The organism is Luteibacter sp. (assembly GCF_036500425.1).
Lineage (GTDB): Bacteria > Pseudomonadota > Gammaproteobacteria > Xanthomonadales > Rhodanobacteraceae > Luteibacter.
In genome coordinates this window covers 57672-115342 of the sequence record NZ_DASYCB010000074.1, presented here as the reverse complement: position 1 = coordinate 115342, position 57671 = coordinate 57672, and the positions used below count along the sequence as shown (strand labels likewise).

The 57671-nt window shown below is 63.8% G+C and carries 46 protein-coding genes, 1 other RNA gene and 1 riboswitch (2 of these 48 cut by a window edge); of the genes, 19 read left to right on the top strand and 28 right to left on the bottom strand.

Annotation, left to right across the window (positions count from 1 at the left end):
* The 5 genes in view from VGN46_RS18220 to VGN46_RS18200 are tightly spaced (at most 51 nt apart) and all read left to right on the top strand, a layout consistent with a single transcriptional unit that may run on beyond the window.
* A protein-coding gene (locus tag VGN46_RS18220; protein ID WP_331645836.1) for a sigma-54 dependent transcriptional regulator crosses the window boundary here: on the top strand, positions 1 to 1322 show its 3' portion. It extends 13 nt beyond the left edge of the window; the window shows 1322 of its 1335 coding nt (coding positions 14-1335); the start codon falls outside the window, past its left edge; the stop codon is at positions 1320 to 1322.
* 13 nt (positions 1323 to 1335) lie between these two features.
* Complete coding sequence (locus VGN46_RS18215; protein WP_331645834.1) at positions 1336 to 2727, top strand: sensor histidine kinase; 1392 nt, start codon at positions 1336 to 1338, stop codon at positions 2725 to 2727.
* A 51-nt stretch (positions 2728 to 2778) separates the two neighbouring features.
* Positions 2779 to 3750: an SPFH domain-containing protein gene (locus tag VGN46_RS18210; RefSeq protein WP_331645832.1), complete on the top strand. Its 972-nt coding sequence runs from the start codon at positions 2779 to 2781 to the stop codon at positions 3748 to 3750.
* 21 nt (positions 3751 to 3771) lie between these two features.
* On the top strand, positions 3772 to 4209 hold the full coding sequence (locus tag VGN46_RS18205; protein ID WP_331645829.1) for an NfeD family protein: 438 nt from the start codon (positions 3772 to 3774) through the stop codon (positions 4207 to 4209).
* A complete protein-coding gene (locus VGN46_RS18200) occupies positions 4199 to 5485 on the top strand; it encodes a threonine/serine ThrE exporter family protein (protein WP_331645827.1) in 1287 nt (428 codons plus the stop codon). Before VGN46_RS18205 ends, VGN46_RS18200 begins: the two co-directional genes overlap by 11 nt.
* 127 nt (positions 5486 to 5612) lie before the next feature.
* Here the strand turns inward: VGN46_RS18200 and VGN46_RS18195 are convergent, their stop codons facing one another.
* The 7 genes from VGN46_RS18195 to VGN46_RS18165 form a co-directional block, all read right to left on the bottom strand.
* Positions 5613 to 5936, bottom strand: coding sequence for an H-NS histone family protein (locus tag VGN46_RS18195; RefSeq protein WP_331645825.1), 324 nt, complete (start codon positions 5934 to 5936; stop codon positions 5613 to 5615).
* Between the two features lie 1011 nt (positions 5937 to 6947).
* On the bottom strand, positions 6948 to 8741 hold the full coding sequence (locus VGN46_RS18190; RefSeq protein WP_331645823.1) for a GGDEF domain-containing protein: 1794 nt from the start codon (positions 8739 to 8741) through the stop codon (positions 6948 to 6950).
* Between the two features lie 5 nt (positions 8742 to 8746).
* Complete coding sequence (locus tag VGN46_RS18185) at positions 8747 to 9058, bottom strand: hypothetical protein (RefSeq protein WP_331645821.1); 312 nt, start codon at positions 9056 to 9058, stop codon at positions 8747 to 8749.
* 162 nt (positions 9059 to 9220) lie between these two features.
* Positions 9221 to 9712, bottom strand: coding sequence for an Ohr family peroxiredoxin (locus tag VGN46_RS18180; protein ID WP_331645819.1), 492 nt, complete (start codon positions 9710 to 9712; stop codon positions 9221 to 9223).
* A gap of 16 nt (positions 9713 to 9728) precedes the next feature.
* Positions 9729 to 10493: an SDR family oxidoreductase gene (locus tag VGN46_RS18175; protein WP_331645817.1), complete on the bottom strand. Its 765-nt coding sequence runs from the start codon at positions 10491 to 10493 to the stop codon at positions 9729 to 9731.
* A gap of 76 nt (positions 10494 to 10569) precedes the next feature.
* Positions 10570 to 11577 (bottom strand): LysR family transcriptional regulator, encoded by a 1008-nt coding sequence (locus VGN46_RS18170; protein WP_331645815.1) that lies wholly within the window; start codon positions 11575 to 11577, stop codon positions 10570 to 10572.
* On the bottom strand, positions 11574 to 11843 hold the full coding sequence (locus tag VGN46_RS18165) for a sigma factor-like helix-turn-helix DNA-binding protein (protein WP_331645813.1): 270 nt from the start codon (positions 11841 to 11843) through the stop codon (positions 11574 to 11576). Before VGN46_RS18165 ends, VGN46_RS18170 begins: the two co-directional genes overlap by 4 nt.
* A 167-nt stretch (positions 11844 to 12010) precedes the next feature.
* Here VGN46_RS18165 and VGN46_RS18160 point away from each other — a divergent pair, with 167 nt between their 5' ends.
* The 3 genes from VGN46_RS18160 (at position 12011) to VGN46_RS18150 (ending at position 14062) form a co-directional block, all read left to right on the top strand.
* Positions 12011 to 12490, top strand: coding sequence for a carboxymuconolactone decarboxylase family protein (locus tag VGN46_RS18160; protein ID WP_331645811.1), 480 nt, complete (start codon positions 12011 to 12013; stop codon positions 12488 to 12490).
* 25 nt (positions 12491 to 12515) lie between these two features.
* Positions 12516 to 12947, top strand: coding sequence for a cupin domain-containing protein (locus VGN46_RS18155; protein WP_331645809.1), 432 nt, complete (start codon positions 12516 to 12518; stop codon positions 12945 to 12947).
* Positions 12948 to 13168: 221 nt separating this feature from the next.
* The gene (locus VGN46_RS18150; protein ID WP_331645807.1) at positions 13169 to 14062 is read left to right on the top strand and encodes an RNA polymerase sigma-70 factor; all 894 of its coding nucleotides are present in this window, start codon (positions 13169 to 13171) and stop codon (positions 14060 to 14062) included.
* 93 nt (positions 14063 to 14155) lie between these two features.
* Here the strand turns inward: VGN46_RS18150 and greA are convergent, their stop codons facing one another.
* Genes greA through carA form a run of 3 tightly spaced genes read right to left on the bottom strand, consistent with a single transcriptional unit; the run spans position 14156 to position 19056 of the window.
* Positions 14156 to 14638 carry a transcription elongation factor GreA gene (greA, locus tag VGN46_RS18145; protein WP_331645806.1) on the bottom strand — a complete coding sequence of 161 codons (483 nt, stop codon included), beginning with the start codon at positions 14636 to 14638 and terminating at the stop codon, positions 14156 to 14158.
* Positions 14635 to 17862: a carbamoyl-phosphate synthase large subunit gene (gene carB / locus VGN46_RS18140; protein ID WP_331645804.1), complete on the bottom strand. Its 3228-nt coding sequence runs from the start codon at positions 17860 to 17862 to the stop codon at positions 14635 to 14637. Before carB ends, greA begins: the two co-directional genes overlap by 4 nt.
* A gap of 54 nt (positions 17863 to 17916) precedes the next feature.
* A complete protein-coding gene (carA, locus tag VGN46_RS18135; protein ID WP_331645802.1) occupies positions 17917 to 19056 on the bottom strand; it encodes a glutamine-hydrolyzing carbamoyl-phosphate synthase small subunit in 1140 nt (379 codons plus the stop codon).
* A gap of 211 nt (positions 19057 to 19267) precedes the next feature.
* Here carA and VGN46_RS18130 point away from each other — a divergent pair, with 211 nt between their 5' ends.
* Positions 19268 to 19960, top strand: a complete 693-nt coding sequence (locus tag VGN46_RS18130) for a 2OG-Fe(II) oxygenase (protein ID WP_331645800.1) — start codon at positions 19268 to 19270, stop codon at positions 19958 to 19960.
* A gap of 90 nt (positions 19961 to 20050) precedes the next feature.
* On the opposite strand, the gene VGN46_RS18125 is transcribed toward VGN46_RS18130, so the two are convergent.
* The 6 genes from VGN46_RS18125 to hrcA all read right to left on the bottom strand — a co-directional run bounded on the left by VGN46_RS18125 (position 20051) and on the right by hrcA (position 27264).
* Positions 20051 to 21061, bottom strand: a complete 1011-nt coding sequence (locus VGN46_RS18125) for a sodium:calcium antiporter (RefSeq protein ID WP_331645798.1) — start codon at positions 21059 to 21061, stop codon at positions 20051 to 20053.
* A 28-nt stretch (positions 21062 to 21089) separates the two neighbouring features.
* A riboswitch (yybP-ykoY riboswitch) is annotated at positions 21090 to 21282 on the bottom strand.
* A gap of 120 nt (positions 21283 to 21402) precedes the next feature.
* Positions 21403 to 22197, bottom strand: coding sequence for a 4-hydroxy-tetrahydrodipicolinate reductase (gene dapB, locus VGN46_RS18120; protein ID WP_331645796.1), 795 nt, complete (start codon positions 22195 to 22197; stop codon positions 21403 to 21405).
* Between the two features lie 115 nt (positions 22198 to 22312).
* Positions 22313 to 23443: a molecular chaperone DnaJ gene (gene dnaJ / locus VGN46_RS18115; RefSeq protein WP_331645794.1), complete on the bottom strand. Its 1131-nt coding sequence runs from the start codon at positions 23441 to 23443 to the stop codon at positions 22313 to 22315.
* 129 nt (positions 23444 to 23572) lie between these two features.
* Positions 23573 to 25498, bottom strand: a complete 1926-nt coding sequence (dnaK, locus tag VGN46_RS18110; RefSeq protein ID WP_331645792.1) for a molecular chaperone DnaK — start codon at positions 25496 to 25498, stop codon at positions 23573 to 23575.
* A gap of 91 nt (positions 25499 to 25589) precedes the next feature.
* Positions 25590 to 26123, bottom strand: coding sequence for a nucleotide exchange factor GrpE (gene grpE / locus VGN46_RS18105; RefSeq protein ID WP_331645790.1), 534 nt, complete (start codon positions 26121 to 26123; stop codon positions 25590 to 25592).
* 82 nt (positions 26124 to 26205) lie between these two features.
* Positions 26206 to 27264: a heat-inducible transcriptional repressor HrcA gene (gene hrcA / locus VGN46_RS18100; protein ID WP_331645860.1), complete on the bottom strand. Its 1059-nt coding sequence runs from the start codon at positions 27262 to 27264 to the stop codon at positions 26206 to 26208.
* Between the two features lie 131 nt (positions 27265 to 27395).
* Between hrcA and recN the strand changes: the two genes are divergently transcribed.
* Positions 27396 to 29066 (top strand): DNA repair protein RecN, encoded by a 1671-nt coding sequence (recN, locus tag VGN46_RS18095; protein ID WP_331645858.1) that lies wholly within the window; start codon positions 27396 to 27398, stop codon positions 29064 to 29066.
* Between the two features lie 85 nt (positions 29067 to 29151).
* Here recN and VGN46_RS18090 read toward each other — a convergent pair whose 3' ends face one another.
* Complete coding sequence (locus tag VGN46_RS18090) at positions 29152 to 29781, bottom strand: response regulator transcription factor (protein WP_139983375.1); 630 nt, start codon at positions 29779 to 29781, stop codon at positions 29152 to 29154.
* A gap of 89 nt (positions 29782 to 29870) precedes the next feature.
* Here VGN46_RS18090 and VGN46_RS20385 point away from each other — a divergent pair, with 89 nt between their 5' ends.
* The gene (locus tag VGN46_RS20385) at positions 29871 to 31490 is read left to right on the top strand and encodes an MASE1 domain-containing sensor histidine kinase (RefSeq protein ID WP_414675270.1); all 1620 of its coding nucleotides are present in this window, start codon (positions 29871 to 29873) and stop codon (positions 31488 to 31490) included.
* Between the two features lie 362 nt (positions 31491 to 31852).
* Here VGN46_RS20385 and fur read toward each other — a convergent pair whose 3' ends face one another.
* Positions 31853 to 32269 carry a ferric iron uptake transcriptional regulator gene (gene fur / locus VGN46_RS18075; RefSeq protein WP_045829542.1) on the bottom strand — a complete coding sequence of 139 codons (417 nt, stop codon included), beginning with the start codon at positions 32267 to 32269 and terminating at the stop codon, positions 31853 to 31855.
* 75 nt (positions 32270 to 32344) lie between these two features.
* Between fur and VGN46_RS18070 the strand changes: the two genes are divergently transcribed.
* Positions 32345 to 32815 carry an outer membrane protein assembly factor BamE gene (locus tag VGN46_RS18070; protein ID WP_331645785.1) on the top strand — a complete coding sequence of 157 codons (471 nt, stop codon included), beginning with the start codon at positions 32345 to 32347 and terminating at the stop codon, positions 32813 to 32815.
* Positions 32816 to 32882: 67 nt separating this feature from the next.
* On the opposite strand, the gene VGN46_RS18065 is transcribed toward VGN46_RS18070, so the two are convergent.
* Together VGN46_RS18065 and VGN46_RS18060 are read right to left on the bottom strand one after the other, a co-directional pair.
* Positions 32883 to 33155 carry an RnfH family protein gene (locus VGN46_RS18065; RefSeq protein WP_331645783.1) on the bottom strand — a complete coding sequence of 91 codons (273 nt, stop codon included), beginning with the start codon at positions 33153 to 33155 and terminating at the stop codon, positions 32883 to 32885.
* On the bottom strand, positions 33148 to 33576 hold the full coding sequence (locus VGN46_RS18060; protein ID WP_331645781.1) for a type II toxin-antitoxin system RatA family toxin: 429 nt from the start codon (positions 33574 to 33576) through the stop codon (positions 33148 to 33150). The genes VGN46_RS18065 and VGN46_RS18060 overlap by 8 nt, the downstream gene beginning before the upstream one ends.
* Before the next feature lie 80 nt (positions 33577 to 33656).
* Between VGN46_RS18060 and smpB the strand changes: the two genes are divergently transcribed.
* From smpB to VGN46_RS18035, 5 genes are all read left to right on the top strand, one after another.
* Positions 33657 to 34157: an SsrA-binding protein SmpB gene (smpB, locus tag VGN46_RS18055; RefSeq protein ID WP_331645779.1), complete on the top strand. Its 501-nt coding sequence runs from the start codon at positions 33657 to 33659 to the stop codon at positions 34155 to 34157.
* 161 nt (positions 34158 to 34318) lie between these two features.
* Positions 34319 to 34713, top strand: a transfer-messenger RNA (tmRNA) gene (gene ssrA / locus VGN46_RS18050).
* Between the two features lie 226 nt (positions 34714 to 34939).
* Positions 34940 to 35164 (top strand): hypothetical protein, encoded by a 225-nt coding sequence (locus VGN46_RS18045; RefSeq protein WP_331645777.1) that lies wholly within the window; start codon positions 34940 to 34942, stop codon positions 35162 to 35164.
* 62 nt (positions 35165 to 35226) lie between these two features.
* Positions 35227 to 35595 (top strand): hypothetical protein, encoded by a 369-nt coding sequence (locus tag VGN46_RS18040; RefSeq protein ID WP_331645775.1) that lies wholly within the window; start codon positions 35227 to 35229, stop codon positions 35593 to 35595.
* A gap of 240 nt (positions 35596 to 35835) precedes the next feature.
* Positions 35836 to 36399, top strand: a complete 564-nt coding sequence (locus VGN46_RS18035; protein WP_331645773.1) for a hypothetical protein — start codon at positions 35836 to 35838, stop codon at positions 36397 to 36399.
* 66 nt (positions 36400 to 36465) lie between these two features.
* Here VGN46_RS18035 and VGN46_RS18030 read toward each other — a convergent pair whose 3' ends face one another.
* Together VGN46_RS18030 and VGN46_RS18025 are read right to left on the bottom strand one after the other, a co-directional pair.
* Positions 36466 to 37668 carry a glycoside hydrolase family 27 protein gene (locus VGN46_RS18030; RefSeq protein ID WP_331645771.1) on the bottom strand — a complete coding sequence of 401 codons (1203 nt, stop codon included), beginning with the start codon at positions 37666 to 37668 and terminating at the stop codon, positions 36466 to 36468.
* A gap of 38 nt (positions 37669 to 37706) precedes the next feature.
* Positions 37707 to 40604 carry a TonB-dependent receptor gene (locus VGN46_RS18025; RefSeq protein ID WP_331645769.1) on the bottom strand — a complete coding sequence of 966 codons (2898 nt, stop codon included), beginning with the start codon at positions 40602 to 40604 and terminating at the stop codon, positions 37707 to 37709.
* Between the two features lie 283 nt (positions 40605 to 40887).
* Between VGN46_RS18025 and VGN46_RS18020 the strand changes: the two genes are divergently transcribed.
* The gene (locus VGN46_RS18020) at positions 40888 to 43308 is read left to right on the top strand and encodes a glycosyl hydrolase family 95 catalytic domain-containing protein (protein ID WP_333783814.1); all 2421 of its coding nucleotides are present in this window, start codon (positions 40888 to 40890) and stop codon (positions 43306 to 43308) included.
* 55 nt (positions 43309 to 43363) lie between these two features.
* On the opposite strand, the gene VGN46_RS18015 is transcribed toward VGN46_RS18020, so the two are convergent.
* Positions 43364 to 44947 carry an asparagine synthase-related protein gene (locus VGN46_RS18015; RefSeq protein WP_331645767.1) on the bottom strand — a complete coding sequence of 528 codons (1584 nt, stop codon included), beginning with the start codon at positions 44945 to 44947 and terminating at the stop codon, positions 43364 to 43366.
* A 78-nt stretch (positions 44948 to 45025) separates the two neighbouring features.
* Entirely contained in the window at positions 45026 to 45190 is a 165-nt protein-coding gene (locus VGN46_RS18010) for a hypothetical protein (RefSeq protein ID WP_331645764.1), read from the bottom strand.
* 178 nt (positions 45191 to 45368) lie between these two features.
* On the opposite strand from VGN46_RS18010, the gene kdsA reads away from it, so the two are divergent.
* Complete coding sequence (gene kdsA / locus VGN46_RS18005) at positions 45369 to 46214, top strand: 3-deoxy-8-phosphooctulonate synthase (protein WP_331645762.1); 846 nt, start codon at positions 45369 to 45371, stop codon at positions 46212 to 46214.
* A gap of 76 nt (positions 46215 to 46290) precedes the next feature.
* Here kdsA and VGN46_RS18000 read toward each other — a convergent pair whose 3' ends face one another.
* The 4 genes from VGN46_RS18000 to VGN46_RS17985 all read right to left on the bottom strand — a co-directional run.
* Entirely contained in the window at positions 46291 to 46623 is a 333-nt protein-coding gene (locus VGN46_RS18000) for a hypothetical protein (protein WP_331645761.1), read from the bottom strand.
* Positions 46624 to 46757: 134 nt separating this feature from the next.
* The gene (locus VGN46_RS17995) at positions 46758 to 48149 is read right to left on the bottom strand and encodes an MATE family efflux transporter (protein ID WP_331645759.1); all 1392 of its coding nucleotides are present in this window, start codon (positions 48147 to 48149) and stop codon (positions 46758 to 46760) included.
* Complete coding sequence (locus VGN46_RS17990; protein WP_331645757.1) at positions 48146 to 49600, bottom strand: cytochrome P450; 1455 nt, start codon at positions 49598 to 49600, stop codon at positions 48146 to 48148. Before VGN46_RS17990 ends, VGN46_RS17995 begins: the two co-directional genes overlap by 4 nt.
* Positions 49601 to 49614: 14 nt before the next feature.
* Positions 49615 to 57671, bottom strand: the 3' portion of a protein-coding gene (locus VGN46_RS17985; protein ID WP_331645755.1) for an amino acid adenylation domain-containing protein. It continues 26404 nt past the right edge of the window; the window shows 8057 of its 34461 coding nt (coding positions 26405-34461); its start codon lies beyond the right edge, outside the window — the gene reads right to left on this strand; it ends in the stop codon at positions 49615 to 49617.

Sequence of the window (57671 nt, the reverse complement as noted above, 5' to 3'; positions counted from 1 at the left end):
TGATCATTGACGACAACCCCGCCGTGGGCGAGGCGCTTTCGCTCGCGCTCAGCCTGCGTGATATCCGGCCGCTCGTCGCGCTGACACCCGAAGAGGGCCTCGCCACGTTGGCCCGGGAACGCGTCGACGTCGTGATCCAGGACATGAACTTCACCGCCGATACGACCTCCGGGGAGGAGGGCGCGACGCTGTTCAAGGCGATCCGCGGGCGACATACCGATCTCCCGGTCATCCTGCTCACCGCGTGGACTCACCTCGAGGCGGCCGTGGAGCTGGTGAAAGCCGGTGCGGCCGACTATCTCGCCAAGCCCTGGGACGACGTCAAGCTGCTCGCCACGGTAGAAAACCTGCTCGAGCTTTCGGAAACCACGCGCGAGGTCACGCGTGCACGTAACGAGCGGCGCCGCCGCCGCGAGACACTCGAGAGCAAATACGACCTCGACGGCCTGGTCTTTGCCTCCGAAGCCATGAGCCGCACGGTGGAGCTGGCCTGCCAGGTAGCGCGCTCCGACGTGCCGGTGCTCATCACCGGTCCCAATGGCGCCGGTAAGGAGCGCATCGCGGCGATCGTCCATGCGAATTCCCCGGTGCGCCGTGGCCCGTTCGTGGCGGTGAATTGCGGCGCGCTACCGGGCGAGCTCATCGAGGCGGAGCTGTTCGGCGCGGATGCGGGGGCATACACCGGTGCCAACAAGGCGCGTGAAGGCCGTTTCGAGCTTGCCGATGGCGGTACCCTGTTCCTCGACGAGATCGGCAACCTGCCGCTGCCCGGCCAGATGAAGCTGCTTCGCGTGCTGGAAACCGGCCAGTTCGAACGCCTTGGTTCGGGCCGCACCCGCCAGGCGAAGGTCCGCGTCATCAGCGCTACGAATGCCGACCTGAAAGCCATGATCGCGGCAGGTACCTTCCGTGAAGACCTGTACTACCGGCTCAACGTCATCGACGTGAACCTGCCGCCGCTGTCCGAACGTTGCGACGATATTCTTCCGCTGGCCGAATTCTTCCTGGATGGCAAGGCGGAACTCAGTGAAGACGCGCGCGAAGCGCTGCTGGCGCATGCGTGGCCCGGCAACGTGCGCGAACTGAAGAACGCCATGGCCCGTGCGGCCCTGCTTGCGGGTGGCAGCCGGATCGAGCCCTCGCACCTGAACCTGCCGATGCCTGCGGCGGCCACCAACCGCAACCTCGATGAGCCTAGCCGTGAATCGGTGGAGGCGGCATTAGCCACGGCCGGCGGTGTGATCAGCCGCGCCGCCAGTAACCTGGGCCTCTCACGCCAGGCGCTGTATCGGCGGATGGAGCGCTACGGGCTGGCGGTTTGATACGTTCGCAGCCATGAAGCGCTTCTCGCTGGAAGGTCGGATGGCCATCGTCGTCGGCATGTCGGCGATCGTGGGCGCGCTCGTCTTCGCGGGCGTGGCCATCTGGCCGTTCCCGCAGGCGGTGGCCTGGCTGGACGAGCTATCGAAAAACCCCGGCCATGCGGTGGTGCCCAGGCCGTCGGAGCCCGTCGATACTCGCACGGCCCTGATCATCTGCCTTCTTCTACTCGTGCCGCTTTCCGCCTGGATGGCCCACGTGCTGGTCGAGCCGATCCGCCGGCTCATGCGCGCGCTGGAAAGTGCCGTGGCCAGCTACCGCGATGGCGACTACAGCATGTCCATCGGCACCGACCGCATGGACGAGCTGGGTGACCTGATCCGCATGCACAACCAGTTGGGAACCATTCTGCGAGAGCAGCGCCAGAACCTGGCCCAGCGCGAGTTGTTGCTCGACACGGTGGTGCAGAACACGCCTGTCGCCCTTGTACTCACGGATGCGTCGGGCAAGGTGACTTACGCCAATATCGCCGCGCGGCACCTGTTCAACGAGGGGCGTGCGCTCGCCGGCCTGGATTTCGCGACCGTGCTGGATGCCATGCCGGAGAACCTGCGCGCGGCGGCGGCAGCGGGCGAGGATGCGCTGTTTACCGTGGAGATGGAGGGCAGCGAGGAGACCTTCCATCTTTCGCAGCGTGGGTTCCGCCTGCAGGGCCGGCCGCACCGCTTGCAGTTGTACCGGCGCATGACCCGCGAACTCTCGCGCCAGGAAGTACATACGTGGAAGCGCGTTATCCGCGTGATCAGCCACGAGCTCAACAACTCGCTGGCGCCGATCTCCTCACTGTCTCATTCCGGAGCTGAGCTGGCCCGTCGCGGCGACCTCGCCCGGCTACCGGGGGTGTTTGCGTCCATTGGCGATCGCGCCAAGCACCTGCACGGCTTCATTTCTGGCTACGCCAGTTTCGCCAAGCTGCCCGCGCCGCAATCACGTGAGGTGGCGTGGGAGCCGTTCCTGGAGGCTCTGGGGCTGCATGCCCGCTTCCAGCTCAGCGCACCCCCACCCAAGCAACCGGGCTGGTTCGATCCTACCCAGATCGAGCAGGTGCTGATCAACCTGATCAAGAATGCCCACGAAGCCGGCGGGGACGAGGACGAGGTCTCGGTAGGCGTCCACGTGGTCGGCCGCGATTGCCTGATCGACGTCTCCGATCGCGGGCCCGGCATGAGCGAGACCGTACTGGCTCAGGCATTGTTGCCGTTCTACTCGACCAAACGCTCGGGTACGGGCCTCGGCCTGGCATTGGCCCGCGAAATTTCGGAGGCGCATGGCGGCCGCATCGCCCTGGCCAACCGCGAGGGCGGCGGGCTCCGCGTGACCCTGGTGCTGCCGGCCGGCCCGCACTGATTCGCTTCGCCTATACTCCCGGTGAATTCAAGCCGCAGGGAGTTAGGCACCATGGGAAGCATCGTCGCACTGGTCGTGATCGTCGTCGCGGTCATCGTTCTCGCCAAGCTGATCCGCATCGTGCCGCAGGGCTACGAATGGACCGTCGAAATGTTCGGCAAGTACACGGGCACGCTCACGCCTGGCCTGCATTTCCTCATTCCGTTCGTCTACAACATCGGCCGCAAGATGAACATGATGGAACAGGTGCTCGATGTTCCCTCGCAGGATGTGATCACCAAGGACAACGCCGTGGTCCGCGTCGACGGCGTGGTGTTCTACCAGGTGCTGGATGCGGCGAAGGCTGCCTACGAGGTCGCCAACCTCGAAATCGCGGCGCTGGCACTCATCATGACCAACATTCGTACGGTGCTTGGCTCCATGGACCTCGACGAGAGCCTGAGCCAGCGTGATGCCATCAATGCCAAGCTGCTCACGGTGATCGATGAAGCGACCCACCCGTGGGGGGTCAAGGTCACCCGCATCGAGATCAAGGATATTTCGCCTCCGCGCGACCTGGTGGATGCCATGGCGCGGCAGATGAAGGCGGAGCGCGAAAAGCGCGCCAACATCCTCGACGCGGAGGGTTTCCGTCAGGCAGCGATCCTCAAGGCCGATGGCGAAAAGCAGTCGGCCATCCTCGAGGCCGAGGGCAAGAAGGAAGCGGCGTTCCGTGAAGCCGAAGCTCGCGAGCGTCTCGCCGAAGCAGAAGCCAAGGCGACCACCATGGTCTCGGAAGCCATCGCGGGCGGTGACGTCAACGCGCTGAATTACTTCGTCGCGACCAAGTACGTCGAAGCCCTGGTCGAGATGGCCAAGAGCCCGAACCAGAAGACCTTGCTATTGCCGATGGAGTCCGTGGGCATCCTTGGCTCGCTGGCCGGTATCGCTGAACTGACTAAGGATTCACTCGCCAGCCAGCGCGTGCAGGCTCCGCAGGTTGGCGGCCCGCAGCCGCCGCGCACGCCGCCGCTGGCGCGCTAAGCCACCATGGGGGACGTCGCCATGCATTACATCTGGTGGATCGTCGCGTTGCTGCTCATTGGCGGCGAAGTGATCATGCCCGGCTATTTCATGCTGTGGATCGGTATCGCCGCCGCGGCCATGGGCATCGTGTTGTTCGCGGTGCCGGACATGGGTCCGCTGATGCAGGCCGTGCTGTTTGCCGTGTTCACGTTTGTGTCGTGCTTTGCCTACTGGAAGTTTGTCCGTCCGCGGCTCGCACGGGTGCCCTCGGGTAATGAACGGCTGAACCGCCGTGGTGAACAACTCATCGGGCAGCGTTTCACCCTGTGCGACGCCATCGTCAACGGCCGCGGCAAGGCGAAGGTCGGCGACGGCATGTGGCTGGTGAATGGCCCGGACCTGCCGGTGGGTGCCACGGTCGAGGTTACCGGCATCGACGGCACCACCTTGCTTGTCAAGGCGGTGGATGTTGGCTGAGGCCGCGCCGCTCGCGGTACCGGTGAGTTTCGCCACCACGGCGATCAACACCCGTATCGCTTTCCTCTCCGAACTGGCGCGGCGGCTGCACCAGTACGGCACCACGGCGCCGCGTCTCGAAACGGCGATAGCGCGATCCGCACAACGGGTTGGGTTATCGGCCGAGGTGTGGTCCAGTCCCACGGCGATCATCGTGTCGTTTGCCGACCTGGGGCAGGGTGAGGATGGCGTGGCCCAGGTGACCCAGGTGATGCGCCTGCCGCCTGGTGATGTGAACCTGGCGCGTCTGGTCGAGGCTGATCGTATCGCCGATGCCGTGATCGATGGCCAGATGGAGTTACGCGAAGGCTTCCATTTGCTGCGCAAGCTGGGTGCGCCAGAGACGTTTCGCGCCGAACTGGGCGTTATCGCCAGCTATGGCCTTTGCGCGGCCAGCGTCGTGGCCCTGCTGCTGCATAGCGCCTGGCCCGATCTGGTGACCGCCGGCATCATCGGTGTGGTCATCGGTTGCATCACCGTCGCTTCAGGCACCCGCCCGCGTCTCGCGGCCGCCAGTGAGGCGATCAGTGCGATGGTAGCCACGATCATCGCCACGGTCGTGGCGGCGTACATTGTGCCGCTGGCGCTCAAGTCCGTGATCCTGGGCAGCCTGATCGTGTTGCTGCCGGGTATGGCGCTCACTACGGCCGTGCGTGAGATTTCCAGCCAGCATCTCGTGGCGGGTGTGGCTCGCATGGGTGGGGCGGTGGCGACGCTGTTGAAACTGACGTTCGGTACCGTCGCTGCAACGCAGTTGTGTGAGGCGCTTGGTATCGCGCCGCATGACTACGCACTGCCGCCGTTGCCCTCATGGGCTGACTGGCCGTTCCTGATACTCGGTGCCTTTTCGTTCGCGATCCTGTTCCGCGCGGCGGTCCGCGACTGGCTGGTGGTGATGGGCGCCGTGGTGCTCGGCTACCTGGCCACACGCTGGGGTGGCCAGATCTCGGGCTCCATACCGGGTGCGCCGTTTGGCGTGTTCATCGGCGGTGTGCTTCTGGGTTCGCTCAGCAACGTCTATGCGAGGTTCGCGCAACAGCCCGGCGCCGTCGTGCGCGAGCCCGGTATCATCCTGCTCGTACCCGGCTCGGTCAGTTTCCGCAGCGTCTCCTACTTGCTCGACCATGACACCTCGCTAGGCATGGATACCGGCCTGCTAGGCGTGACCCTGCTGGTCTCACTGGTCGCAGGCCTGTTATTCGGCGACCTGATCGTAGCCCCCCGCCGCTCCCTCTAGATCCCATGTAGGAGCGCGCTTGCGCGCGATCGGCACTCGCCGCACCCCACCTCCGGCGAAAATACGTCCCCACAAAAACATAAGGCCCCGCATTAGCGGGGCCTTATTTATTCCAAACCGCCTGTCTTCAGGCCAGCATGTCGCTCTCTTTCGTACCCGCCTTGAGCGCATCGTTAAACCAGCGCGGACGCTTGCCACGACCCGACCAGGTCTGTTCCGGGTCCGTGGGGTTACGATACTTGGCGGCGACAGCCGCGCCAGCGCGGCGGGATTTGGGTGCGCTCTTCCCAAATACGTCATCAAAGGTGAGGCCTTCGGCCTTGATCAGCTCGCTGATCGTCTCGCGCAGCCGGGTGACTTTTTCTTTCTGAAGCTCGCCCTGACGGGACTGGGCCTTGGCGATCAGCTCTGTGAGCTGGGTGTGGCTTAGGTTTTTGATATCAACGGCCATGGCAACCTCCCGAGTAGTGGTATTGACAGGCCATTAGGTAATGGCCATTGGCGGTTATTGTGGCGCAATGAAATGGATTAGGGGAGCGGTTTGATTATCTTTTATCTAATATCAGGGAAACCCTACAAGAGAATGAGGTAATCCCCGTCATTAATCGTGAGACTTTTCCTAAAGCAAGCCGAGGACGAGGCCGTAAGGTCGGGTTTTCGGTCGCCGTTAGGGTTCGCGCGGTCGAATCGGTTCATTCGCTAACGCGAATGCATGGGGTTGAGCGGCTTGCGCCGCCTTCGGCTGGGGGTCTATCGGCGTCGGGGACGGTCAGGCCCTCGGGGCCGCCAGTCGCGGACCTTCGGACCGGGCCGTAGATCCGTTGTCGTGTCACGGGTTACGCCCGGCGGCCCTCCGCTCATGTCGGCCCCAAGGGCCTGCCCGTCCCCGAGTCCACACGCCCCGTTGCGTGTCGCACAAGCCGGTATGCCGCAGCCTGGCTCCCTGTAGGAGCGCGCTTGCGCGCGATCAGCCGACGAAGCGCTGATGCCGTGTCGCATGCAGCGACCATGCGCCAGGGCACACGCCATAGAGACCGGAACGTTCGCGTTGAAGTCGTTCCTGGTGGTTGTGGATAAGGTCATTGCCACGGCACACCGAATACGCTCGGGGAGCACGATGGTTTACCGCATCACCGCTCCGTGGGTCGATCGCGCGCAAGCGCGCTCCTACAGGCGAGCCGCTGAACGCGCAGGCTCTTGGGTCACGAACCTCATGGCTGGTTGTCGGGTGGGCAGGCCCGTGGGGCCGACATGAGCGGAGGGCCGCCGGGTACCACGGTTTTCGCGAAGGGGGCGCTACGGCCCGGTCCGAAGGTCCGCGACTGGCGGCCCCACGGGCCTGACCACCCGGCGCGTCCTCGACCCACCAAGAACGCGGCGGCGAACGCCGCTAGATACACGCATTCGCGCCAGCGAATGAACCGATTCGACCAAGCGCGAAGCCGAAGGCGAGCCTGCTCGCTCAGCCCGAAGCCGCCACCGGGTAGGGCGAATCCGGGATATCCCCGCTATCGCCCATGAACACGCAATTGCGGCCCGAACGCTTCGCCCGATACAGCGCGCCATCCGCCACGACAAGGAGGCGGTGCAGCTCAAACCCACATTGCAACGTCGACGCCACGCCAAAGCTCGCCGTCACTACCAACTCCGGACGCGAAGGCGTCGCCGATGTCGCCGAAATCGACAAACGCAACTGCTCCGCACGCGCACGCGCCTGCGCAGGGCTGCAATCCGGCAACAACACCGCAAACTCCTCACCACCCAGGCGGCCAAACACATCACACGCATGCAACGCCCGGCGACACACATCCACCGCACGCTTCAACACCTCATCACCCACCGCATGACCCCAGGTGTCGTTCACGTTCTTGAAGTGATCCAGGTCAAACAAGATCAGGCAGGCCCCGCGATCCGAACGCGCGCCATACGCCAACACCCGCTCCGATTGCTCCACGAAGTGCTCGCGGTTACAGATACCCGTCAGGCCATCCCGGCGTGCCATGCGCATGAAGCGCAGCTGCGAACGACGCAAGCGCAACACCAGGGCCACGATACCCACCAGGGTCAGGCCCAACACAAAAATATAAAGCCGCCCGGTTTCCACTTCCTTGTGATCCAGGGCGTTTGACAAGCGCAGGATCTCATTCTGCTTGTTCAGCGTATCGACTTCCGCCTTACGCGCCACGACCTGCTGGTCAACGATCTGGAACGCCAGGCTGCGTGCGCTGATGTCATCCAGGTATGCCTTGTCCGCAGCCATGTACTGCTCGTGGTAAGCGAGCGCTGCCTGCGCATTGCCGATCCGCTGCTCCACCTCATACAGCACCTTGAAGCCGGTACGCCGCGGATCGGTATATTCATCGCGCACCGAGCCCGCCACCGCCGAGAGCGCAAGGCGCCGTGCGTTAGGCAGATCATCCATCGCGAGATACGCACTGGCCAGCGTTGCGTCGAACTCCGCCAGCAAGGTCGCGTAACTGGTATCGCGCAGGTCATCACGATGCGGCAGAAGCAACTCGATCGCCGCCTTCGGCTGCCCATGGTGCAGGTAGAACGAGCCGATATCCGAACGCATGGTGTCGGCAAATACCGTATCGCCCGAGCTATCGCAGGCATCGATGGCGCTACGGTACATCGGCTCGATGGTGACCAGGCGATTCGCCTCGCGACGCGCGCGCAGCAAGTGCTGCATACCCTTGCACTCGCCCTCGCCCACCGGGGGGTCATCCACCATCTGCTTCGCATAGGCCTCGGCGGCATCGAACTGGCCTGCGGAGCTGAGCAGTTGCGATGCCTCGCCCAGTGCCGCGAAGCGCGCGCGGCCGTCACGGACCGACGGCAACAGCTCCTGCATCTGGTTAAGCCGGCGGAACGCATCCTCATAGCGATGCGCGATACCAAACAGGTTAATCAGGGTCGCCAGCGCACGTACGCGTAGCACCGTATCGGTGCTGGTATCGGCCACGCCCTCCAACAGGGCCCTGGCTTTGTCGAAATCACCCACCCACGTGGCGCGCCAGCCTTCGAGGAAGGCCAGCTTCGAGACGGATGCGCTATCCAGCTGGCCACGCATCGGCTCGATATCCTGCAGCATGCGCGAGAAACCATCGAAATCCGCGTGCTTGATCTGGTCCGCCTGATCGAGCATGCGGACGGCTTTCGCCGTGGCTACCGGGTCGCTTTCCGCATGCACGCCAGCCACGCCCAGCAAGGGCATGGCGAGCAGGAACACGGCGTGACGGAACCAGCGACGCATGGGCGTCAGCGTCCCTTGCCCGGTGGCGTATCGGTGGGGACCTTCTTCAATGGATCGTTGCCCTCATCCTCGTCGCCCTCATCCTCGTCCGGCACTTCCTTCTCACGCTCCGGGCCATCGGGCATCTGCGTCGCGATGAACCTGGCCCCGCCAAGGAGAACCCGCAGGGATTCGGCGTCGCCGTGGGCAAGCGCCGCACGGGTCGCATCATCGTCAATGCCCATCGCCGTGAGCAGCGCCTCGCGAGCGGCTGGAGAACCGCAACGCAGCGCCGCGTCCTGCCCGACGCGGGCGAGAAACTCCGTGACGTTGCTCATCGCACCTGTCCCTTGGGCTCAAAAGCCTTGCCTTCGGCCCGCTTGGCTCGCCTCCCCTCGAGGACGAATCATGCCGGGATCATACCGCCACCCGCGGTTGGGCAGAAGTAGGCCACCCGGCTGGGACTAAAGGGTCGAGACGGCCATCACGGGCGCCGGGGATCAGGGCTCCAGGGCGACCGTGCAGTCGATGCCCTGCTTCGCCATTTTTGCGTACGGACACAGGCGCTCGGTGTGCCGGACCAGTTCCTCGGCCAGAGGGCGATCGACGCCCGGCAGGGCGATGCGCACCTCCGCCACCAGGGTGAACTGGCCATCCACCGGATCGCGGCCGAAGGTGACCCTGGCTTTTACGGCAGCATCCGGTATGACGATCGCCGAGCGGTCCGCAAGCAACTTCAGCGCCCCATGGAAGCAAGCCGCGAAACTCGCGGCGAACAGCTGCTCGGGGTTGGTGCCGCCCCCAGGGCCGCCGAGCGCCGGGGGCATGCGCAGCTCGACATCGAGCTCGCCATCCGACGAGCGAGCCACGCCCGATGCCCGGGCGTGGGCGGTGATGCCGCCCGTGACCGTGACATCAGCCGTGTACAACGGCTCGAAAACATCACCGTGGTAACGGTCCAGGAACGATATATGCGGCACCTTGGGTTCCATGGCGAGGGCGCTCCGTTCAGCTCTTGGCGTGCACGCCGGACTGGCTGGCCAGCCATGCTTCAAGGCCGACCTTGCCCAGGTGGGCACCCGGCCCAGGTAGCAGTGAATCCGGGCCGATAACCCCGCCGAAGTACGGTGCCTTCGGGTCACCCTTCACCTCACGCGGATCGCCCGTCGCGCGCAGGTAGCGACGCACCAGTTCATCCATGGGGAAGGCCTCGGGGCCAGCGATCTCGGTGAAGCCCTGGCGAGGTTCGCCCATGGCCGCCTCGGCGACCGCGTCTGCGACATCTTCCGAACTGATCGGCTGGATCCCACCCGTGGAGACCACGATGGTTGCCCCCGTTCCCGCCTCGTTGGCGATACCGCCGGTGAACTCGAGGAACTGCGTCGCGCGCACGATCGTGTACGGAACGCCCGACTCGCGGATGAGATGCTCCTGCGCATCTTTCGCGGCGAAGTACGCGTTACCGGGTTTGCGGTCGGTGCCGACGATGGAGAGAGCGACATGGTGGCTCACGCCCGCTTTTTTCTCAGCGGCCGCGATGTTACGGCCCGCCGTGGTGAAGAAACGCATGACATCGTCCGCCGCGAACGACGGTGAATTCGCCACATCGACCACCGTATCGACACCCGTCATGGCGGCGTCCAGGCCTTCCCCCGTCTGCGTATTCACACCGGTGGAAGGCGAAGCCGCAGTGACGTCATGCCCCTGCGCGCGCAGGCGCGCCACCACCTTGCTGCCAATGAGGCCCGTACCGCCGATAACGAGGATCTTCATGGCCGTCTCCAGCGCAGTGACATGGTAGGGCAAGGCTAAGCGTGCCCCCTTGGGGCGGCTAGCCCTGCACGCGGCCTCACCGTGTTGCCACGCAGGCACCAATCCGGTTGTCGTCGCCGCAATCGAAATCCAGCGCGCGGATGCCCGCGATCATGTAATCGACGAAAACGCGTATGCGCGAAGGCATCTGCTGGCGGCTGAGGTAACACACGTAGTGCCCGCGATCGTCGGGTGCGTGCTGCGGCAGGCAGGCGACGAGCCGCCCCGCCTTGAGGTGGTCGCAGACCTGGTATCCAGCCAGCTGGGCCAGGCCTTCGCCATCCAGGGCGGCCTGCAGCACCAGGTCGGCATCGTTGAAGGAGAGCATGGAGGCCGGGCGTACCTTGCGGTCACGCCCGTCCACCCGGAATTCCCAGTCGAAGGTGCGCCCGTTGGCGAGGCGGTAGCCCAGGCACTCGTGCGCGGCGATATCGTCCAGCGACATCGGCGCCGGGTAGCGCGCCAGATAGCCCGGCGAGGCACACAGGAACATCCGCATGGGCACGATCTGCCGGGCGATCACCTGGCTATCCTCCATGCGCCCGTTGCGGAAGGCGACATCCACATGGTCCGTGATGAAATCCGCCGGGCGGTCGTCCAGCAACAGCTCGACAGCGACATCCGGATAGGCGGCGCGGAACCCGTGCAGCAACGGCGCGACGACTTTACGGCCAAAGCCTACGGCGGCGCTGATGCGCAGGCGGCCGCGTGGCGGCCCCTCGCGTAGCTCGCGCATATCCTCCAGGGCCTGGGCGATGCGTTCCACACCGGGTTGGCAGTTCTCGAAGAACAACGAACCTTCCGGCGTGAGCGAGGTGCTGCGCGTGGTGCGCGAGAAAAGCCGCGCGCCTACCTGCTGCTCCAGCTTCTGCACGCTGCGGCTGACCGCGCTACGGCCAATGCCGAGCCGATCGGCGGCGCGGGCGAAGCTACCCTCGTTCACCACAGCGATGAAGGCGATCACGCCGGCATAACTGGCGGAGAAACTCGAGGTCAACGCATCAGCGCCTACGCGGGCGCTTGATGGGAAAGGCGTGACATTCATGGGTGGTCTCCGTGGCCGCCCGCGTGCAGGGCGCGCAGGCGTGTTCGGGCATCGCCAATGAGCTGGCGGCAGGTGGCGATATCGCGGCCGAGCAAATGGGCGACCTCGTCGATGGGTTTGCCAAGCACATCGCTCAGCAGGAACGCCAGCCGCGGCAACAAAGGCACGTGTTGCAGCGCGGCCTGGAATTCCACCCATACGCGATCACAGCCATTGTCATGGCCTGTATCGGCAAAACCTGGCTGCATGGCGTTAAGGGTGTCCATGCAGAACAGACGACGCAGCCCCTGCCCGTGTGACAGGAACCATTGGTGCGTTCTTAACAACATCGTGCGCACGCGGTGGTGGCTACCGAAGCGCGGGGGCCGGGCCTAGCTTGTATCCGTCCCGGGAAGCCCCGGAAGCCCTCCCCCTACCGACCAAGGATCCATCCATGAGCAACCGTCTCGATTACTCCGTTCAGTCGCCCGAACTCACGAAGAAGCTCGTCGAACTGTCGATGGCGCAAGGCAAGGCCAGCATTGAGCCGAGCCTGCACCACCTGGTCGATATGCGCGCTTCGCAGATGAATGGCTGCACGTTCTGCGTTGATATGCATCTCAAGCAGGCCCTCGCCGGTGGTGAGCGCCAGCTGCGCCTGCACCACGTCGCGACCTGGCGTGAATCGAACCTGTTTTCCCCGCGTGAACGCGCCGCGCTGGCGTATACCGAGGCGCTGACCGACCTGGCGCCGGATGGCATCACGGATGAGCTTTACAAGACCGTGCGCGAGCAGTTCTCGGAAAAGGAACTGGCTGACCTGACCTTCGCGATCATGACGATCAACGCCTGGAACCGGGCGAACGTGGCCTTCCGCACGGTCCCAGGTTCGCTGGACAAGGCCTATGGCCTCGACAAGGTCGCCGTCGGCTGATCCACCCCACTGAGAGGAGACGTCCATGAAAGCTATCTACACGATCGCCGCGCTGGGTTTGCTCGCCGGGTTCGGGTCCGGTACCGCCCTCGCCCATGACGAACATGCGGCGACGGCGGTGCAGCCGAACGTCACCCCGGTGACCCAAAAGGACATGCCCGACATGCCCGGCAAGGAAATCATCGTCATCACGGTCGACTACCCGCCCGGCGTGGTGGAACACGTGCACCACCACGACGCTAACGCGATCGTCTACGTGCTCCAGGGCAACATCATCGAAGGCGTGAAGGGCCAGCCCGAGCAGCACCTGAAGGCGGGTGACACCTTCTACGAAGGCCCGAACGACACCCACACCGTGGGTCGCAACGCCAGCAAGACCGAGCCGGCAAAGTTCCTGGTCTTCATCGTGAAGGACAAGAACAAGCCCGTCGTCCTGCCCGGCGACGCCGGCCACTGACGCCGCCTTACCTGTGACCCGGCCGCGCCCGTGACGTGGCGCTATCTGTAGGAGCGCGCTTGCGCGCGATCGGGGCTTGCCGCGCGCACCCATCGCGCGCAAGCGCGCTCCTACAGGGGTGTGGCGCCCAAGGGCCCGGTTCGGTCAAAAAGCGCAGGAACTTGCTGGACGGTGCCGTATCGTCATGTCACAAATCGGCGTACTGATACGTCTGGACTGACATGACCTCCGCGACAACCACCTTCACCACCCTGAGGCCCCGGCTGCATGGGATCGCCTACCGCATGCTCGGCTCGGTTCCCGAGGCTGAGGATGTGGTGCAGGACGTGTGGCTGCGCTGGCACGGCACCGATATCGATGGGATTGATAACCCCGAGGCCTGGCTGGTGGCGGCGACCACCCGCCGGGCCATCGACCAGCTGCGCGCCGCACGCACGCGGCGTGAGCAGTACGTGGGGATCTGGCTGCCCGAGCCGGTGCTCACCGACGACAGCGCCAGCCCGGAAGACCTGCAGGAGCTGGCCAGCGACGTTTCCGTGGCGTTTCTTGCCTTGCTCGAACGCCTGGCCCCCGAAGCCCGCGCCGCCTTCCTGCTGCGCGAGGTGTTCGACGAGGATTACCCGGAGGTCGCCCGGGTGCTAGGCAAGAGTGAAGCCGCCTGCCGCCAGCTGGTGCACCGTGCGAAGGAACAGCTACGCGACGAACGCCCGCGCTTCCCGGTGAACCGGAACCTGCATGCGAACCTCGTACGCCGCTTCGCCAGCGCCATGGCCACCGGCGACTTCAGCAGCATGCGCGAGATCCTGGCCCCGGATGCCGTCCTCATGGGCGACGGCGGCGGCTATGTTTCCAGCTTCCCGAAACCCATGGAGGGCGGCGTGCGCATCGCGCAGCTGCTGTACGCGCCGAGCATCCGCAACGACCGGGGCATGCGCGTGGAGATCGCGAACGTCAACGGCGAGCTCGCCGTGCTGCGGTTCTTCGAGGGAGCACTGGAATCCGTGCAGACGTTTGCTACCGACAATGGGCAGATCACGGCGATCCACGTGCAGCGGAATCCGGAGAAGCTGGCCCGGTTCGTGAACCGCGAGGCTGGGTTCAAGCACGTTGTGTAGGAGCGCGCTTGCGCGCGATGGGGTTACGGCAAGCACCCATCGCGCGCAAGCGCGCTCCTACAGCAAGCGAAAAAAGGCCCCTTTCGGCCTCTTTTATTTGTAGCGGACGCCTTTGACTTCGTAGGTTTTCGTGCCGTTGGGCGCGTTGAAGTCGAATTCGTCGCCTTCGTTCTTGCCGATCAGCGCACGTGCGATCGGTGAACTCACCGCGATCAGGTTCTTCTTGATGTCGGCTTCCAGGTCGCCGACGATCTGGTAGGTCACCTCGGCCTCGTTATCGAGATCAACCAGGTCGACGATGGCACCAAAGACGATGCGCTTGCCGACCGTCAGGCGCTCGGTATCGATGATCTCGGCGTTCGACAGCGCGGCTTCGAGCTCGTTGATGCGGCCTTCGTTGAAGCCGTGCATCTCACGGGCGGCGTGATACTCCGCGTTCTCCTTCAGATCGCCGTGCGCACGGGCCTCGGCCACCGCGGCCACGATCTCCGGACGCTTCACGCGCTTCAGGTATTCCAGCTCATCACGCAGGCGGTCAGCGCCCACCGCGGTCATCGGGGGACGGGTAGCGCTCATGCCTTTAGCTCCTTGTGTAGATCCTGCAGGCTGTGGACTTCCGGCTCCGCGTGGAAATCGAGCGAGTGCACCAGGGCACGCGCGCCTGCGACCGTCGTGGAATACGTGACGCGCTGCTGCAGCGCTTCGCGGCGGATCGAGAACGAATCGGAAATGGCCTGCTTGCCTTCCGTCGTGTTGACGATATAGACCACTTCGCCGTTCTTGATCAGGTCGACGATGTGCGGGCGGCCTTCGAGCACCTTGTTGATGCGCTCGGCCGGCACGCCGTTGTCCTGCAGGAACTGCGCGGTACCGGAGGTGGCGACCACGGTGTAGCCGCGGGCCGCGACTTCCTGGGCGATCGGCAGCAGGCGATCCTTATCGGCATCGCGCACCGACATGAACACCTTGCCCTTCGGCGGAGCCTTGATGCCGGCCGCTTCATGGCCACGCGCGAACGCGGCACCAAAGGTACGGCCTACGCCCATCACTTCGCCGGTGGACTTCATCTCGGGGCCGAGGATCGGGTCGACGTTCTGGAACTTCAGGAACGGGAAGATCGCTTCCTTCACCGAGTAGTACGAAGGGATGATTTCCTTCGTCGCGCCCTGCTTCACCAGCGAGATGCCGGCCATGGCGCGCGCGGCGATCTTGGCTAGCGACATGCCGGTGGCCTTGCACACGAACGGCACGGTGCGCGAGGCGCGCGGGTTCACTTCAAGGATGAACACATCGTCGCCCTGGATGGCGAACTGGGTGTTCATCAGGCCGACGACCTTCAGCTCCCGCGCCATCACCTTGACCTGGCGGCGCATTTCATCCTGCACCTCCTGGGTCAGCGAGTACGGCGGGAGTGAGCAGGATGAATCGCCCGAGTGCACGCCGGCTTCCTCGATGTGCTCCATGATGCCGCCGATCAGCACGTTGCCTTCGGCGTCAGCCACGATATCCACATCCACTTCCACGGCATGGTCGAGGAAGCGATCGAGCAGCACCGGCGAATCGTTCGACACCTGCACGGCCTCACGCATATAGCGCGAAAGATCGGCATCGGCGTAGACGATTTCCATGGCGCGGCCACCGAGCACGTAGCTCGGGCGCACCACCAGCGGGTAGCCGATCTCGCGGGCCAGGGCCAGCGCTTCGTCAGGGTTGCGTGCGGTGCGGTTCGGCGGCTGCTTCAGGTCCAGCTTCTGGATCATTTTCTGGAAGCGCTCGCGGTCTTCCGCCAGGTCGATCGAATCCGCGCTGGTGCCGATCACCGGCACGCCAGCGGCTTCAAGCGCACGCGCGAGCTTCAGCGGGGTCTGGCCGCCGTACTGCACGATGACGCCCTTCGGCTTCTCCAGATCGACGATCTCGAGGACGTCTTCCAGGGTAAGCGGCTCGAAATACAGGCGATCGGAAGTGTCGTAATCGGTCGACACGGTTTCCGGGTTGCAGTTGACCATGATGGTTTCGAAACCATCCTCGCGCAGGGCGAGCGCCGCGTGCACGCAGCAGTAATCGAACTCGATACCCTGGCCAATGCGGTTCGGGCCACCGCCGAGGACAATGATCTTGTCCTTGTCGGTCGGGTTGGCTTCGCACTCTTCCTCGTACGTGCTGTACATGTACGCGGTGGTGGTGGCGAACTCGGCGGCGCAGCTGTCGACGCGCTTATACACCGGGCGCACGCCCAGGGTGCGACGCAGGTGGCGCAGCGCGCCTTCGTCGGTGCCGACCAGTTCGGCCAGGCGCGCATCGGCAAAGCCCATGCGCTTGAGTTCGCGCAGGCGCGGCTCGTCCAGCGCGGTAAGGCCCTGGCGCTGCACTTCGCCCTCGGTCATCACGATGTCTTCGAACGCGGCGAGGAACCACGGATCGATGCGTGTGAGGTCGTGCACTTCCTGCAGCGACAGGCCCGCGCGGAACGCGTCGGCGACATGGAAGACGCGATCCGGGCGTGGTTCGCGCAGTTCGCGCTTCAGCGTGAGGAAGCCCTCTTCACTGCCGATGTCCAGGCCGGTCGGGTTGAGGCCGGTCTTGCCGATCTCGAGGCCACGCAGGGCCTTTTGCATCGATTCGTGGAAGGTGCGGCCCATGGCCATCACTTCGCCCACCGACTTCATCTGGGTGGTGAGGCGGGCATCGGCGGCCGGGAACTTCTCGAAGGCGAAGCGCGGGATCTTGGTGACGACGTAATCGATCGACGGCTCGAACGACGCCGGGGTCAGGCCACCGGTGATGTCATTGCGCAGTTCGTCCAGCGTGTAGCCGACAGCGAGCTTGGCGGCGATCTTGGCGATCGGGAAGCCAGTGGCCTTGGAGGCCAGCGCCGACGAGCGCGAGACGCGCGGGTTCATTTCGATGACGACCACGCGGCCATCTTCGGCATTGATGCCGAACTGGACGTTGGAGCCGCCGGTATCCACGCCGATCTTGCGCAGCACCGCGATGGAGGCGTTGCGCAGGCGCTGGTATTCCTTGTCCGTCAGGGTCTGTGCCGGTGCCACGGTGATCGAATCACCGGTGTGCACGCCCATCGGATCGAAGTTTTCGATCGAGCAGACGATGATGCAGTTGTCCGCCTTGTCGCGGACCACTTCCATCTCGAATTCCTTCCAGCCGAGCACCGACTCTTCGACCAGCACTTCGTGCGTGGGCGAGAGTTCAAGGCCGCGGCCGACGATCTCGACGAATTCTTCCTTGTTGTAAGCGATACCGCCGCCCGAACCGCCGAGGGTGAAGCTCGGGCGGATGATGGTCGGGAAGCCGACGGTGGTCTGGATCTCGAGCGCCTGCTCCATCGAGCGGGCCACGGCGGCCTTCGGGCAATCCAGGCCGATATCGGCCATGGCCTTGCGGAACAGGTCACGGTCTTCGGCCATGCGGATGGCATCGCGCGAGGCGCCGATGAGCTCGACGCCGTAGCGCTCGAGCACGCCGTTGTCGGCGAGGTCGAGTGCGCAGTTCAGGCCGGTCTGGCCGCCCATCGTCGGCAGCACCGCATCGGGGCGCTCCTTGGCGATGATGCGCTCGACGGTCTGCCAGTTGATCGGCTCGATGTACACGGCATCGGCCGTATCCGGGTCGGTCATGATCGTCGCCGGGTTCGAATTGACCAGGACGACGCGGTAACCCTCTTCCTTCAGCGCCTTGCAGGCCTGGGCGCCGGAGTAATCGAACTCGCAGGCCTGGCCGATGACGATCGGGCCGGCGCCGATGATGAGGATGGTCTTTAGGTCGGAACGCTTTGGCATGGTTTTTCTCGCGAATCGAAGGCTGGATGGAAGGTCGTTGGCGCGCGGCGTGGGTTACGCCTGCTTCGCCTTGTGCGCTTCCATCGCGGCAATGAACGTATCGAACAGGTAGCCGACGTCTTCCGGGCCCGGGCTCGCTTCCGGGTGGCCCTGGAAGCAGAACGCCGGCTGGTCCGTGAGGGCAAAGCCCTGCAGGGAGCCGTCGAACAGCGAGGTATGGGTGACACGTACATTGGCCGGCAGAGTCGCCGGATCCACGGCGAAGCCATGGTTCTGCGAGCTGATCAGCACGCGGCCGGTATCGTGATCCTTCACCGGGTGGTTCGCGCCGTGGTGGCCGAACTTCATCTTCAGCGTCTTCGCACCGAGGGCCAGGGCCATGATCTGGTGGCCGAGGCAGATGCCGAACACCGGAATCTTCGTGGCGAGGATCTGCTTCGTGGCTTCGATGGCGTAATCGCACGCAGCCGGATCGCCCGGGCCATTGGCGAGGAAGATGCCATCGGCGTTCATCGCCAGCACGTCGGCCGCCGGCGTCTCAGCCGGAACCACCGTGATGTCGACGCCGCGGCCAGCGAGCAGGCGCAGGATGTTCTGCTTCACGCCGTAGTCGTAGGCCACCACGCGGAACTTCTTCGGCGCGTTGTAGAAGGCTTGCTTGTCGAGGTCGTAGACACCCTCGTTCCACTGGTAGGTGGTCTTGGTGCTGACGACCTTGGCCAGGTCCATGCCGTTGAGGCCCGGGAAGGCTTTCGCCTTGGCCACGGCGGCTTCGACGTCGATGGCGTCGCCCGCGACGATGCAGCCGTTCAGGGCGCCCTTCTCACGCAGGATGCGGGTAAGCCGGCGGGTATCGATGCCGGCGATAGCGACCACGTTGTGGCGCTGCAGGTACTGCGGCAGCGGTTCCTGGCTGCGCCAGTTGCTGGCCAGGCGCGGGACATCGCGCACGATGAGGCCGGCCGCGTGGACGCGCTCGGCTTCGACGTCGACATCGTTGGTACCGGTGTTGCCGATGTGCGGGTACGTCAGGGTGACGATCTGCTGGTTGTACGACGGGTCGGTCAGGATTTCCTGATAACCGGTCATGGCGGTGTTGAACACCACCTCACCAACGGTCTCACCGCGGGCACCGACCGCGTGGCCGTGAAAAACGCTGCCGTCTTCGAGAGCAAGCAGAGCAGGAGTACGCATGGGATGGCCGCCTTCGGGTGCAGCAAAGCCCGCAAGCCTGCTTTTTATAGCGGCTCGTGGGCCTTGGGAATGGGAACGTTTGGGCGGGTAAGAATTGTAGGCGCGAGAGGGCCTTCTGTCCACCGGCTTAGACTGAACAACTACGTAGGATTACGCGCCGGGGCCTCGTTCTGGCACGATACAATGGCCGTTAGTGGTACCTGACCGAGAAATGCCCGCCATGCTGCTCGACCCCGCCCGCCTGGACCGTCCCGACACCGACACCCGGCACGAGCCCTTCTCGTTCATGATCGCCCACGGCCAGTTGCCTGACGAAGCCCGCGGCGAGCTCGACCGCGACTTCCCGCAGTACTCCAGCGCCGGCTTCTTTCCCTACGATGCATCGGATTGCGGCCCCTCGGTGAACGAGCTGGTGGGCCAGATGACCTCGCGTGCGTTCTCGGCAGCCGTAGGCCGCCACCTGAATATCGAAGGGCTGGAGGATTATCCGACCCTGGTGACCCTGTGCCGGCTGCTCAACCGCCGCCACGGCACGATCCACACCGATAGCAAATCGAAGGTCGCCACCGCGCTGATTTACCTCAACCCGATGTGGCCGGATACCAGTGATGGCTGCCTACGCTTCCTGGCGTCGATCGACAATATCGATGACGTGGTCGCGCCGGAGCTGAAGCCACTGTATGGGGAATTCGCCGTGTTCCGCCGGGCCGAGAACTCGTTCCACGGCCACCTGCCCTATGAGGGCGAGCGCCGGGTGATCCAGGTCGCCTGGCTCACCTCGGAAGAGGAGAAGGCCCGCAAGACCAAGCGCGGCAAGTTCTCCCGGGCATTCAAGAAACTCTTCGGCAAACTCGACCGCAAGGTCGGCGCCGACCGCGACCGCAGCGCCTCCCACCGCGACTAAACCAGCCACCCTGTAGGAGCGCGCGTGCGCGCGATGGGGGTGCGGCAAGCACCCATCGCGCGCAAGCGCGCTCCTACAGGGTGGTCGCGGTTAGCCCTTGCCGAAATACCAGGCGACGAACAGGGCGAACACGCCATATAGCGCCCCAATCGGCATCAGCCAGCGTGCCTCGACCGCCCCGCGGCGGAACATCGCCCACAGCGAGATGACCGCCACCATGGTGATCACGCCGGCGACAATCAGCGGTGTATCGAACAGCCACGGCGTCGCGAACAGCGCCAGCGAGCTCGGGATGGTGGCCTGGATCATCATCGCGCCGGAGATATTGGCCAGGGCCAACCGTTCCTTGCCCTGGCGCACCCAGATCAATGCGTTCACTGTCTCCGGCAGCTCGGTCGCTACCGGGCTGAGCACCAGGGCGACCAGGTGCGGCGACAGGTGGAAGAACTCACCGAACGCTTCTAGCTGCCAGACGAACACGCGCGAGGCGATGGCGATCACGATGAGGGCCAGGCCGGTCTGCAGAAGGACCCATTTCATGGCCGGATCGGCATCGTGCGGGCGGAACGAGAGCGGTTCCAATGCATCCTCGCCCTCGGGCGCTGAGCTGTCGTCGCGCATCTCGCGCCAGACGTACATGCCGTAGGCGAGCAGAAAGAGCACGCCAAGCCAGGGCTTCCACGCGAAGGCGATCAGGCCAAGGCCTACCTTCACGACAAAGATGGCGAGGAACCACGATTGGTCGCGGGCGAGGCGCTGGTGGTCGACGCGGACGCGGGAGTCGGTGCGATTCAGGCGCTTACGCCCGGCATATAAAGCGAAACCTACGACGGCGTAGGCGATGGTGGCCAGCACCAGTGGGCCACCCAGGGCGGCGCCGACGCCGATGTCCCGCGCCTCTGGCGTCTTGCCGAACATGACGGCGACGAACGTGACGGCGCTTTCAGGAAGAGCGGTGCCAAACGCGGCGAGGACCGTACCGGTCGCTGTGGCGCCCAGGCTCAACTTGCGCCCGAACCACTCGACGCCGTTGACGAAGTATTCGCAGGTGAAATAGATGGCCCCGGCCGAAACCAGGAAGAGGAAGGTTGTCAGCAGCATGGAAGAGCTTCAGGCCGGGCGAGCGCGCGAAAAACCGATGGCACAACGACACCGCTCGCCCGGCCTCGGGTAAGCATGTCGATGGCCAAAGGTCTCGCCGGGCCGGCAGCGTGCTCTCCACACGCTACTGCCGTTCGCGCCATGGGGTCCGGAGACCACCAAGTCTGTTGACGCGAACTCCTCAGGGGGAACGAGGATGGCTACTCCCCAATGACATCGGGGCGAATGTTAACACGGTTTCGAGCAAGCCCGTGTAGGAGCGCGCTTGCGCGCGATGGGTGCTCGCGATAAGCCCTATCGCGCGCAAGCGCGCTCCTACAGGGTTACGGCGAGGCCTGAGCTCAGACCTTTGCGGCGATGACGTCCTCGATGGTCCAGTTGCCGGGCGCGCGGCCGGCCATCCAGGCGGCGGCTTCGAGCGCGCCGCGGGCGAAGATGCTGCGATCGGTGGCGCGGTGGCCGAGCTCAATGCGCTCGCCCTGCCCCATGATCAGCGCCTGGTGCTCACCGACGATGTCCCCGCCGCGAACCACGGCGAAGCCGATGGTGCCGGCCTCACGGGCACCTGGGCGGCCCTCGCGGGCATAGACAGCCAGATCGTCGAGCTTCCCACCCCGGCCTGCGGCGGCCGCATGGCCCAGGGCCAGTGCGGTGCCTGAGGGGGCGTCTTCCTTGCGGCCGTGGTGCGCTTCGACGATATCGATATCCCAGCCCGGCAGCGCAGCGGCGGCTTCGCGCAGCAAGCGGGTGAGCACGGCCACGCCGAGGCTGAAGTTGGCGGCACGCAGCACGGCGATCCGCTCGGCGGCGTGGCTAAGGCGATCTTCCATGGCCTGGTCGAGGCCGGTCGTGCCCGTCACGAGGGCGGCGCCGGTGGCTCCGCATACGTCCAGCGCGGCACCGAGGCCATCGGGGCCGCTGAAGTCGATCACGACATCGATACCGCTAGCGCCATCCCATGTGGTGAAGCGCAGGTCGGAAACATCGCCGTAGGCCGCCTTACCGAGCCGCGCCGACTGCGCCGAGACCACCGCGCGCACCAGTTCGAAACGTTCGTCATCGCGCACCAGGCTGAGCAGCGCGAGGCCCATGCGGCCAGAGGCGCCACTGATGGCAAGACGGACGGGGCGGGTCATGGGGCTGGCCTTAAACGAAACGAGGTTCGCCATCGTAATGTAGGAGCGCGCTTGCGCGCGATGTGGGGGTGCGGCGAGCACCGGTCGCGCGCAAGCGCGCTCCTACATGGGGCGTTTACGAGGTGACTTTGGACCAGAAGTCTTTGACACCATCCATGAAGCTGTTCGAGCGAGGGGTATGCTTCGCGGCTTCTTCGCCTACGAAGGTCGCCTCGAGCTGCTGCAGGATGTCGCGCTGTTCCTTGGTCAGGCGGACCGGCGTTTCGACGACCACGGTGCAGATGAGGTCACCGGTGCACCCACCGCGTACCGACTTGACGCCACGGCCGCGCAAACGGATCTGCTGGCCGGTCTGCGTTTCCGGCGGTACGTTCACCGCAACTTCGCCGTCCAGCGTCGGCACCATCAGTTCGGTACCCAACGCGGCCTGGGCGAAGCGGATCGGCATTTCGCAGTAGAGATCCGAGCCATCGCGCTGGAAGATCGCGTGTTCACGCACGCGCACTTCCACGTAAAGATCGCCCGACGGCGAACCCGCGGGGCCGGCTTCGCCCTGCCCCGTAAGACGGATGCGATCGCCGTTGTCGACGCCCGCCGGAATCTGCACCGACAGCGTGCGCTCTTCCTCGAGGCGACCCTCACCGCGGCACTGCTTGCAGGGCTTGTCGATCTTCTGGCCGGAACCATGGCAAGTCGGGCACGCCTGCTGGATGGAGAAGATGCCGTTCTGCATGCGCACGCGGCCGTGGCCGGCGCAGGTCGAGCAGGTGGAGACCTTGCCATCTTCCGAGCCCGATCCGTTGCAATGCTGGCAATTGACCTGGGTGGGAATCTCGATCTTCTTCTCGACGCCGAACACGGCCTCTTCGAGATTGAGTTCCATGATGTAACGCAGGTCGGCACCGCGGCGCGCGCGCTGGCGGCCACCGCCACCACCACCACCGAAGATGTCGCCAAAGATATCGCCGAAGATGTCGCCGACGTCACCAAAACCGGCGCCGCCACGACCGAAGCCACCGCCCTCGAACGCTGCGTGACCGTGCTGGTCGTAAGCCGCGCGCTTCTGGGCGTCAGAGAGGATGTCGTACGCCTCTTTGGCTTCCTTGAATTTATCGATCGCCGCCGGATCATCCGGATTGCGGTCAGGGTGGTACTTCATCGCGACGCGACGAAAAGTCTTCTTCAGATCGCCCTCGGTGACCGTTCGTTCCACACCGAGGATTTCGTAGTAGTCGCGCTTGCTCATGTGACGCGTTTCTTTCCCTTGGACGGACAAACGCGCCGAAGGCTTTCACCCCGGCGCGGTCGCGTCATTGATACTTCAGACCCGTAGCGCGGAATACTCCCCGCGCCACGGACCCCACCACGAGGACGATTACTTCTTTTCGTCCTTGACCTCGGTGAACTCGGCGTCGACCACGTCATCCGGCTGGGCCGAACCGCCACCGGGAGCGGACTGCTGCGCCGTATCCGACGCGCCACCCGACTGGGCTGCCGCGTACAGCGACTGGGCAACCTGCTCGAGGTTGGCGATCTTCGACTCGATCGCATCCTTGTCGTCGCTGTCCTTCGCCTTCTCCAGGTCGGACACCGCGCCATCGATGCTGGCGAGCTGCTCGGCCGGGATCTTGCCGCCGTGCTCCTTCAGCTGCGAGCGGGTCTGGTGGACCAGCTGGTCAGCCTTGTTGCGCACCTGGACGAGGTCGTGGAACTTCTTGTCCTCTTCGCGGTTGGCTTCGGCATCCTCGACCATCCGCTTGATCTCGTCCTCGGACAGGCCCGAGCCCGCCTTGATCTCGATCTTTTGTTCCTTGCCGGTGTCCTTGTCCTTGGCCGACACGTGCAGGATGCCGTTGGCATCGATATCGAAGGTGACTTCGATCTGCGGCGTGCCGCGCGGCGCGGAACGGATACCCGACAGATCGAACTTGCCGAGCGACTTGTTGGCGTTGGCGCGCTCGCGCTCGCCCTGGAGGACGTGCACGGTCACGGCGGTCTGGTTGTCGTCAGCTGTGGAGAAAACCTGCGAGGCCTTGGTCGGCACCGTGGTGTTCTTCTCGATGAGCTTGGTCATGACACCGCCCATCGTTTCGATACCCAGCGAGAGCGGGGTCACGTCGAGCAGCAGGACGTCCTTGACGGTACCGCCCAGCACACCACCCTGGATCGCGGCGCCGACGGCGACGGCTTCATCCGGGTTGACGTCCTTGCGCGCTTCCTTGCCGAAGAAGTCCTTGACGGCTTCCTGGACCTTGGGCATGCGGGTCTGGCCACCGACGAGGATCACCTCGTTGATGTCCGACACGCGCAGGCCGGCGTCGTTCAGCGCGGTGCGGCACGGCTCGATGGTGCCCTTGACCAGATCTTCCACCAGCGACTCCAGCTTGGCGCGGGTCAGCTTGATGTTGAGATGCTTCGGGCCCGAGGCGTCAGCGGTGACGTACGGCAGGTTCACGTCGGTCTGGTGCGAGGACGAGAGCTCGATCTTCGCGCGCTCGGCGGCATCCTTCAGGCGCTGCAGCGCGAGAGGATCCTTGCGCAGGTCGATGCCCTGTTCCTTGTTGAACTCGTCGACGAGATAGTCGATGACGCGTGCATCGAAATCTTCGCCGCCAAGGAAGGTGTTGCCGTTGGTGGCGAGCACTTCGAACTGCTTCTCGCCATCGACGTTGGCGATCTCAATGATCGAGACGTCGAACGTGCCGCCGCCCAGATCGTACACAGCGATCTTGCGATCGACTGTGCTGGTCTTGTCCAGGCCGTACGCCAGCGCGGCAGCGGTCGGCTCGTTGATGATGCGCTTGACGTCGAGGCCGGCGATCTTGCCCGCGTCCTTGGTGGCCTGGCGCTGGCTGTCGTTGAAGTACGCCGGCACGGTGATGACCGCTTCGGTGACCGACTCGCCCAGGAAATCCTCGGCGGTCTTCTTCATCTTCATCAGCACCTTCGAGGAGATCTCCTGCGGTGCCATCTTCTTGCCATCGGCGGTCTGCACCCAGGCATCGCCGTTTTCGTGCGCGATGATGGCGTACGGGACCAGCTTGATGTCCTTCTGCACTTCAGCGTCGGTGAACTTGCGGCCGATGAGGCGCTTCACCGCGTAGAAGGTGTTCTTGGCGTTGGTGACAGCCTGGCGCTTGGCCGGCGCACCGACGAGGACTTCGTTGTCCTTGGTGAAAGCGACGATGGACGGCGTGGTGCGATCGCCCTCGGCGTTTTCGATGACGCGCGCCGTGTTGCCCTCCATCACGGCAACGCAGCTGTTGGTGGTACCGAGGTCAATACCGATGATCTTGCCCATAAAACCTGCTCCGAATTTCAATGCGGCCCCCGCGGCCGCGACTGTTTGTAAAAGTGGGGCCATGCCCCATCGATTCAATGCTTTGCGAGACTCAGTGGTCCTTTACGACCGCCACCAGCGCCGGGCGCAGCAGGCGATCGTTGAGGACGAAGCCCTTCTGGACCACGGCGACCACGGTGTTCGGCGCGTGCTCGGTCGAATCGACCGCGCTGATCGCCTGGTGGTGTTCCGGGTTGAACGGCTGGTGCAACGGATCGACCAGCACAAGGCCGTTCGACGAAGTGACCTTCTCCAGCTGCTTCAGCGTGAGTTCGAGGCCCTCGCGCAGCGCCTTCGCGTCGGCATTCTCGTTGGCGAGGCCCAGGGCCACGCTGTCGTACACCGGCAGCAGGTCGCCCAGCAGCTTCTCGTTTGCGAAGCGGCGGGCCTGGTCCAGGTCGCGCTGCAGGCGGCGACGCTGGTTTTCGATCTCCGCCCGCTCGCGCAACACGGTATCTCGCGCCTGGGACAGCTCGGACTCCAGGGTCGCCAAACGGGCGGTCAGGGCGTCGAGATCAGCGTTGACGCTCTGCTCGGCGCCGCTCTCCTGCGCCGGATCCGTCGCGTGGGGATCGTGGTTCTGCATGGTTACTCCAAATGTTGGCCGACGGCCCCCGTGAAGGGACCGGACATTCGCGGGAAATACTAAACCCGCCTCCCGTGGCGGTTTATGAGGTCGCCACGGCGCGATTCAAGGCATCGCTGAGCAATCCGGCGGTGGCTTGTACCACCGGGATGACCCGCTCATATGCCATACGCGTCGGTCCAATAACTCCGATCGCGCCCAGCATTCGCCCGCTGGTGCCGTAGGTGGCCGTGACGATGCTGCAACCGTCCAGGGCCGAAAAGCCCGATTCTTCGCCGATAAACAGGCGCACACCCGGTGCCTTGACGCAGTTTTCCATCAGCTGCAGCAGCTCGCGCTTTTGCTGGAACGCGTCGAAGAGGTCGCGCAGGCGGTCGATATCGGCGAGCTCGGAATAGCCCATGAGGTTGGTCTGGCCGCTGACCAGGACATCGTCGGTGTCGTCGTCACGGAACGACGCCGTGGCCAGTTCCACCGCGCTGGCCAGCAGGCGATTGAGTTCGCCCCCGGCTTCACGCAGCTCCGCGGCAAGGTGGGCGCGGATATCCGCCAGGCGGAAGCCGGCGAAGTGGGCATTGAGGTAATTGGCGGCCTGCTCCAGCTCGCGGCCATCGATCGGCCGGGAAAGCTGGACGACGCGGTTCTGCACCTGGTTGTCGGAGAACACCAGGATGACCAGGACGCGGGCATCGGGCAGGTTCACGAAATCGATATGGCGCAGCGGGAAATCACCCTGGCGCGGTACCGAGACCACGCCGGCGAAGTGGGTCATCGCCGAAAGCAGGTGCGAGACGTTGCCGAGCAGGTCGCGCGTGGTCGTCTGGTGTGGTGGCAGCCCGCCCTGCAGGCGCGCCAGGTCGTCGCGCGGCAGCGGCTTCAGTTCGAGCAGGCTATCGACGAACAGGCGCAGGCCGCGTGGTGTAGGAATCCGCCCCGCCGAGGTGTGGGGCGATGCCACCAGGCCGGCTTCTTCCAGGTCGGCCATGATGTTGCGGATGGTCGCCGGGCTGACTTCCAGGCCAGAGGACTTCGCCAGTGTGCGTGAGCCTACCGGCTCGCCATCCGACAGGTATTGGGAGATCAGCGTACGCAAGAGCTGCCGCGCGCGGGCATCGATGTCTTGGCTGGCAAAGGGATTCATGCGCGTGGCTGGGCTGAAGGTCAGGTAGCAGGCGCTATCAATAAGGTCTGCGGGCGCGGCTTGCAAGTCTCGGTTCCTGCGACGCGGCTCCCGCTACAATTGGCGTGATTCCATTCGCCACCCCGGTGCCCATGCTCACGTCGCTGTACGTCCGCCAGTTTGCCGTCGTTGAAGAAGCCGAGGTGGCCTTCGGGCCGGGACTCACCGTGGTCAGCGGCGAGACCGGCGCCGGCAAGTCCCTGCTGGTCGATGCGTTGATGCTGCTGGCCGGCGCCCGCGCCGATAGCGGCATGGTCCGCGCCGGCAGCGATCGCGCCGAACTGGCCGCCGAGTTCGACCTGGCCGGCCTGCCTGAAGCCCTGGGCTGGCTGCGCCAGGAGGAACTGGACGATGGCGAGACCTGCCATCTTCGCCGGGTGATTCGTACCGAGGGCAGTTCGAAGGCCTGGATCAACGGCCGCCCGGCCAGCCTGGCGCAGATGTCGGCGGTGGCCGCGCTGATCGTCGAGATCCATGGCCAGCATGAACACCAGGCCCTGCTCTCGCGCCAGCACCAGATGGGCTTGCTCGATGCCTTCGCCGGAAACGAAGCATCCCTCGGCACCGTCCGTGATCTCGCGAAGGCCTGGCGCGACGCCGTGACCAAGATCCGCACACTCTCGGGCGGCGACGATCGCGAACGCCAGATCGAACTGCTCGCGCACGAACTCGAGGAGCTGGACCGCTGGGCCCTGGCGCCTGCGGCACTGGAGGATCTGGAAGCCCAACACCGCCGCCTCGCCAATGCGGGCCGCCTGGCCGAGGGTGCCAACGGCGTCGTGGAACTGCTCGATGGCGAGAGCGAGTTCTCGATTGGCCGCGCCCTGCTACGCGCCCATGCCGAGCTTTCGCGCCTGGCCGAACTGGATGCCACCCTTACCCCCACGCTCGAACTGCTGGATAGCGCGCAGATCCAGGTCGGTGAAGCCGTAGATGGCCTGGGCCGCTATGCACAGGATGTCGAACTGGATCCGGAGCGCCTGGCCGAGGTGGATACCCACCTCACCCATCTGCACGATCTCGCGCGCCGCTACCGGCTGCCGATCGCGGAACTCACGGCAAAGGCCGAGGAACTGCGCGAACGCCTGACCGAGCTGGAAGGCGCGGGCGATGCACTCGAGCGCCTGGGCCGCGAGCGCGACAGCCTGCGCAAGGATTACGACACGGCCGCCACGGCGCTCTCGAAAGCGCGCGCCGATGCTGCGGCGCGGCTTGGCTCATCCGTAGCCACCCTGATGGGCGAGCTCGGCATGTCCGGTGGCCGTCTCGAGGTCGCGCTGGAGCCGGCCGAAAGCGACGACCCGGATCCGCAGGGTCGCGAACGCTGCGAACTGATGGTCAGCGCCAATCCCGGCCAGCCGCCGCGGCCGCTGCGCAAGGTGGCCTCAGGCGGTGAACTCGCGCGCATCAGCCTGGCGATTGAAGTCGCCACGTTGGGTAACGATCAGATCGGCTGCATGATCTTCGACGAAGTGGATACGGGCATCGGTGGTGCGGTCGCCGAAGTGGTCGGCCAGAAGCTGCGTGCGCTCGGCGAAAAAGTGCAGGTGCTCTGCGTCACCCATCTGCCGCAGGTCGCCGCACAAGGGCATAACCATCTCAACGTGGCGAAGGAAAGCGACGGCGAATCCACCCGCACGCGGATCAAGGCCCTCGACGCCAACGGCCGCCGCGAGGAGATCTCGCGCATGCTGGGCGGCGTGGAAATCACCAAGGAAACCCGCGCCCACGCCAAGAAAATGCTGGACAAAGCCCAAGGCTAACCGCCCACCTGTAGGAGCGCGCTTGCGCGCGTTGGGTGCTAGCGGCAGCCCCCCATCGCGCGCAAGCGCGCTCCTACAAAAGTGCTTACGTGCGGATCAGGCCGCGTTCCTGGGCCATGCGGTACAGATCCAGTTCCGAGCCGGCGTTGAGCTTGTTCATCACTGCGGCACGGTGGATGTAGATCGTCTTCTGGCCGATCCCAAGCTCGGCTGCCACCTGCTTCGGCGCACGGCCGGCCGCCAGCAACAGGAACACTTCGCGCTCGCGGGCGGTCAGGCGGCTGAACGGATCGAGGTCCTGCGAGGACCGGCTCGAGCGGCGCTCGCGCAGGTCCGAGCTGAGGTACTGATCGCCGGCCAGCACCGCGCGCAGCGCGGCGACCAGCTCTTCCGGCGCGACACCCTTCGTCACGTACCCACGCGCACCACGGCGCATGGCTTCGGAAACGTAGGGTTCGCCATCGTGCATGCTCAGCACGACGATACGCATGTTCGGCTCAATGCTGCCCAGGTGCTCGATCAGCGGCAGGCCACTGCCATCGGGCAACGACAGATCGACCGCCACCAGATCGGGGCGGTGCTGGGTCACGGCATCGACTGCCTCATCGGCATTGCGCGCTTCGGCGACGACATCCAGGTCCGGCTCAAGCTGGATCAGGCGCTTGAAACCTTCGCGAACGATGGCGTGGTCATCTACAAGGACGATTCTTGGCATGGACTGAATGTAACAGTACTCGCCCGAATGTGTGCATCGCGCCGCAGCACGCGTCAGGACGCCACATCAGCCGTGTAACATTCACGCGTATGCGCCTTCGCACCCTCTCCCGCTTCGCCGGCCCCCTCATCGCCATCAGCTACGCGCTGGCCTGGGTGATGCTCTGGCCGACCGAGCAGCCCTATTGGGTGTTGCCCTTCGGCCTGCGCTTCGGCGCCCTGCTGCTGACCCGCACCCGCGACTGGGCCTGGATCCTGGGCGCCGAGATCGCCGCCAGTGCCTTCTGCGAGTGGCGCAGCGGCCTGCCGATCGGCGGCGCCGGCTTCGTGCTGGGCGATACCCCTGAGCCGCTGATGGTGGCCGCCTGCCTCTGGCTGCTCAGGCGCGCGCACCTGCATGCGAGCCTGAATACCCCGGAAGACGTGGCCCGCCTGCTGCTTTCGGCCATGGTCACCGCCACGGTGGCTACGGCCGGCAATGCCGCCATGATGGCCTCACTGCACCCGGCCGCGCCGGTCGAAATGCTCGGCACCACCTTCGGCAGCGACCTGCTCGGCAACTACCTTGGCGTGTTGCTGGTGGTTCCGGTGATGGTGCTGGTATTCCGCGAACGCCCGACGCAAACCGCCCTGGCCGAGCTGTTGCTGGATGGTTTGCTGGTGATGCTGCCCTCGCTGGCCATCCTGGTGACCCTGGCTGAGTATTCCCCGCAGCCCCAGTTCGCCCGCGTGCTTTCGCTGGCGCCGGTGCTGTTCTTCGCCTTCCGCCACGGCTGGCGTGGCGCGGGCCTGGCGATGCTGATCACCAGCGTGGGCCTGAATGTCACCGAGGACATGATCGGCCGCGGCGCCCCAACGGCCGCCGCGCACCTGTTCCTGGCCGTGGCCGGCACCGGCACGCTGATGCTCGGCGCCGCCACCGACGCCCTCCGCCGCAGCAGCGAGCGGGTCGCCCAGCAGAACACCCACCTGGCCGCGGCCAACCAGCGGCTGGACCAGTTGGCCCGCCAGCTGCGTGACGCCGCCCGCGGCAACCTGCAGGCCGAAGAAAGCCTGCGCCGGCATATGGCCTCCGAGCTGCACGATGAGCTGGGCCAGAACCTCACGGCGATCCAGACCCACCTGAAGCTAGCCCAGAGCCGCCTCGGCAATGCGGGTATGGACGACATCGGCAGCGCCATCAACGGGATCCTGGGCCATATGCGCCGGGCGCTGCACAAGATGCTGGATAGCCTGCGCCCCTCGGTGCTGGACGAGTTCGGCCTGCTGCGCGCCCTGGACGAAGGCCCGATCCGCGACATGCTCACGGCGGCGGGCATCCACTATGTGACCGACTTGCGCGGCGAACCCCGCCTGCTGGATGACGACACCCTGACCGCCATCTACCGGGTGGTCCAGGAGAGTGCCACCAACGTCGTACGACATTCCGGTGCAAAAGAGCTGCGCCTGCGCCTGCGCATCGGCCTGCGTGACAGCGGCCCGGTCGCGGTCCTCGACATTCGTGACGACGGCCATGGCCTGCCCTCCACCCCCCGCCCGGTCCGCACCGATGGCGGCGGCCGTGGACTGCAGGGCATGAGCGACCGAATCACCGCCCTGGGAGGCGTTTTCCGGATCGTCCCAGAGCCTGTCGGACTTCACCTACGCGTGTTGCTTCGCAGCACAAGTATCGGAATGAACATAGGAAATTTTCCAATAGCCGGTTCGTGAACACTTCGTTACGATTCTTCCATCGATGTGGGGGAGCCGCCGTCGAGAGACGGTGAGCCCAGGTCGATCGTGGGGACGATCGACCTGAAGAGGCGACAGGATGTCAGCCTCGCCGGCGTCAGGTGGTGTACGGGATCTAGCGAGCAACTCGCGATCCACGAACCACCTGGCATCCGGATCAGCCGCCGGTGGACAGGAGTCCACCGGCGGCGTTTTTATTTGCGCCCCCGAAACACCCATGTAGGAGCGCGCTTGCGCGCGATGGGTGCTTGCGAAAACCCCGATCGCGCGCGAGCGCGCTCCTACAGAAAGGCACAAAAAAGCCCCCGGTCTACGGGGGCTTTTCTTTTTACACCAGCGACTTAGCGCGCTTTCTTCTTAGGCCGCACATACAGGACCAGACTATGGTCCTCAATGACATACCCATGGCGCTCGGCGATCTCATGCTGGAGGCGCTCGATCTCCTCGCTGATGAACTCGATCACCTTCCCGCTGTCAACGTCGATCATGTGGTCATGATGCTTGCCGCGGTCCAGTTCGTAGACGGCCTGGCCGCCCTCGAAGTTGTGCTTCATTACGATGCCGGCCGCTTCGAACTGGGTCAGCACCCGGTACACCGTGGCAAGCCCAATGTCCTCCTGGTGCGCAAGCAGGCGCTTGTAGATGTCTTCGGCCGTAAGGTGGCGCTCATCCGCCTCCTCGAAGACCTGCAGGATCCGCATGCGCGGATGGGTGACTTTAAGGCCCGCCTTGCGGAGCTCTTGGGTTTCCTGGTCCATGTCAGACCTCTTCTCGCGGTGCCGTCAGGCGCTTAGTGTATCATCGCTCGCTTCACGATCTGGACGTTACTACGCATGCAAAAGCTGCTTATCCGCACGCTGGGTATGGCCCTCCTGGCAACCGCCTCCGCGGGCTGTGGCCTTGTCTATACCCCCGACGTGCAGCAGGGCAACCTGCTCGACAAGAAAAACGTCGACCAGCTGCAGCCCGGCATGACGAAACGCCAGGTCCTGGTGCTCATGGGCACCCCGTCGGTCATCTCACCGTTCGATAACGATCGCTGGGACTACGTCTCCACGTTCTCGCATCGTGGCAAGCCCATGACCACGCGCACGCTGACGCTCACCTTCAATAACGACACCCTGGTGCGTACGGAAGGCGACTTCTTCAAGCAGGATGCCCAGCAGCTGCTGGAAGACTCGAAGAAGTACAAGAGCAACCCGGTCGAAGACGCCAAGGGTGACAAGAACACCAGCGCCAACGACAAGAAGGACGACAGCGTCATCTTCGGCGGCGGCGCCACCACCGACGACAGCAAGAAGTAAGTCGGAACCCGCCGTCTCCTGTAGGAGCGCGCTCGCGCGCGATGGACGCCCGGAATCGCTCAACGCGCTACCGGGCCGCCCTCCTCCTTCGAGCCTCCATCGGATCCAGCGTCAACGCCCGATAGATCTCAACCCGATCCTCCGGCGCCAGCACCCGGTCAGCGTCCACCTTCTTCCCGAAGACCCCAAGACGCTCCGGATCCGGCTGGACACCTACGGGGAGCCCCGGCAAGGCCTGCATCACCGCCTGCCAGGCCGTCGTACCCGCCGGCACCGTCAGCGCCAGCACCGCCTGGCCCTCGGGACCGGCGTAGGCTACTTCCACGGCGAGTTCAGCCATACACCCGGCGCGCCTCGTCGCAGAAGTCGTCCACCATCTTGTTAGCCAGCTGCTGGAAACCCATCTTCAGTACCGTGCCGCCCAGCCCGGCGTAGTCGAAATCCAGCTCCAGGGCGATCTTGCAGCCCACGTCACCCAGGGCCTGGAAGCTGAAGACGCCATCGAGGGAGCGGAACGGGCCCTCGACGAACTTCATGGTCAGCCGTTCAGGCCGTTCCATGGTGTTCCGGGTGGTGAAGTTTTGCTTCATCCCGGCGAACTTGAGGTCGAGCCGGGCGACCAGGGCGTTCTCCTCACGCTCCACGATGGTGGCAGCGTCACACCAGTTGAAGCGCTTTGGGTATGCTTCAACGTCGTTGACCAGGTCGAACATCTGCGCGGGCGTGAAAGGCACGATCGCACTGCGGCGGATTTCAATCACTGGATAGACCTCGTCGTATTTGCCGGCTCACGGACCCGCCGGCCTCGTATCAGGGACCGATTCAGGCGATTTTAGCGGACATGGCAAAAGCGAAGGCAAAGGACACGGAAAAAGAGGGCGGCGGCACGATCGCGCTGAACAAGCGCGCGCGCCACGAATACCACATCGACCAGCGTTTCGAATGCGGCATGGCGCTGCAGGGCTGGGAACTGAAGTCACTACGTGCCGGCCGGATCAACTTCGGCGAAGGCTGCTACGCGATCATCGAGCACGGTGAGGTCTTCCTCGTCGGTGCCCAGATCCCGCCACTGATCAGCGCCTCCACCCACGTGGTCGCCAACGACCGCCGCACCCGCAAGCTGCTCCTGCACCGCGAGGAGATCGATCGCCTGATCGGCGCCGTCGAGCGCAAGGGCTATACCCTGGTCCCCACCGCGATGTACTGGAAGAACAACAAGGTGAAGTGCGAAATCGGCCTGGCCAAGGGCAAGCAGGAACACGACAAGCGCAACACCGACAAGGAACGCGAGTGGGCGATCGACAAGCAGCGCGTCATGCGCAGCCACAACCGCATGGGCTAAAACCCCTCCAAAAGGGGCTAACGCCCCTGTAGGAGCGCGCTTGCGCGCGATCGGCCCACCCAAACGTAAGCCAACGCCGACACCCCACCAGGCCGAACGCCCATTGTGACGCCCCTCCCCCACCCATATACTGTGTGGAGTAGGTACACCACGTTTTCCCCGGGGATGTTTTGGTTTCGACGGGGGTAGTGCGATCTACTGGTGCATGCCGAGGGGGTAGCTTTCCTCGTTAAACCAGCTGCAAAAAACATAGTTGCCAATGACAACTACTACGGTGACAACTCGGTGGCTCTCGCCGCCTAAGCTGTCCGGCCCCTAAAAAAAGGGCCAAACCCCCGAACCGGTCTTGTGCTCATGCTCGCCGGTGTAGGGTCACTATCATGAGACCGCTGAAAGCCTCTCCGCCTGTGGGGCTGACGCTAGATCAATCAGGTATGTCCGCCGGTGCGCTTAGCACGCCGTGCTGTCGGTGGACGAGACTTAACGGTGAGCTAAGCATGTAGATCTGGAGATTAAACGCCTTCGGACGCGGGTTCGACTCCCGCCATCTCCACCAACAAAAGAAAAAGCCCCGGAGGGAAACTTCCGGGGCTTTTTCTTGAGCTCGATGTCGACCGTGCATGGCTTCCAGCTGGGACAATTTGCCTCGATGTATGGAAATTGTTTTTAGCTAAGATGGCTTTGCGCCTGCAGCATCATGCCTGCATGGCCGGCCCTGACGCTTTCTCATCTCTTATCGACATTCGTCAGATAGCAACAAGTCATAGCCTGGAAACAACGCGGTGGATTGGGTCCCCATAGTCTTCATTACCTTCAAGGTTCTCGTTTTCGGCACCGGCATGTTCTTTGCCATCCGGTGGCATTACGAGCAAGGCAAGAAGGGACGACACGCTGAGAGGCGCGCCGTGCTACTTGCAGCCGGCAAGGTGGCCGTCATCTTCGTGCTATTGGCAGTAGGCCTGCTGCTTGCCACCTTCGCCGTGGGCAGGAAACTCGGTTTGACTTGACCTTGTACGCCAGCCATACCGAGCGTAGCCTCAACGGAGCTACCTCACAAAGGCGTGCGGGCGTGCTCAAAAACCTCATCCCCAAGATCTTCTACGATCACCTGCAGGACGGCCTCGACTTCTTCATCGACGGTCTCGGATTCGAGATCCTCTATCGCGACGACGATTTAGCCGTCATTGGCCGCGACAGCGCTAAGGCGTACATCGTACAAAGCCCGGAGTACGCAGCGAAGGATCGACCGGAACTTGGTATCGACACCGACGATGTCGATAGCATTTACCGAGAACTGTCCGAACGTGTTCCACACCTACTTCATCCCAATTCAAGCGCGCCCGCTCTAAAGCCCTGGGGCTCGCGTGAGTTCGCGATGCTCGACAAGACGACGGTCTGTGTGGTTTTCCGCGAATGGCCTGAAACTAAATCCAGCTAATCAGAATCATCTCTGGCATTACACGCATCGACCGGCCCAAACGGCTCGGTCGATGCGCTGCTTCTCTAGACGCGGACCAATAGGTCCTACGCCATTAGCTTCCGGTCGTCAGGAAGTGGTCGAGCGCGGTATCGCTGAAGACCTTTTGCAGCAGTTCCGACAAGGCCGTATTCATCCACGCGGCATTGGTATCCGGTTGCCAAATTCCGTTTCGATCAAAATCCAGGGCCGTAGAGGAATATGTTCCGACCAATTATCGATAACGAAGAGATGCGTCGGTGGGTGACTCTCGCTGGCGACGACTCAGAAAGCCCATTTGAGTATGAGGTTGGAAGTGCTTTTCCCTTCCTCTCGTACGCCGACTATGCCGCCTTATTTTTACCCGAAACAATCGCCGCAGCATGCGCGTGGTCGGTAAGAAACGATCTACGCCAGTTCGCCATGTTCTTCACCATTCCCGATCCAACGGAGTATCTCCGTGACTCCGGATTCCTAGGCGGCTTGGTCGCCGCGGGTGCAGACAATCCCAAGGACATTGAATCGCTATTGACCCATGATAATCGGATGCGTGACTTCCTATCGCCCTATGACATTTCCCATCGCTTTATGATTGTGCCCGACGACCGCTCATGGTTGTGGATAGGGGACAGGGACGCCGATCTCGCCATCTTCGGATTTTCCACCGAAATGCAGCAGCGAGAGTTTATTTCGGATGCCGGCTTCAAGATGTTTGCTTCGCCTGATGATGCCGCCGCTCATGCGATGACGCTCATGGACTATCACATGCAAGAAAAAGCCCGCTAACGCGGGCTCTTTCTTTTCCTCATGTCCGCGTACGGATCCCGCAGCGTGGCCGATGCCCTGAAGGCATTACGGACTAATGCGATACATCACCGTAGCATGCGGCTCCAGCTTAACCTTGATCGCCCCATCGCCCTTGGCATCCGTATGCGCCCAAAGGTCCCGCACGGTGTGATTCCCGCCGGCCTTAAGCCCAATCTCGGTCGCCGCGACAGAAACGTCCTTAGCCGCATCACCTTCATTAAACACGGCCACGGCCCGCCCACCATCCTTAAGCGGCTTAACGATCACGTGGATCCCATCAGCATCCCGCACCTGGTGACCCTGCACACCCAGCGGATCCTGATCGATCGCAATCACATCCTTGTTCAACAGGATCTGTAACGCATCCGGCTTGATCGTCCGCAGATCGGTACCAATAAGCAACGGCGAAGCCATGATCGACCACAGGCTGAAGTGGCTACGGTATTCAACATCCGTCATGCCACCGTTACCCACCTCAAGCATATCCGGATCATTCCAGTGCCCAAGGTGCGCGTACTTATCGAGGACCACGTTCTCCTTGAAGATCTTCAGCATCGAGGCGTAGGTGTCGGTGATGTCACCGGTGGTACGCCAGGACCCGGCGTTGACCGGCGCCTTGCTGGCCCACAGCCAGGGCTTGTTCTCGCCCCACTCGCACATGCTGAAGAAGATGTTCCGACCGCTGCTACGCAGCGCGTTAGCCATATCGGTGTAACGCTTATGCGCATCGATCTTCTGGTTGTTGCAGTTGTCGTACTTCAGGTAATCGACTTTCCATGAGGCAAAGGTCTTCGCATCATCCTTCTCATGGCCCAGGCCACCCGGGAATCCGCGATCTTCCTGCAGCGGCTCACAGGTGGACGTACCCGCACTGGAGTACAGACCAAACTTCAGCCCACGCTGGTGGATGTAATCCGCAAGAGCCGCAATGCCACTCGGAAAGCGCTTCGGGTTGGGCGTCAGATGCCCATCCTTATCGCGCTGCCAGTTGGCCCAGCAGTCATCCACATTCACATAGCGGTACCCGGCATCCTTCAACCCCAGGCTGATGAACTTGTCGGCAACGCCACGGATCATCGCTTCATCGAACTCGGCGCGGCAATGCGTCGAGTTCCAGTTATTGAAGCCCATCTGCGGCAGGAGATCCGCGGTATCCGCCGCCTTCACCGGCGTGGTGGCGATCGCCACCGCGCACATGAGGGAGCCGAACGCCGCGCTTCTAAGCATACCTTTCAGGGAATCACTCATCGCCGGACCTCGTGTCGTTACGGAGGAAAGCCGAGCCATCAGAACGTGCCCCGGAAGCCGACCGTATACACCGTGCCGTCCGCTTCGGCGTACAGGAAGCGATTGCGGTAGACGGAGTAGTCGTACAGATGCTCATGGGTCAGGTTGGTGCCGGAGACAAAGACCGACAGGTTCTTGTTCACCGCGTAGCTGGCGCTGAGGTCGACCTGGCCATAAGCGCTACGCGTCGCTGGCTGGGCACCGCCGCCGTAGGAAATGCTCTCCAGGTACTTGCCACGCCAGTTGTACGCAGCGCGTACCTGGATCGGGCCCTTCTCGTAGTACAAGCTGGCGTTGGCGGAGTCACCAATGCCGGGCACGGCGAACTTGCCGGAGGCGGCAATCACGCCCGGGCTTAGCGACGTGCTGCTCTTCACATGCGTGTAGTTCAGCGCCATACCCAGGCCGTCAAACGGATCAGGCAGCAGGTTCTTGAACTGGTAGTTGAAGGTCAGCTCTTCACCGTAGATGTTCGACGAGTTCAGGTTGACCGGCTGGGTGAGCGACCATGTCAGGGGCTGCCCGCTGGCCTGGTCGGTCAGGAACTGCACCGGCGAGCTCACCAACGTGCTGAAGTTACTGACCTTCTTGTAGAAGCCTTCCAGTGCGAGGTAGCTGGCGTCGTCGATGTACCACTCCAGGCCCATGTCGTAGTTCCGCGAGGAATACGGCTGGAGCTGCGGATTACCGCGCGAGATGGTCAGCGAGTTCGGGCGCACGCCATAGCTGGTGTTGTAGTAGAGGTTACTGAGCTGCGGCGGCGTCAGGGTCTTGGAGAGCGAGAAGCGGTAGACCAGGTTATCCAGCAGCGTCCATTTGAAGTTCATCGACGGCAGCCACTTGTGGTAACCGCCATCCGCCGACTGCGGCGCCAGCGGACCATACGACACCTGGGCATTGCTGGTGTCGTTCGGGTCGACGTAGTAGGTGACCGGCGGCTGGTTCACCGCCGTGGACGTCGAGGCGACATGGAGATACCGCACGCCCAGGTCGACCGCCCAGGGCATGTTCCAAGCCGTGCCTTCGAAGAGCGCCTTGGCAAAGAACGCCTTCTGGTCTTCACCCACGTTGTTGTAGCTACCGGGGTTCGGCGCGGCATCCAGGGTGCCGCCGTTGCCGGCGAGGCCTGCCAGCAGGGCGTTGCGCTTGTCGTCGGGAAGCTGGTTGTACGCCGCGGGCGACGCCAGCCAGCTCAGGTAGGCCCGCGGGTCGTACTGGATCCACTGCGACGGAGCGCCCGGCGAGGACACGCCATGGACCTTCGACGGCGCGTCGTAGACGTAGGCACCGACGGCTTCCGGTGGCACATTGAGGGAATAGCCACAGTAGGCGTTGCAGAGGATGCCGTTGGGCGTACCCCAGCTATCCGACTTCACGTACTGCTTGGTGTACTGCACGCCCGCCTGCAACCGCGTGAGCACGCCGTCGCCGAAGGCCTTGTCCAGCTTGAGCTGGTAGTTGTTGACCTTGTTGGTGACGTTGTTGCCCGAACCCGCGTTACAGCAGTGCGCCGCAAGGTTGGACATATCGGTGGTCGACAGGATGTTCGAGTAGCTCGGCGGCTCGCTGTCACCGCCATTGGTCCAGGTGGGGTTGGTGCCGAAGTTCTTCGCACCGATCACCAAGAAGTAACCGTTCGGGCTTTCCTTGTTCCACGCCTTGGAGCTGGAGACGTCCAGGCTCAGTTTCGTATCCTGGTCGATGTCGAAACCAAGGTTCAGGCCGTTCTGGTAGCTCTTCTCGTAGCTGGGCGCATAGGACATGACGTAGTCGTTCGCCATGACGTTGGGGCCGGAGCTATTGCGCACGAAGTTGAGCGCGGTGCCGTTCGGATCGAGCGTCATCGACTGGATGTCGCCCGTGTTGCCGTACTCACCGAACTCATGCTCAACGCCGTCAACCTTGTAGCTCGAGAACAAGGTATCGAACTGCACGGTCAGCTGGTCGATCGGTTTCCAGTCGATGGCACCGCTGACGCCCTTGCGGGTGCGCGTTTCGTCCAGCACGTTGGTGGCCAGGGTTTCCGGCACCGCCACGCCGGTGTACGTCGGCACGGTCTGGTTCGGCGACGTCTTGATGTCCTGGTCGGCATACCAGGAGTTCGCCTGCGTATTGAGCTGGGTATCCTTGCGCTTGTAGTACGTGGCGTTGGCCATCCAGCCGAACGTGTGATCCGAGTTGGTCCAACCCAGCAGGCCCGAGGCCTTCGGCGTGGTCTTGCCCTTCCAGGAACCGGTCAGGTTGCTGTTGACGCCCGCCCCGCTCCACGCGCCGTGGTAGCCGCTGAAGTCGAGCGGCCGCGCGGTCTGGATGTCCACCACGCCGCCGATGTCGACTTCGGAGATATCCGCCGACGAGGTCTTGTTGACCTGGGCGACGCTGATGATTTCGGAAGGCAGCACGTCGAAGTTGAAGGCGCGCGAGCCAGAGGCCGTGGCCATGGGACGGCCGTTGATCGTGACGGCGACGAAGTCCGGGCCGAAGCCGCGGATGGCGATCTGGCTGGACTCACCGCCACTGCGGTTCACCGACACGCCCGGCACGCGCTGGAGCGCGTCGGCTACGTTCGGATCGGGAAACTTGCCCGCCTCTTCGGCGGAGATGGAATCGACGACGTTGACCGCATCCTGCTTGATCGCCTGCGCGCGCTGCAGCGCCGCCAGCTGGCCGGTGACGGCCACCGCGCCCAACTCAGTGACCTTCTTGTCTTCGGCTGCCTGGGTGCCAGGTTTGGCGGGCTTGGCCGCCTTTGCCGGCGGCGCGGCAGACTGCGTGCCGGCCGGAGCCGCATCTGGCGCTGCCTGCGCATACCCCGGTACGCCGTAACCCACCATCCAGGCCACACCCGTCGCCACAAGCGAACGCCGCACGGCGACTGCCAGTTTCGTTAACTGCATGCTTACTCTCCCCGACACTGTGGAAAACCCCAATGAGCACACACGGATTGCCGCCCTAAGCCCATGTGCACCGCCCCCTAAAGCGGTGCCACAAAGCGTCCTTATTCCCCGTCACCCCGAACCTCTGACAGAGAATTGAGCTGTCACCGTGCATTTGTAGTACTTATTAATCGTTGCCCAGATTCGGCGTTTTCAACAAGCTGCACCGCAGCATGACAAGTCCGATTTGGCGATCTAGATTTATTTGTCTTACAAATCAATTCGGCAGGGGCGTCTGAACACGATGGTGAATGACGGGGACCGCCCGACCGATCCGGCCGACCGGCGGCGTTTCCTGAAGATGACCGCCAGCATGGCGGCCATGCTTCCGTGGCTTACCCTGCCCCGCTTCGCCGAAGGCAAGCCCGCGCCGCGCCCGCTGGGTCCCATGGCCCTGGCGGCAGCCCGGCACATCCTTTGGTACGACACGCCTGCAGCGGAATCGAACGCGCTGCGTGAAGCCCTGCCCATCGGCAATGGCCGCCTTGGCGCCCTGGTCGGCGGCGACCCCGCGGCGTCGTTCCTGTACCTCACCGATGCCTCGATGTGGCTGGGCGAGCGTGATGTCATGCTCGGCGACGACGGTCAGTTCGACTATTCCACCGCGCACTTCGGCAGCCTGGTAATGCTGGCGAAGCTGCACCTGTCGATCGAGGGCCATGACGCGGCCCACATCACCGACTACCGCCGCGAGCTGGACCTTGGCCAGGGCTACCTACGCGTCTCTTATCGAAAAGATGGCGTCGCGTACGCATGGGACGTCTTCGCCAGCCATCCGGACGACGTAGTCGCCATCCACCTGTCCCAGACCGGCGGCGGCGCGTTCAGTGGCTCGATCACGCTGCAGGGCATGCACGGGGATACCCCGCACACGGAAGCCTTGCAGGAGGGCACACCGGCTGCGGCATCGCATTTCGAAGGTGTGCTGGCCAATGGCCTGAAGTATGCGGCGAACGTCATGGCCGTAACGGCGTCCGGTACGATCAACTCAGATGCAAAAGGCCTGCATTTTGCGAACTGCGGCACACTTTCGGTCATTGTCTGCGGCGGTACCAACTACACGCCGGATCTGGCCCGGAACTACATGGATGCATCGCTCGATCCGTTGAAACTTGCGGTCCAGAAGACCAGGGCGGCAGCCGTTCAGACCTCGACCGCGCTGCTCCATACGCACGTCGCTGACTATCGTGCCTTGTTCGATACGATGCGCGTCGACCTGGGCACGTCGACGAAGACACAGCGCGGTATGGACACGTGGACACGTCTCAGGGCCCGGGCCGCCGCCGGCGCGCCGGCGGACCCTGAGCTCGAAGCGACCTACCTGCAATACGGCCGGTACCTGACGATCGCCGGCTCTCGCGACCGCCTGCCGACCGGCCTGCAAGGCCTCTGGCTCGACAGCAACGACTCACCATGGATGGCCGACTATCACAATGACATCAACATCCAGATGAACTACTGGCTGCCCGACCGTGCCGGGCTGCCTTCATGCTTCGATCCCTTCACTGATTACTGCCTCAGCCAGGTGGGCGCCTGGACCGCCGCCACCCGCGAGCACTTCAACGATCCGCGCAACAACTACCGCAATAGCTCGGGCAAGATCGCCGGCTGGACGGTCGGCATCTCCACCAATATCTATGGAGGCGGCGGCTGGCGTTGGCATCCGGCCGGGAACGCATGGCTGTGCAACAACCTCTGGCAGCACTATCAGTACAACCCTGATCGCGCCTACCTGGCACGCATCTATCCCTTGATGAAGGGTGCCTGCGAGTTCTGGGAATCCCGGCTGCTGACCGTCAGCGTGAAGGACCCGGCCACGGGTCGCATGCGCGATGTCCTCATCGATGATGCCGACTGGTCACCCGAACAGGGGCCGACCGATGCCAAGGGCAATACGTATTCCCAGGAATGGGTCTGGGATCTGTTCGAGAACTACCGCCAGGCCAGCGACCTGCTGGGCAAGGATCCCGGCTATGCCGCGACGATCGCGCAGTTGCAGGCGCGGCTCTATCTACCCCGGGTCAGTGAAAAGACCGGCTGGCTTGAAGAATGGATGACACCGGACAACCTCGGTGAAACCGAGCACCGGCATCTGTCGCCGTTGGTCGGCTTCTTCCCCGGCGATCGGATCAGAACCGATAACAGCCCACCGGCGCTGATCGAGGGCGTAACCCGTTTGCTCGAGGCGCGAGGTACGGGCGGCTACGGCTGGGCCTGCGCCTGGCGCGCGATGTGCTGGGCCCGACTCGGAAACGCAGCGAAGGCCTATCAGCTCATCCTTACCAACCTGACGCCGTCCGAGCATCGAACCAACGGCACCGCGAAGAACCTCTTCGACATGTATAACCTGGATGCCAACGCCGACGCCTTCCAGATCGACGCCAACTTCGGCACGCCCACGGCCATGCTCGAGATGCTGATGTCATCGCGACCTGGGGAGATTGTCCTGTTGCCGGCCCTTCCTGCGGCTTGGGCCGCCGCAGGAAGCGTAACCGGCATGGGTGCGCGCGGCGGCTTTCAGGTCGATCTGTCCTGGAAGCGCGGCAAGGTCACCTCGGTGACTGTGCGAAGCGTGGGTGGGGAGCAGACGCGCCTGAAGTTCGGTAGGTGGACGAAGGCGATTGCGCTTCGCCCAGGGGGCTCGGTCACCTTGACCCTGTCATAACGTCCGCAAGGTCGTGAGCCCAAATCCGAATAACTTCGTTTCCGCTGCGAACTCGCTATGTCGCGATGCTCGCCTGCCGCGCACACCGCTCCAACCCAAGAAACGAAGCGAACGCCGACGTCGCCGGATGCGACCGGGTTTCCGCGATGGTATCCAGCAACGCGATAATCGCCTCGCGATCGACCAGCCCCAGATCGGCGAGCGCGCACTCCTTCAATTGTGCGGCGAGGCTTCCGGCGTGCTGCGCGATCAATGGCGGCAACACATGGGCGAAGGTTTCCTTGAGGTAGCCCTTGGGAAATACATCTCCGCCGAGATGGCTTTCAAGATAGCGCCGCATGATCTCCCGGCCCTCGCGACTACTCCGCGGTAGCCGGTGGCACATATAGGCAAGCCGCGGATCGCTGAGCGGATGAACCGGCCACTGCCCATGCTTGAGCAGGTCCGCCGAACGGCATGCATTCGCCAACAGCGATGTCACCGGCACCGGGCTGGTCGGCGCATCAAACAGCGGCCGGCTACGTGCAGCCGCGAGCGCTCGTGGCGTCAGCAACCCTTCCGCATAGCTGCGCGCATCGCGCGCCCAGACAGGCCCTTTGGCCGTCCCTACAGACACCTCGTCCAGGTACGCCGGGAAAAGCTCATCCCCTCCGACGCCGGTAAACAGGGTATGCCGCCCCTTCTCGCGGGCCGACGTCCACAGCGCCGAGCACGCTTCCAGGTAGAACTCGCGACTGAACCCGTAAGGCTCTGGCGATGGGCCCAGGTCCAGGCCAGGCGGATAGGACGCGATGTCGACCGTATGGTCGGAAAGGCCAAGGCGTTCTGCGATGAGCCGGCGGCGCCGTACCTGAGGGTCGCGTACCTCGCCATCCAGCAGGATGCCCTTGCTATCGATATCCCCATGAAGCCGCGCAAGGGTCACCGCCACCGTCGCCGAGTCCATACCGCCGCTGAGTTCGAGCGACACGCCCTGTTCGGGCCACGGTCGCAACGAAACGGCGCGCATCAGTGCCTCCGAAAAATGAGGCAGCATGTCCTCACCGTCGTCTTGCGCAGGCGCCCCCTCTTCCATCGCCTCGGGATAGCGATAGCGTGCCCTGCCCGGCTCCACGTGCAGCGATGCACGCTCGGTGAGCATCACTACCCCGGTATACAACTGCCGCGCAGCGTACGTCGTATGCAAGGCGAGCTGATGACTTGCGACTTCCATGTCGATCATCGCCGGGCTGCTGGCGAAATCCCGCGAATCCCATGAAAGCGTGACCTGATCGTCCATCACCCTGCAGTAGATGGGCGCCGTCCCCAATAGTCCCGCGCGAATGCGCAAGCGATGCCCCGCCTGGGCAGCCTCGACCATGATGTAATCGAGTGGCCATAGCAGGCATTGCTGGTGAAGGGAGTGAAACGTGGCGTCATCGCGGACATCGACGACAGGTGTATGGGTATTCGTGTCACCGTTTGAGTCTGCCTTGCGTTCCCTTACCACGAGGAACCAACGACCAGGTGCGCGAACAAGAACCGTTTCAAGCATCGCATGCGTGTACGGCGCGACATGGCTTCGTCCTATCGTTACACGACCCTCATGCCACGTTGGCTCGAACGACAAATCGGCTAACGCCATCTCAGCCTTGATCACCCGCGAACTCCCTCGAAGAAAAAGCCGCCTCGTAAACGAGGCGGCTTCAATGTCGTATACCGGTGCGGAATGTGAGGCTCAGCCCCAATCGCCACCGCTATGCGTGGACCCAATACGGCCGATGTCGCCGGTATCATTAATCTTCGGTGCCCACTTCATCGCTGTCGTGCCCGACTGCATCGGGCCTTCCATCTGGACACCGAACGGGTTGAGGTCGTGCATCGGCTGGTCGCGCATTTCCATGATAACGCTCCGGGTATTTAGGCCGCCCTACGCGGCTCATCGAACCTAACATACGATGGACAACGCGGAATCGATGAGGACTATGCATTATCGGAATTCCTCACCAATGGCCTCCGGGGCGCCAGCCCCCCATTGGCGTTACCATGGGCGGCCTGCCCCACCCTTCTCCGGAGCCCCCATGAACGTTTCCATTGCCCCCGGCGTAGACGTCGGTAACCGCCTGCCTTTCGTGCTCTTTGGCGGCATCAACGTGCTGGAGGACCTGGACTCCACCCTCCATGCGGCCGCCCACTACGTGGATGTGACCCGCAAGCTGGGCATCCCCTACGTGTTCAAGGGCAGTTTCGACAAGGCCAACCGCTCGTCCATCCATTCCTACCGCGGAGTGGGCCTGGAAGAAGGCATGCGCATCTTCGAGCGCGTGAAGGCCGAGTTCGGTATCCCCGTGATCACCGACGTCCACGAGATCTTCCAGGCGCCGATCGTCGCTGAGGTCGTTGATGTCCTGCAGATCCCCGCCTTCCTTGCCCGCCAGACCGACCTGGTCGAGGCCATCGCGAAGACCGGCCGTGCCGTGAATATCAAGAAGCCCCAGTTCATGAGCCCCACGCAGATGAAGCATGTGACGGGCAAGATCAAGGAAGCCGGCAACGAGCGGATCATCCTCTGCGAGCGTGGCGCCCAGTTCGGTTATGACAACCTCGTGGTCGACATGCTCGGTTTCCGCGAAATGGTCGAAGCGACCGGCGGCTACCCCGCCATCTTTGATGTGACCCACAGCCTGCAGCGCCGTGACTCAGGCAGCGAGGCCAGCGGTGGCCGTCGTCGCCAGGTCGTGGAACTCGCGCGTGCCGGCATGGCCGTAGGTATCGGCGGGTTGTTCCTCGAAGCCCACGCCGATCCGGACCACGCGCGCTGCGATGGCCCGAGCGCGCTACCCCTGACCGCCCTTGAGCCGTTCCTGACCCAGATCAAGGCGCTGGATGATCTGGTCAAGAGCTTCGCGCCGCTCGATATTCGCTGAACCGCTCGACGTCACCCCCAAGAAAAACGCCTCGTCGGGCAACCGACGAGGCGTTTTGTTGTCGACGCCATGGCAGTTAGGCTACCCAGCTGAGATGCTTGCCTACAACGGCCCAGACGCCTGCGCCGGCGGCCACAAGCCAGCCGCTCAGGATGACCATACCCCAGACGCGCTCCTTCCAGTGCGCCAGATCTTTCACACTGCTGGCCAGGTTGACGACTTCGCTATCGATCTTTGCGATGGCGCTGTCCAGTCCATCGAACTTCTGGTCATGGCGCGCCAGCGTGCCCATGATCTGGATGAGCATCACGTCGATGCTCATCTGTCCCGCGACCATGACGGGCGGCACCCCGGGCAAGGGCGCGGAGCCATCGGCAGCGGAAGCACCACTACGTACATACGCACTCATTTATCACCTCCATTCAACCCCGGCTGCATATCGCCGGATCACTGTGGATGGAAGCATACGGTCTGCTCAGCCGGGGCGTATGTAGGGGAAACCTTATTTTCATGCCATCCAGTCGCCGCCACACATCACCGGCTTCACGCGGCGACTCGCGCCAGCACGATCTCGTTCTGCCGACGCCTGACCGCGAACCAGATCCGCCAGAAGTACAGGACCCCGATGGCCGCCTCGAAACTCGATCCGATGACCCAGGCGGTGGGAAGGTAATCCGCATCGCCCACATGCGCCTGGTTCATCACGTAGATCGTCGGAATACTCATCAACCACATCACCACGAACCGCACCGCGAACACAAATCGCGTGATACCAAAACTCTCCAGCACGGCCTGTCCGGTCATGGAGAATACGAACGCGAGTGAGTAGGTCCACAGCACCCGGGCCGTTGCCACGGAAGCATGGTGAATTTCCTGTGGTTTACCGGCCAGGCCGAACGGATCCAGCAAGATCTCAGGTGTCACTATCTGGAAGAATGCGGTGATTGCCACGTAGCCTAACTCGATCGCCAGGGAGACGAAGATAATCCTCGGCACCTGCTCAAATTCGCCCTTGCCCAGCGCGTTGCCGCACAGCACGCTGCAACCGATGCCCAGGCCTAGCAACGGAATCACGCCCAGATAACTCACGGTGAGGTTCACGTTGTTCGCGGCCAGTGCGATTGCCCCCAGCCCCGCCATCACCCAGATAAAGATCGCGTTGCCAAAGTTGGCGACACCAGCGGTAACGCCGAGCGCAAAGCCCTTGCGCACCCTGGGAGCCACATCGGCCCAACGCATGCCGCCCTCGAATACGAGGCGCCGGAAACGCGCCCAGACCTCTCCGGGCAGGTAATAGAGATAACACCCCGTGATCGCCAGCGTGCCGGCCAGCGTGCCCAGGGCTGAGCCGCGCATGCCCAGCTCAGGCAGACCGAACCGACCAAAGACAAGCCCGATGGTCATGAAGATACCGACCGCCTGGCCGGCGAGGCCGGCCACCAGGGTGATCCGCGTCTTGCCGATGCCGTTGAAATACGACGACAACGCCATGTTGAAGGTCATGCCCGCACCGAAGAACGCGGACAGGAAAAGGAATTGTGATTCCAGGTGGGTTAACGCAGGTGGGCGGCTGCTCAGGAACGGGATCATCGCCATCAGTGGTGCCATGCACAGCTGGATAACCGCGAATACGATACCCACGGTGAGGCCCACGGCCGCCTGGTGCACGGCCTCGTCGTGACCCGAGCGACCGAACGCCTGAGCCACGCAAGAGCGTGAGAAGCCCACCACCGCGACGAAGAACCCGACGATCGCCATGGCGGTGTAGACCGCCGGCCCGGATGCCGCGAGCGTATCGCTCGAGTACCGCGCAAGGCAGATGCGATCTACCAGCATCATCACAAGGTTGCCGATCATCGTCCCCATCAGCGGGAGCGAGACGTTGAGGATCCGCCGGGCCAGGGCGAGGTTCGAAGGTGTTCCGGATGCGTTCAAGACGAGGCTCCCTTCGCGCGCGAGCGTAGCTTCAGGCGCACAGGCAGCGAACTCGGCGCCATGAAGAAGTTGAGCAATTCCGTCGGCGGGGGGGCGTCATTGTCCAGCTCCAGGTCGAAGTTGCGCACGATCATCGCCACGACCATCTTGATTTCGGTAAGAGCGAGGAAGCGCCCAGGGCACAGCCGGGAACCGCCACCGAACGGGAACAGCTTGCGCGAGGGGTCTTCCTCGCGCTTCGGCCGCTGCTCGGGAATCCATCGCTCCGGGCGGAACGACTCGTGCTCGGGAAACTGTGCTTCGTCGAACCCTTCGCCCGCGGTGGAGACGATCACCGAGGTGTTCTTCGGGATGAAGGTGTCGGCCACGACGCAATCCTCATTGCTGGTCAAGCCGATATACGGCGCCACGGAGCGCAGGCGCTGGGTCTCGCTATGCGCGGCTTCCAGGTAAGTGAAGAGCTTCATATGCTCCCACTCACGCGGCAACGTGGCGTCGCCGACCACCGCATCCACCTCCGCGCGCAATGCCGCGGCGGCAGCGGGATTCTGGGCTAGCAGATGGATCATCCAGGCGATGGAGTTGGCCGTGGTGTCCTCGCCGCCGACCACGCTCAGGATCGCGTTGCTTACCAGTTCCTCATCGGTGAACCCGGATTCGGGATCGTCGCTAGCCACGATCATGGCCTCAAGCATGTTGGCCGGTTTGGCCTGGCGATCCATGCGTTCGCGCGTATTCCGGATGAACTCGCTTACTTTCGTCTCGATGTCCCTGGATGCACGTTCGGCCGCGCGATCCACGGGCAGCTTGAAGTGACGCCAGTACGGAAAGGCCGCGGTGGTGCGCTGCCCCAGCCGCACGAAGATGTCATCGATGTCGCGCTGGAGCGGGTCGCCATCGTGATTCACCGCATCGATATCGTGGCCCATGGCCAGGCCAACGATGGTGTCGAGCGCCATGGCCTTGAGGTCGCGCTTGAGGTTCACCGGCTGCCCTTCCGCCAGCATGGCCGCCCAGCGGTCGTGCATTCGCTCGGTCATCGCGATCATGGTGGGGAAGAAGTTGCGGATGACCTCGACATTGAGTCCACTCATCACCAGCTTGCGCTGCTTGCGCCACGCCTCGCCTTCGGCAACGAAGACACCGCCGAGGTTAAGTTCATTCATCACCAGCTTCAGTCCGCCGTTGCGCCGGAACCCATCGGGGCGCTCGCGCAATACGCTGTGGACCGTCGCGGCGTCGGAAATAATCACCACGGGATTGCCGAAGACATTCAGTCGGAACATGGGGCCATAACTGCGGACCCATGCTGTGAACTTCTGGTGCATCTGGCGGCCGACCAGCTGCAGCGCATTGCCCACGTACGGGTGGCCTTTCGGGCTGGGCAGGTCGGCGATGGTGCGCGAGTACTGCAAAGCCACCGGCGTGTCGACGACGAGTGTCTCGTTCATGCTTTCCTCCATGCTCATAGGGTGGTGGCCGTGCGTGTTGTCGCCGCTGCGTGCTGGCGGATGCGCTGCGATATCTCGCGGGCCAGGCGGTCCGCCAACGGCGGCCGCACGATCGACGTATGCGTGCCGCCGATCCGCACCACGTCGAGGTACCGGCCGATGAGGTCATGCCAGCCAAGGCTCACGTCTTCGCCCTCTCGGCGTTCCGCGGCGAAATAAGTTACCGGCAGCTTCGCCACGGGCGGCAGGTACTCGTCGCCGGCTTTTCCGCCCACCTGGTAGATCCCGACGAAGCGCTTCACATCGTCCACATCGAGATGCTCGGGCAAGAAACCCGCGCGGCGACAACCGGCGATCATGCCGTCGAGATCGCCGCGGCTCGCCATGGCCGCCAACTCGGGATAATCCGGGTGCGATGACGGATCCGGCCCACCCGCGCGAATATCGACCAGCCAGTTCAGCAGGGCCCGGCATCCGTCCGATTTCACGGGATGTGCCGCCGTCAAGCGGGCCCGAACGGCTGGGCTGCTTGTGTCGATCATCCCCACGAAGCGAACCTCCTCGCCAGCCGCATGCAAGCGGTGGGCGATCTCGTAGGCGACCATGCCGCCCAGCGACCAGCCGGCCAGCGCATAGGGGCCGGTGGGTTGCACCTGCTGTATCGCTTCGAGGTATGCCGCCGCCATGGCGGCAATGCTGGCGTGTGGTGTTTCGCCAATCGCCAGGCCGAAGATCGGCTGCTCCGGGTCGAGATAAGGCGCCAGGTCGAGCGCGAACTGCACGCTCCCGCCGATCGGGTGAATCAGGAACAACGGCGTCAAACGGCCCTGCGGCCTGATCGGCACAAGATTGGGATGCCCGTCCACGGCGTGTTTCGAGTCGACAAAAGACGCCAGGGCCTCCAGCGTGGCGTGCGCGAACAGTTCACGCAGCTCGACATCGGCGCCCTGGCGCTTGCGCAGCTGCGATACGAGCTGGGTCGCGAGCAGTGAGTGGCCGCCCAGTTCGAAGAAGTCGTCGGCAATGCCGATCTGCTCCACCTTGAGCAGATCGCTCCAGATCGCCGCGATCGCTTTCTCGGTTGTCGTGCGCGGTGCGATGTGGTCGGCTTGATCCTGCCGCGCGCCGGGTGCCGGAAGCGCCGCCCGGTCCACCTTGCCGTTGGCCGTCAGCGGCATCGCTTCGAGCGCGACGAAAGCCTCAGGCAGCATGTAGTCGGGCAGTGTCTGCGACACTGTACGACGCAGCCACGCCATGTCAGGCAAGGGTTGCCCATCGTGCGCCACCAGATAGGCCACCAGGCGCGGGATGTTGCGCTCGTCGGATCGGGCGAGCACCACGACGTCACGGATGACATCGATGGCGGCCAGTGTCGCTTCGATCTCGCCCAGCTCGATGCGCAGGCCGCGGATCTTGACCTGGTGATCGCTGCGGCCGAGGTATTCGATGGCGCCATCGGGCAGGTAACGCGCCAGATCGCCGGAGCGATACATACGCGCACCGGGCGTCGTGCTGAACGGGTTGGGCACGAACGCCGCCTCGGTCAGGTCCGGCCGGTTGAGGTAGCCACGGGCCAGTCCAACACCGGCGATGTACAGGTGGCCAACCACGCCCACCGGAACCGGCTGGTGGAAATCATCGAGAATGTGGATCTGGATGTTGGCAATGGGATATCCGATCGGCACGCCATTCAACGGGCTGTCCTTGCGGCACGGCCAGTGGGTGACCTCGACCGAAGCCTCGGTCGGTCCGTACAGGTTGACTAACTCCACATGGTCCCAGGTAGCGAAGCAGCGCTGCTGCAGCTCCATGGGCAACGCCTGGCCGCTGCACAGCACCCGGCGCAGCGAACGGCCGCTGCCCGCTTCCACTTCGTTGAGGAAGACGTCGAGCATCGGCGGCACGAAATGGGCCACGGTGATGCCTTGTGCGTCGATCACGTGGGCGAGATACGCCACGTCCTGATGGCCACCTGGCCGGGCGAGCACCAGCGTGGCGCCCTCGAGCAGCGGGCCGAAGAACTCGCCGACCGAGACGTCGAAGCTGAAAGGTGTCTTCTGCAGCACGCGATCGTCGGTGGTCAACGGATATGCCCCCTGCATCCATTGCAGGCGATTGACGATGCCACGGTGTTCGATCGCCACGCCCTTCGGCTTGCCGGTCGAACCCGAGGTATAGATCACATAGGCCAGGTGCTCCGGCTGCAGGTGATGGGTCAGGTTATCCTCGCCCTGCCCTGCCCAGTCGTCGATGTCGTCATCCAGGCCGATGACAGGTACGCCCGGCACCGCCGGCGCTATGTCGCGAAGATGGCATTGGGTGAGGATGACGGCCGGCTTTGCATCTTCCACGATAGTCATGAGGCGGTCGGCCGGATACGTCGGATCGAGCGGCACGTAAGCACCGCCGGCCTTCACGATCGCATAGAGGCCGATCATCATCTCCAGCGAGCGTTCCGCGCAGAGGCCCACGAGGCTATCTGGCCCGACACCTAGCGTACGCAGGTGCCGCGCAAGCCGGTTGGCCTGGGCGTTGAGCTGGGCGTAGGTGAGCGAGGTATCGCCATAAATCACGGCGATCGCATCGGGACTGCGTGCCACCTGTACCTCGAACAGCTGATGCAACGTGTGTGTTTCCGGGCCCACCCGCGGGTAGGCTTTCGCCGTATCGTTGAAGCCGTAAAGCAAGCGGCGACGTTCGGCCTCGCCCACCATCGACAGCTCGCCTACCGGTCGTCCGGGGTCGGCCACGATCGCCTTCAACAGGTTCGCGAAGTGACCTGCCATGCGCTCGATCGTCACGGCGTCGAACAGATCCGTGTTGTACTCGAAGTACCCGTGCAGCCCCTGCGGGCCTTCCTGGAGACTTACGGTGAGGTCGTACTTGGACGCCACGGTCTCATGCGGCATCACCTCCAGCTCGAGACCCGGCAAGGCCAGATCCAGCGGGGTGTTCTGCAACACCAACATCACCTGGAACAGCGGTGTATAGCTGGCATGCCGCTCGGGCTGAAGGGCACTCACAAGCTGTTCGAACTGCACGTCCTGGTGCGAGTACGCATCCAGCGTCGTCGCCTGCACCTGTTTCAGCAGGTCGGAAAAGCTGGCGCGCAAGTCCACCTGGGTACGCAAGACGAGCGTGTTGACGAAGAAACCGATCAGGTCTTCGATCTCGCTGCGGTTGCGGTTAGCAATAGGCGTGCCGATACAGATGTCGTTCTGCCCTGAATACCGGGCCAGAAGCACGTTAAACGCGGCGCAGAGGGTCATGAACAAGGTGCCGTGTGACGCCCGGCTCAGGGCCTGCAGCCGTGAACTCGGCTCGGCCGGCAGCGCAAACGCCAGGGCTGCACCTTCCTGGCCTTGCACCGGCGGTCGCGATCGATCCGTGGGCAGCGTGAGCAGCGTGGGGCTGCCCGCCAGCTGGTGTTTCCAGTAACCCAACTGCTGTTCCAGGGCCTCGCCACTCAGCCACTCACGCTGCCAGTGCGCAAAGTCCACGTAGCGCATCGGTAGCTCGGGCAACGATACCGGCGCGCCGAACGCATGGCCGGCGTACATCGCGCCAAGGTCGCGCACGACGATACCCATCGACCAGCCATCGGAAACGATATGGTGCATGGTTACCAGCAGCAGGTGATCCTCCGCGGACAGCTTGAGCAAGCTGCAGCGAACCAGTGGCCCACGGCCGAGATCAAACAGGGTGCGAGCCTCGTCGAGCATCAGCCAGCGTGTTCTTGCTTCGCGCTCTTTGGGCGAGAACGCGCTGAGGTCGTGTAGCGTGAAACCCAACGGCAGATCCGAGGCGATGCGCTGGACCGGCGAGCCATCCACGCTATCGAAACGCGCGCGAAGCGCATCGTGGCGGCGTGTGAGTCCGTTGAGCGCCGCTTGCAAGGCGGCGCTATCCAGCTTGCCGCGCAAACGCAGGGCCGAAGGGATGTTGTAGGTCGAACTGGGTCCCTCCAGCTGGTCGAGGAACCATAGCCGTTGCTGGGCGAACGACAGGGGGAAATGCTCATCCTGCACGGCGGCTACCGCAGGCGCCGTGCTTTCCACAAAAGGCACAGCCGTCTTCGCATCGATGAAGGCGGCGATGGCCTCCAGGGTAGAGTACGCGAACAGGTCGCGCAGCTCGATCTCCGCGGCAAGGCGCTTGCGCAGTTGCGATACCAACTGAGTGGCCAGAAGCGAATGGCCGCCCAGCTCGAAGAAATCGTCAGCGATACCGACGGTCTCCACCTTGAGCAGTTCGCTCCACACCGCGGCGATCGTCACTTCGGTCGCGGTGCGAGGTGCCACGTAGCCCACCTCCTTGTGCACCATTTCCGGTGCCGGGAGCGTCTTGCGGTCCACCTTGCCGTTCGAGGTCAGCGGCATGCTCGCCAACGTCATGACATAGTCCGGGACCATGTAGTCGGGCAGCGTCTGCGCCAGCGTGCGGCGCAGCGAGGCTTCGTCGGGTAAGGCATGGCCATCGTGGGCCACGACATACGCCACCAGGCGCGGTACGTTCCGTTCATCCGGCCGGGCCAGTACCACCACATCGCGCACGCTATCGAGCGCGGCAAGCGTCGCCTCGATTTCGCCCAGTTCGATACGCAAGCCGCGGATCTTCACCTGGTGATCGCTGCGCCCCAGGTATTCGATATTGCCATCGGGCAGGTACCGGGCCAGGTCGCCGGAGCGGTACATCCGTGCCCCCGGCACCGTGCTGAACGGGTTGGGCACGAACACCGCCTCGGTAAGATCGGGACGATTAACGTAACCGCGCGCCAGGCCGACACCGGCGATATACAGGTGCCCGACCACGCCGACCGGCACCGGCTGGTTGAAATCATCGAGGATGTGGATCTGGATATTGGCGATCGGATACCCGATCGGCACACTACCCAGCGTGCTCTGCTGTCGGCACTGCCAGTACGTGACATCGACCGAGGCCTCGGTCGGTCCGTACAGGTTGTGCAGTTCCACATGGTCCCAGGTGGCGAAAAAGCGCTGCTGCAATTCCATCGGCAGCGCCTGGCCACTGCACATCACCTTACGCAGGGAGCGGCCGCTACCGGGTTCCACCTCGTTGAGGAACACATCGAGCATCGGCGGCACGAAATGCGCCGTGGTGATGGCTTGCGCATCGATCAGGTTGGAAAGGTAGGACACATCCTGATGACCGCCGGGTTTGGCAACCACCAGCGTCGCACCCTCGAGCAGGGGCCAGAAAAATTCCCACACGGAGACGTCGAAGCTGAAAGGTGTCTTCTGCAATACGCGGTCGTCCGGGGTCAGCGCATACGCTTCCTGCATCCATTGCAGGCGGTTGACGATGCCGCGGTGCTCGATGCCAACGCCCTTCGGTTTGCCGGTGGATCCCGAGGTATAGATCACATAAGCCAGATGATCCGGCCCCACGGTGCCCGCCAGGTTGTCCTCGCCCTGCCCGGCCCAGGCATGCATCTCATCATCCAGCCCGATGACCGGCACGCCCGGCACCACCGGCGCCACGTCGCGAAGATGCCGCTGGGTGAGTATGGCAGCCGGCTTCGCATCCTCCACGATGGTCGTAAGGCGATCGGCCGGGTACGTCGGATCGAGCGGCACGTAGGAACCGCCGGCTTTCAGGATCGCGTAGAGACCGACGATCATGCCAAGCGAGCGTTCGGTGCACAGGCCCACCAGCGCATCAGGGCCGACGCCCAGCGTGCGCAGGTGGCGTGCCAGCTGGTTAGCCTGGGCGTTGAGTTGAGCGTACGTGAGCGAGGTACGCTCGTACACCACCGCCACGTGATCCGGACTGCGCCTGACCTGTTCCTCGAACAACTGGTGCAGCGTGTGCGTGTCGGGCCCAACTCGCGGATAGACCTTCGCCGTATCGTTAAAGCCGTAGAGCAGCTGGTGACGCTCGGCCTCGCCCACCATCGCCAGTTCACCCAAGGCACGTTCCGGCTCGGCCACGATAGCCGTCAGAAGGTGAGTGAAATGACCGGCCATGCGCTCGATCGTCGCGGCGTCGAACAGATCGGTGTTGTATTCGAAATAGCCGCGCAATCCCTGTGGGCCTTCGGTCAGGGCCAGCGTGATATCGAATTTCGCCGTCACGATGTCGTGCTGCAGCAGCTCGAGCTCCAGGCCCGGCAGCGCCAGGTTCAGCGGTGCGTTCTGCAACACCATCATCGCCTGGAACAGGGGTGTGTAGCTGGTATGGCGTTCAGGCTGCAGCGCACCTACCAGCTGTTCGAACTGGACATCCTGGTGAGCATAGGCATCGAGCGTCGCCGCCCGCACCTTGCCGAGCAGGTGGGTGAAGCTGCCGCTCAGATCCACCTGCGTACGCAGCACGAGGGTGTTGACGAAGAACCCGACCAGGTCTTCGATCTCGCTGCGGTTACGGTTGGCGATGGGCGTACCGATGCAGATATCGTCCTGCCCCGAGTACCGGGCCAGCAGCACGTTGAACGCGGCGCACAAGGTCATGAACAGCGTGCCTTGCGATTTACGGCTCAATGCCTTCAGCTTCGCGCTGAGCTCGGCCGGGATCGCATAGGCCACGGCCGCACCATCCTGGCCTTGCACCGGCGGCCGCGGGCGATCCGTCGGCAACGTGAGCAGCGTGGGGCTGCCGGCCAGCTGCTGTTTCCAGTAGCCCAACTGCCGCTCAAGCACATCACCGCTCAGCCACTCCCGCTGCCAACGGGCGAAATCGACGTAGCGCATGGGCAGCTCGGGTAGCGATACCGGGGCGCCGAAGCGGCGCGCCGCGTACAGTGCACCCAGGTCGCGGACCAGGATGCCCATCGACCAGCCGTCGGAGACGATGTGGTGCATGGTCAGCAAGAGCAGATGCTCCGCGTCCGACCATTTGAGGAGCTTGCAGCGAATCAGTTGACCGCCCTGCAGATCGAACGGCGTTCGCGCTTCATCGAGCATCAGCCAGCGCGCCCTGGCCTCGCGCTCCTTCGGCGAAAAATCGCTTATGTCATGCAAGGTAAAGCTCAGCGGCTCGCCGCCGGCAATACGCTGCACCGGGGCGTCGTCTTCGCTATCGAAGCGAGCGCGCAGTGCATCATGCCGGCTCATCAGGTCACCGAGTGCCGCCTTCAGCGCATCGCTATCCAGCGTGCCCTTCAGACGCACGGCGGTCGCGATGTTATAGGTTGCGCTTTGCCCTTCCAGCTGATCGAGGAACCACAGGCGCTGCTGGGCAAACGACAGGGGGAAGGCCTCCTCCCGCCGGATCGCCGGCTCCACGACCTGAGCGGCCGCGAGCGTGCCCATCGGGGCGAGGCGGCTGACCAGTCCTGCCACCGTGGGCGACTCGAGCATGGTGCCCACGGGCACATCCACACCAAACGCGTCGCGTATGCGCCCCGCCAGCTGGGTTGCCAGCAGCGAGTTGCCGCCCAGTTCAAAAAAGTCATCGTCCCGGTCGATCGAGGGCCGGCCGAGCAACCCTTTCCATATCGCGATCATCACCTCTTCGTCCGAGGTTCCGGTCGCTAGCTCCTCGGGAGCATCCGGGCGAACGGCACCGGCTGGCGGCAAGGCATCGATGAGGTCGGGGTAGCGAACATCGGTCCAGCAGCGTTCACGCGCGAACGGATACGCAGGCAGGCTGACGCGTTGCGGGCGGCGCTCGGCATACAGGCTATGCCAGTCAAAGGAGAAGCCCTTGACCCAAAGATCGAGCAGCTTGCCGAACTTGCCCTTGGCGACCCAGGCCTGTACCGCGATCTGCATATCGTCATCGTCGGACAGCATGGCGTAGGTCTGTCGCCGGGCCTGGCCACGATAGAGACCGTCGACGTCCGTGCGCCCTTCGACAAAGGCCGCGAGGCCCGCCCTCAACGCATCCTGGGATGCCACGAGCAAGGCCAACCGCTCCTCCATGGGCTCGCGCCCCACCTGTAAGGTGTAGGCGATGTCGGCCAGGGATATCGCCTCATCGAGGCCGCCCAGCAGCGCACGCGCGCGTTCGGTGAGGCGCTCGGCGTCGCGCGCCGACAGCACGATCATCGCGGGACCGCTGGCGGCCTGCGGACGCGGCGGCGCAACGTATTCTTCGATCACCAGGTGCG

Coding starts and splice junctions, on each gene's coding strand:
- VGN46_RS18215 (WP_331645834.1), top strand. CDS start 1,336: ATGAAGCGCTTCTCGCTGGAAGGTCGGATGGCCATCGTCGTCGGCATG.
- VGN46_RS18210 (WP_331645832.1), top strand. CDS start 2,779: ATGGGAAGCATCGTCGCACTGGTCGTGATCGTCGTCGCGGTCATCGTT.
- VGN46_RS18205 (WP_331645829.1), top strand. CDS start 3,772: ATGCATTACATCTGGTGGATCGTCGCGTTGCTGCTCATTGGCGGCGAA.
- VGN46_RS18200 (WP_331645827.1), top strand. CDS start 4,199: ATGTTGGCTGAGGCCGCGCCGCTCGCGGTACCGGTGAGTTTCGCCACC.
- VGN46_RS18195 (WP_331645825.1), bottom strand. CDS start 5,936: ATGGCCGTTGATATCAAAAACCTAAGCCACACCCAGCTCACAGAGCTG.
- VGN46_RS18190 (WP_331645823.1), bottom strand. CDS start 8,741: ATGCGTCGCTGGTTCCGTCACGCCGTGTTCCTGCTCGCCATGCCCTTG.
- VGN46_RS18185 (WP_331645821.1), bottom strand. CDS start 9,058: ATGAGCAACGTCACGGAGTTTCTCGCCCGCGTCGGGCAGGACGCGGCG.
- VGN46_RS18180 (WP_331645819.1), bottom strand. CDS start 9,712: ATGGAACCCAAGGTGCCGCATATATCGTTCCTGGACCGTTACCACGGT.
- VGN46_RS18175 (WP_331645817.1), bottom strand. CDS start 10,493: ATGAAGATCCTCGTTATCGGCGGTACGGGCCTCATTGGCAGCAAGGTG.
- VGN46_RS18170 (WP_331645815.1), bottom strand. CDS start 11,577: ATGAATGTCACGCCTTTCCCATCAAGCGCCCGCGTAGGCGCTGATGCG.
- VGN46_RS18165 (WP_331645813.1), bottom strand. CDS start 11,843: ATGGACACCCTTAACGCCATGCAGCCAGGTTTTGCCGATACAGGCCAT.
- VGN46_RS18160 (WP_331645811.1), top strand. CDS start 12,011: ATGAGCAACCGTCTCGATTACTCCGTTCAGTCGCCCGAACTCACGAAG.
- VGN46_RS18155 (WP_331645809.1), top strand. CDS start 12,516: ATGAAAGCTATCTACACGATCGCCGCGCTGGGTTTGCTCGCCGGGTTC.
- VGN46_RS18150 (WP_331645807.1), top strand. CDS start 13,169: ATGACCTCCGCGACAACCACCTTCACCACCCTGAGGCCCCGGCTGCAT.
- greA (WP_331645806.1), bottom strand. CDS start 14,638: ATGAGCGCTACCCGTCCCCCGATGACCGCGGTGGGCGCTGACCGCCTG.
- carB (WP_331645804.1), bottom strand. CDS start 17,862: ATGCCAAAGCGTTCCGACCTAAAGACCATCCTCATCATCGGCGCCGGC.
- carA (WP_331645802.1), bottom strand. CDS start 19,056: ATGCGTACTCCTGCTCTGCTTGCTCTCGAAGACGGCAGCGTTTTTCAC.
- VGN46_RS18130 (WP_331645800.1), top strand. CDS start 19,268: ATGCCCGCCATGCTGCTCGACCCCGCCCGCCTGGACCGTCCCGACACC.
- VGN46_RS18125 (WP_331645798.1), bottom strand. CDS start 21,061: ATGCTGCTGACAACCTTCCTCTTCCTGGTTTCGGCCGGGGCCATCTAT.
- dapB (WP_331645796.1), bottom strand. CDS start 22,197: ATGACCCGCCCCGTCCGTCTTGCCATCAGTGGCGCCTCTGGCCGCATG.
- dnaJ (WP_331645794.1), bottom strand. CDS start 23,443: ATGAGCAAGCGCGACTACTACGAAATCCTCGGTGTGGAACGAACGGTC.
- dnaK (WP_331645792.1), bottom strand. CDS start 25,498: ATGGGCAAGATCATCGGTATTGACCTCGGTACCACCAACAGCTGCGTT.
- grpE (WP_331645790.1), bottom strand. CDS start 26,123: ATGCAGAACCACGATCCCCACGCGACGGATCCGGCGCAGGAGAGCGGC.
- hrcA (WP_331645860.1), bottom strand. CDS start 27,264: ATGAATCCCTTTGCCAGCCAAGACATCGATGCCCGCGCGCGGCAGCTC.
- recN (WP_331645858.1), top strand. CDS start 27,396: ATGCTCACGTCGCTGTACGTCCGCCAGTTTGCCGTCGTTGAAGAAGCC.
- VGN46_RS18090 (WP_139983375.1), bottom strand. CDS start 29,781: ATGCCAAGAATCGTCCTTGTAGATGACCACGCCATCGTTCGCGAAGGT.
- VGN46_RS20385 (WP_414675270.1), top strand. CDS start 29,871: ATGCGCCTTCGCACCCTCTCCCGCTTCGCCGGCCCCCTCATCGCCATC.
- fur (WP_045829542.1), bottom strand. CDS start 32,269: ATGGACCAGGAAACCCAAGAGCTCCGCAAGGCGGGCCTTAAAGTCACC.
- VGN46_RS18070 (WP_331645785.1), top strand. CDS start 32,345: ATGCAAAAGCTGCTTATCCGCACGCTGGGTATGGCCCTCCTGGCAACC.
- VGN46_RS18065 (WP_331645783.1), bottom strand. CDS start 33,155: ATGGCTGAACTCGCCGTGGAAGTAGCCTACGCCGGTCCCGAGGGCCAG.
- smpB (WP_331645779.1), top strand. CDS start 33,657: ATGGCAAAAGCGAAGGCAAAGGACACGGAAAAAGAGGGCGGCGGCACG.
- VGN46_RS18035 (WP_331645773.1), top strand. CDS start 35,836: ATGTTCCGACCAATTATCGATAACGAAGAGATGCGTCGGTGGGTGACT.
- VGN46_RS18030 (WP_331645771.1), bottom strand. CDS start 37,668: ATGAGTGATTCCCTGAAAGGTATGCTTAGAAGCGCGGCGTTCGGCTCC.
- VGN46_RS18025 (WP_331645769.1), bottom strand. CDS start 40,604: ATGCAGTTAACGAAACTGGCAGTCGCCGTGCGGCGTTCGCTTGTGGCG.
- VGN46_RS18020 (WP_333783814.1), top strand. CDS start 40,888: ATGGTGAATGACGGGGACCGCCCGACCGATCCGGCCGACCGGCGGCGT.
- VGN46_RS18010 (WP_331645764.1), bottom strand. CDS start 45,190: ATGGAAATGCGCGACCAGCCGATGCACGACCTCAACCCGTTCGGTGTC.
- kdsA (WP_331645762.1), top strand. CDS start 45,369: ATGAACGTTTCCATTGCCCCCGGCGTAGACGTCGGTAACCGCCTGCCT.
- VGN46_RS18000 (WP_331645761.1), bottom strand. CDS start 46,623: ATGAGTGCGTATGTACGTAGTGGTGCTTCCGCTGCCGATGGCTCCGCG.
- VGN46_RS17990 (WP_331645757.1), bottom strand. CDS start 49,600: ATGAACGAGACACTCGTCGTCGACACGCCGGTGGCTTTGCAGTACTCG.